Source organism: Pseudomonas sp. HMWF032 (assembly GCF_003060885.1).
GTDB lineage: Bacteria > Pseudomonadota > Gammaproteobacteria > Pseudomonadales > Pseudomonadaceae > Aquipseudomonas.
This window is the reverse complement of sequence record NZ_QAIG01000008.1, coordinates 381271-437198: the sequence shown is the minus strand read 5'-3', so window position 1 is coordinate 437198 and position 55928 is coordinate 381271. Positions and strand designations below refer to the sequence as shown.

The following is a 55928-nucleotide window of genomic DNA, read 5'->3' as shown; positions in this document are numbered from 1 at the left end:
AGGTGCGGCATACCCGTAAGCTGCAGCGCGGCGCCCATGCGGCCAATGGCTTTACCCTGCGCCTGACCCAACTGGTCGCGGATCGCGCGGCGCTGGATCAACGCCTGACGCAAATCGCCGCCCAGGGCATTCCCAACTATTACGGCTTGCAGCGCTTCGGCCATGAGGGCGGCAATGTCGCCCATGCCCGGCATTTTGCGGCGAACAAGAGCCTGCCGGAGAAGCGCAATGTGCGCTCGCGTGTGCTCTCGGCGGCACGCAGTTACCTGTTCAACCAGGTGCTGGCCGCGCGCGTGGCTGCCGGCACTTGGAATCAGGCGCTTCTGGGCGATTTGCTGGCCTTTACCGACAGCCGCAGCTTCTTTGCTGCTGGCGAGGCGGAGTGCAGCGATCCGCGCCTGGCGATTCTCGATCTGCATCCAACGGGCCCGTTGTGGGGCGCAGGCGTCTCTAGCGCCGGCGGCGTGGCGCAGGCGCTGGAGCAGGATCTGGCTGGACGCGAAAGCGTTCTGGTCGACTGGTTGGCAGAAGCAGACATGACGCACGAACGGCGTATCCTGCGCCTCCCCATTGGCGGCCTGTCGTGGCATTATCCCGAGCCTGACATTCTGCAACTGGAATTCGTCCTGCCGGCTGGATGCTTTGCCACTGTACTGGTGCGCGAGCTCGTCGATCTGTTGCCGGCAGGGCAGACGGACAACCCATGCGTATTCTGATTTCCAACGATGACGGCGTTGCTGCGCCAGGCCTGGCTGCGCTGCATGCGGCGCTGGCCGACTATGCCGAGTGCACGGTGATTGCCCCCGATCAGGACAAGAGCGGTGCGAGCAGCTCGCTGACCCTCGACCGCCCCCTGCACCCGACCACGCTGCCAAACGGCTATATCAGCCTGAACGGTACGCCCACCGATTGCGTGCACTTGGGCCTCAATGGCCTGCTGCCGCAGGTGGCGGATCTGGTGGTGTCCGGTATCAATCTGGGGGCCAACCTGGGTGATGACGTGCTGTATTCCGGCACCGTGGCGGCGGCCTTGGAAGGGCGTTTTCTGGCCCGTCCGGCGTTTGCCTTTTCCCTGCTGTCACGCCTGCCGGATAACCTGCCAACCGCCGCCTATTTCGCCCGCAAGCTGGTCGAGGCGCATGAGCAGCTGGATCTGCCGCCACGCACCGTGCTCAATGTGAACATCCCCAACCTGCCGCTGGAGCACATCCGTGGCATCCAGCTGACGCGCTTGGGCCATCGCGCCCGCGCCGCCGCCCCGGTCAAGGTAGTCAATCCGCGCGGCAAGGAAGGCTACTGGATTTCGGTCGCCGGTGATGCTGAGGATGGCGGTCCCGGCACGGATTTCCATGCGGTAATGCAGGGCTATGTTTCGGTCACGCCGCTGCAGCTGGACCGTACCTTTGCTGATGGCTTCAACAGCCTGCAGCCCTGGCTGGAGGGGTTGCTGTGATCCGCCGTGAACAGGACGAGCTGCAGCATCGCGGTATTGGCATGACCTCGCAGCGTACCCGCGAGCGGCTGATTCAGCGGCTGTATGAGGAAGGGTTATCCAACGCCCATGTGCTGGAAACCATTCGCCGCACGCCACGTCATCTGTTTGTCGATGAGGCGCTCGCCCATCGTGCCTATGAAGACACTGCGTTGCCAATCGGCAACAACCAGACCATCTCGCAGCCCTATATGGTCGCGCGCATGAGCGAGCTGCTGCTGGCGGCAGGTCCGCTGGACAAGGTGCTGGAAATTGGTACCGGCTCCGGCTATCAAACCGCGATTCTGGCGCAGTTGGTCGAGCGGGTATTCAGCGTCGAGCGTATCCAGAGCCTGCAAGACAAGGCCAAAGAACGTCTGGCTCAGCTCAATCTGCGCAATGTGGTGTTTCGCTGGGGTGACGGGTGGGAAGGCTGGAATGCCCTGGGGCCGTATAACGGCATTATCGTCACGGCAGCGGCGGCGAATGTGCCGCAGGCCCTGCTGGATCAACTGGCACCCGGCGGACGCCTGGTAATCCCGGTTGGTGCGGGAGATGTGCAGGAGCTGCTGCTGATTGTTCGCGAGGATGACGGTTTCTCCCGGCATGTGCTGGATGCGGTGCGTTTTGTGCCGCTGCTGAATGGGCCGCTGGCCTGATGCCACTTGTTTACGGATGAACCAATGAAGACGTATTTCCTGCTTTATGCCAAAGGCATTGCCATGGGCGCTGCCGACGTCGTGCCGGGGGTGTCGGGTGGCACCATCGCCTTTGTCAGCGGTATCTATGACGAACTGCTGCGCTCGATTGCCAGCGTGCCGGCAGCGCTGGGGCTGTTGTTGCGTGGTCGTATTGTCGAGGCCTGGAAGGCCGCCAATGCAACCTTTCTGCTGGTTTTGCTGCTGGGCATCATGACCAGTGTGTTGAGCCTGGCGCGGTTGATCACCTATTTATTGGCCGAGCAGCCGATTCCGGTCTGGTCGTTCTTTTTTGGTCTGATTCTGGTATCCACACACTTGGTGGTCAGGGAAATCCAGTGCTGGAACTGGACACGGGTGGTCAGCCTGCTGCTGGGTGCGGCGTTCGCCTACTGGATTACCGTAGCCGCGCCATTGCAGTGGGGGCATGACCCGTTAAGCCTGTTCCTAGCAGGCGCCATCGCCATCTGCGCGATGATTCTGCCGGGCATTTCTGGCAGTTTTCTACTGGTGCTGATGGGCTTGTACAGCTTTGTGCTGGGCGCGGTGAAGGACCTGGATATCACCGTTTTGTTGATCTTCGCCAGCGGTTGCCTGGTGGGTATTGTCAGTTTTGCCGGTTTCCTGCGCTGGCTACTGGCCCGCTGGCGTGACCTGACTCTGGCGTTTCTGACCGGGCTGATGGTCGGCTCGCTGAACAAGATCTGGCCCTGGAAGGAAACCCTGAGTTGGCGTACTGACAGCCATGGTGCACAGATGCCTGTGTTGCAAAACAACCTCTGGCCGGCGCGTTTCGCCGAAGTCAGCGGGCAGGACCCACAAGTGCTGTTAGCCATTGTGCTGGCCGTTGCCGGTATTGTCCTGGTGCTGGGCCTGGAGTGGTTGGCAGGACGTAGCCTGCAAAGCGCTGGTGATAACCCATAATTGCGGCACAATGCATGCCAGCAAGATGTAGTCAGTTTCGGGAGATGCAGGTGAGTTTCACAGCCATTCAATTGCCGAATCGTGCCAGCGGTGCCCGTAGCCTGTTGAGTGGCCTTGTCCTCAGTGCGCTGCTCAGCGCCTGCGCGAGCCCACCACCGGGTGGGGTAAAAGTGGTTGATCGCAGCCATGGCGGTGGAGCCAGTCAGGCGCCACAACGACAGCCAGTTAGCAGTGGGCAATATAAAGTACAGCGTGGAGATACTCTTTATTCCATTGCATTCCGCTTTGGTTGGGACTGGAAAGCATTGGCTGCCCGCAACGGTATTACCCCCCCTTATTTGATACGGGTTGGACAGGTCATTCGTTTCGATGGCGCTCAGCCACCCAGCCAACCTCCAGTTGTCGTGACCGCTCCGTCGGTGGTTGCGCCGCCATCCGGTAATCGTCCTACCGCCCCAGTTCAGAATCGACCTGCACCGACCCCACCGCCAGCTTCTGCCAAGACGACTCCGAGCGTAACGGCATTACCGCCTAGCCAACGTTCTGCTTCCGGCTGGTTATGGCCCACCAATGGCCCGGTTATTGGGCGTTTTTCCTCAAACGGCAGTTTGAATAAAGGCATTGATATCGCCGGGGAATTGGGCCAGCCTGTTTTAGCTGCGTCTGATGGTTCAGTGGTCTACGCCGGGAGTGGTTTACGGGGCTACGGCGAGTTGGTAATCATCAAACATAGCGATACCTACGTAAGCGCCTACGGCCACAACCGCAGGCTGTTGGTGCAGGAGGGGCAGAAGGTCAAAGCCGGGCAGAAAATTGCCGAAATGGGTTCCACAGGAACTGACCAGGTAAAACTTCATTTTGAAGTGCGCCGTCAAGGTAAACCTGTCGACCCGCTGCAATACCTGCCGCGACGTTGATCTAGCGCTAGCCTGTCTCCACCGCGTGGGAGGGACAGGCTTTGGTGTAACCAGGGACTTGGTCGCGCTGAAGCTTGCTGTCGAACTCAGCAAGGAATAACAAAAATGGCTCTCCATGAAAAAGAAGCGCCGGAGTTTGACGTCGATGATGAAGTGCTCCTGATGGAGCCCGCTATAGTCCTTGACGATGATTCAGACGAAGAAGCGCAACCGCCACTTCCCCGCAACAAAACAAAAGCATCCGCGACCAGCAGTAAGCAGCATAAGTATATCGATTACACCCGCGCGCTCGACGCCACTCAGCTGTACCTCAACGAAATCGGCTTTTCCCCTCTCCTGACCCCTGAAGAAGAAGTGTTCTTCGCGCGCCTGGCACAGAAAGGCGACCCTGCTGGCCGCAAGCGCATGATTGAAAGCAACCTGCGCTTGGTGGTGAAGATTGCGCGTCGTTACGTCAATCGAGGCTTGTCTCTGCTCGATCTGATTGAAGAAGGCAACCTCGGTTTGATCCGCGCGGTAGAGAAATTCGATCCTGAGCGCGGTTTCCGTTTTTCGACTTATGCCACCTGGTGGATCCGCCAGACCATCGAACGGGCGATCATGAATCAGACCCGCACAATTCGTTTACCCATACATGTGGTAAAGGAGCTAAACGTATACCTGCGTGCTGCTCGCGAATTGACCCAGAAGCTCGATCATGAGCCTTCTGCAGAGGAAATTGCCAACCTGCTGGAAAAACCGGTGGGTGAAGTCAAACGCATGCTCGGCTTGAATGAACGGGTTTCCTCGGTCGATGTTTCACTGGGCCAGGATTCAGACAAAACCCTGCTCGATACCCTGACCGATGAGCGTCCGACCGATCCCTGCGAGTTGTTGCAGGATGACGATCTATCGCAGAGCATCGATCAATGGTTGTCTGAACTGACTGACAAGCAGCGTGAAGTGGTGATTCGTCGCTTCGGCTTGCGCGGCCATGAAAGCTGCACGTTGGAAGAAGTTGGCCAGGAAATCGGTCTGACCCGTGAGCGTGTAAGGCAGATTCAGGTTGAAGCCCTCAAGCGTTTGCGGGAAATTCTGGAAAAGAACGGCCTGTCGAGCGACTCACTGTTCCAGTGAGCTTGATCTATTAACACTCAACCCGGCCTTGGCCGGGTTTTTTGTGCTTGAGTTCCATGCTAGCCACTCTGGTGAGTTTCACATATTGCGCCAAAAGGTGTTCCCGGCGGGTTTTATGAGCGTTTATGTAAGTCATTGCTTACAAGGTGCGTAAGCCGTTGGTGCGTAGAGTGACCGGATAATCGCCCTGATTTGTTTTAAACCATTGTTTTTAAACAAGATTTAAATATTCTTGTGAGAGTTTGATGGCACTCGACTGGAGTTTTCATCGCTTGTTCAGAGGGTGGGAAGCGCTAATATTGCACCTGTGCTCAGGGACAAGCACAGGTTGTCAGGATGACAATCAGGACATCGTAGGACGTGATTCATCAGGATGATGAGCTGGGAAATACAGGGACTAGGGACAAAAGAGTGGGCGACGTGAGTCGCCCCTTTTTTTGTCTGCGTTTTATGTGACTGGTGTTTGCTGATGGCTCTGTAGGCCTAGCACCGGGGAGTTCTGGCTCCGCAGAAAAGGAAAAACCCGCGGCAAGGCGGGTTTTTGTGCAGTCAGTGACGCTAAGTACTAGCGCTCTAGGTACTGAAGCTTGTCCTTTACGCCATCCCACTCTTCAGCGTCCGGTAGGGACTCTTTTTTCTCGGTGATATTTGGCCAGACTTCAGCCAGATCGGCGTTCAGTTCGATGTATTCCTGCTGATCTTCCGGCACTTCATCTTCGGAGAAGATGGCTTGTGCAGGGCACTCAGGCTCGCAGAGTGCACAGTCGATGCACTCGTCCGGGTGAATCACCAGGAAGTTCGGGCCTTCGTAGAAGCAGTCCACCGGGCAGACTTCTACGCAGTCGGTGTATTTGCATTTGACGCAATTGTCGGTAACGACGAAGGTCATCTCTGATTCTCTCCTCGGGCGCCAGCCTGCCCCGTTCTGTGTGGGTTTCAGTAGGCTAGGGGTAATGGCCACGGCTCAGGCTTGAAGTCGGGCAGTCGTAAAAATGCGCGCGATTCTAACAGTTTGCGCGCAATAACGTTAGAAGCGTGTTTTCCATGTGTATAACAGCTCTAGCGCTTTGCGCGGAGTCAAATCATCAGGATTGATCTTCTGCAATTCCTCCAGTAGCGGGTGCGGCAGGCTGGCGAACATGTCGCTTTGCATTGGCGCAGCTGTCTGGCCAGGCTGTGTCGGTGGCGGTTCGTGGGGCAGGCTGGTGGTTTCCAGGCGCGCCAGGTGCTCGCGGGCGCGTAGGATAACCTCATTTGGCACCCCTGCCAGTTGCGCGACGGCCAGGCCATAACTCTGGCTGGCAGGACCAGGCAGCACGTGGTGGAGGAACACGATGCGCTCATTATGTTCAGTGGCATTGAGGTGCACGTTGGCTACGATCGGCTGGCTTTCCGGCAGCACGGTCAGCTCGAAATAGTGGGTGGCAAACAGGGTGTAGGCACGCAGCTTAGCCAGCTGTTCAGCGGCGGCCCAGGCCAGCGACAGGCCATCGAAGGTACTGGTGCCGCGACCCACTTCGTCCATCAGCACCAGGCTGCGTTCGCTGGCGTTGTGCAGGATATTGGCGGTCTCGCTCATCTCCACCATAAAGGTCGAGCGACCACCGGCCAGGTCGTCACTTGAGCCTATACGGGTGAAGATGCGATCAACCAGTGACAGCTCACAGCTTTTCGCTGGCACGAAGCTGCCGATATGGGCCAGCAGCACAATCAAGGCTGTTTGCCGCATATAGGTGGATTTACCGCCCATGTTCGGTCCGGTGATGATCAGCATGCGCGTGTCATCATCCAAGTTCAGATCGTTGGCCACGAACGGTGTAGTCAGCACCTGCTCAACTACCGGGTGACGGCCTTGGTCGATGCGCATGCAGGGTTCGTCAACAAAACGCGGGCGATTGAGGTCCAGGTTCAGCGCGCGCTCAGCCAAGTTGCTCAGTACGTCCAGTTCGGCCAAGGCGGCGGCGCTGTCCTGCAGCGGGCCGAGGTGACTGATCAGGCGCTCCAGCAGCTCGTCATAGAGCATCTTTTCGCGGGCCAAGGCGCGGCTCTTGGCAGACAGCGCCTTGTCCTCAAACTCTTTGAGCTCTGGGGTGATAAAGCGCTCGGCACCTTTCAGAGTCTGACGGCGGATATAGTCGGCTGGGGCCGATTCAGCCTGCTTGCTCGGCAACTCGATAAAGTAGCCGTGCACGCGGTTATAGCCGACTTTGAGATTGGCCAGGCCGGTGCGCGCTTTTTCGCGGGTTTCCAGGTCCATCAGATACTGACCGGCGTTTTCGCTGAGCGATTGCAGCTCATCCAGTTCAGCGTCGTAACCGGTTTTCAGCACGCCGCCATCGCGGATTACGGCAGGCGGATTGTCGATAATGGCACGGGTCAGCAGCTCGGCCAGTTCCGGGTAGGTGCTTACCACGCTCGCCAGCTCAGCTAGGTGCGGCGCTTCCAGGTTGGTCATGGCCATCTGCAGAGTGGGCAGGGCGGCGAGGGCGTCGCGCAGGCGTGCCAGATCGCGCGGGCGCGCATTGCGCAGGCCGATACGGGCGAGGATGCGCTCCAAATCGCCGATTTCTTTCAGCTGCGGCTGCAGCGTCTCGAAGCGGTAGCGCTCCAGCAGACAGGCAATCGATTCCTGGCGTGCTTCCAGAATGGCCCGATCACGCAGTGGGCGATTCAGCCAACGACTGAGCAGGCGGCTGCCCATGGCGGTCTGGCAGCGATCGACCACCGATTGCAGGGTGTTGTCGCGGCCGCCGGCCAGGTTGATATCCAGTTCCAGATTGCGTCGGCTGGCACCGTCGAGAATGACCGTGTCGTCCAAGCGCTCATGGCGCAGGCTGCGCAGGTGGGGCAGGGCCGTGCGCTGAGTTTCCTTGGCGTAGGTGAGCAGGCAACCCGCCGCGCCGATGGCCAGGGTCAGGCTCTCACAGCCAAAGCCTTTGAGGTCCTGAGTGCCGAACTGTTGGCACAGGCTTTTGTGTGCCGTGTCGCGTTCGAAGTCCCAGGGCGCACGACGACGCGAGCCGCGACGTTTCTCGGCGGGCAGGTCCTGCGGCCAATCATCGGGAATCAGCAGTTCAACCGGATTCAGGCGCTCAAGTTCGGCCAGCAGGTTTTCCCAGCCCTTGATCTCCAGCACGCTGAAGCGGCCGCTGGTGATGTCCAGCACGGCCAACCCAAAAAGGCGTTCATCGCCCAGTACCGCAGCCAACAGGTTGTCGCGGCGCTCGTCGAGCAGCGCTTCGTCGCTGATGGTGCCGGGTGTGATGATGCGCACCACCTGACGCTCAACAGGGCCCTTGCTGGTGGCCGGGTCGCCGATCTGCTCGCAGATCACCACCGACTCGCCGAGTTTGACCAGCTTGGCCAGGTAGCCTTCCAGCGAGTGGAAGGGGATGCCGCACATGGGGATGGCCTGACCGGCGGACTGGCCGCGAGCCGTCAGGGTGATGTCGAGCAGTTTGGCGGCTTTTTTCGCGTCCTCGTAAAAGATCTCGTAGAAGTCGCCCATGCGGTAGAACATCAGTTGTTCGGGATGCTGATTTTTCAGCTTCCAATACTGCTGCATCATCGGCGTGTGAGAACTGAGGTCGCTTTGGCTCATCGTTTTAACTGTCCGGCTGAATCGCAAAAGCGCCTAGTGTACGGTATCGGCCTGGCTGGCTTTAACCCCGGAGTGCAGATGACTGCCAATGAATATGCCCTGACCCAACTGGCGGCCGACTTGGGCGCGCAACTGCTTGCCGCCAAGGTTCAGGTGACCACCGCTGAATCCTGCACCGGTGGCGGCATTGCCGAAGCGATTACTCGAATTCCTGGCAGTTCGGCTTGGTTTGAAGCCGGCTATGTCACCTACTCCAATGCGCAGAAGACTAAGCAGCTCGACGTGCCGGCGACGTTGTTCGGTACGGTTGGTGCCGTCAGCCGGGAAGTGGTTGAGGCCATGGTGTGTGGCGCTCAGACCAATAGCGGTGCGCGTTATGCGGTAGCGGTCAGCGGTGTCGCGGGGCCGGATGGTGGTTCGGCGGAGAAACCGGTGGGCACGGTCTGGCTGGCCTGGGGCGATGGTAAACGCCTATTCAGCGTGCGCCGGCAGTTTGCCGGCGATCGCAGTGAAGTTCGCCGACAAACGGTTGAGGCCGCATTGGCTGGGCTGTTGCACCTACTTGCGCAAGAAAATCCAAGCGCGGGGTAGGCGGACGACTTGCCCTGTGGAATAATACTGTCTACTTATACAGTTGTTGGTGGCCGCTAGCTGGCCCTTCTTGATTACGTGAGGACTTAAATGGACGAGAATAAGAAGCGCGCCTTGGCGGCAGCCCTGGGCCAGATTGAAAAGCAATTCGGCAAAGGTGCAGTGATGCGCATGGGCGATCATGATCGTCAGGCGATTCCGGCCATCTCCACCGGCTCGCTGGGTCTGGACATCGCGCTGGGCATTGGCGGTCTACCGAAAGGCCGAATCGTGGAAATCTACGGTCCTGAGTCCTCCGGTAAAACTACTCTGACCCTGTCGGTGATTGCCGAAGCGCAGAAGCTCGGCGCCACCTGCGCCTTCGTCGACGCCGAACATGCGCTCGACCCGGACTATGCCGGCAAACTCGGCGTTAATGTCGATGACCTGCTGGTGTCGCAACCGGACACCGGCGAACAGGCCCTGGAAATCACCGACATGCTGGTGCGTTCCAATGCTGTTGACGTGATCATCGTCGACTCGGTGGCTGCCCTGGTGCCTAAGGCGGAGATTGAAGGTGAGATGGGTGACATGCACGTTGGCCTCCAGGCGCGTCTGATGAGCCAGGCACTGCGCAAGATCACCGGCAACATCAAGAACGCCAACTGCTTGGTGATCTTCATCAACCAGATTCGCATGAAAATCGGTGTGATGTTCGGCAGTCCGGAAACCACCACGGGTGGTAACGCCCTGAAATTTTACGCCTCGGTGCGTCTGGATATCCGTCGCACTGGCGCGGTGAAGGAAGGCGACGAAGTGGTCGGCAGCGAAACCCGCGTCAAGGTGGTGAAGAATAAGGTGGCTCCGCCATTCCGCCAGGCCGAGTTCCAGATTCTTTACGGCAAGGGTATCTATCGCAACGGCGAGGTTATCGACCTTGGCGTGCAACTCGGCCTGTTGGAGAAATCCGGTGCCTGGTATAGCTATCAGGGCAACAAAATCGGTCAGGGCAAAGCTAACTCGGCCAAGTACCTGGAGGACAACCCGGAAGTGGCCCGCGCCATCGAAGCGTTGATCCGCGAGAAGCTGCTTGTCGCCAGCCCAACGGTCAAGGCTAACTCCACGGCTGATGATCTGGCTGACGCCGACGTCTGATCGACTGAGCTATGTCCATCGCTCTGGATAACCCCGTCGCGGTGCGGCGTGCCGCCATGGATCTGTTGGCACGGCGTGAGCATGGCCGGGTCGAGCTGACCCGCAAGCTACGCAACCGGGGTGCCAGTGATGAGCTGATCGACGGTGCCCTCGACCGCCTGGCGGAAGAGGGCTTGCTGTCGGAGGCGCGTTATCTCGAAGCGTTCGTCAGCTACCGCGCGCGTGCGGGCTATGGCCCGTTGCGCATTCGTGAGGAGTTGACCCGGCGTGGGCTGGCGCGCGGCGATGTCGAGCAGGCCTTGCGTGACAGCGGTATCGACTGGCGTGAACAGCTGCAGGAAACCTGGCAACGCAAGTTTGCGGGTGCGCTGCCCCGTGATGCCCGTGAGCGGGCTCAGCAAGGGCGCTTTCTTAGTTATCGGGGGTATCCCGCTGACCTGATTGGCCGATTGTTACGCGGCGGGATGGACGACTAACCCGCTTGTGGTTGCAGCACCGAGGCGCTCGCCAGCCTGCTCCATCGTTCACCGCCCCTCTATTTATTAAGCTCACACGCCGATACTGCAGCAGCATCGGTGTGTACTGTTGTCTGCCCAAGCACTGTCCGTAACGCGGCGCCACGCCCAGCCGTGAGCGGGCGAGCGAGATTGGCAGGCCAGTTCAGGCACCTTGTGCCCAATGCTGCGGTTGGTTGGTGAAGTCGAGCAGTTCGCGTAAGCGGCCATGGCTACGGCCGTTGAAGGCAAAGGCCAGGCGCGTCATGTGGCACAATTCGGGTTCATCCCGCTCGGAGTCACAATGCCCTTGCTGCTGGTAGTCGCCGTGTTTGCACAGGTCACGGAACTCACGGTTGAGCTGTTGTAGGGCTTCTTCACTCAGCGCATGGTTGAGTCGGATCACGTAGCGCTCGTTGAGCCAGCGGCTGGAGTGATAGTTGCGGTAGAACTGGGCAATTTCCTCGGCGGCTTCTTCGGCGCTGTGCACCAGACGCATCAGGCGCATGTCGCTGGGCAGGATATAGCCATTGTCCCGTAGCTGTTCCTGGAGGAAGGTCAGGGCGCTGGTCCAGAAGGTGCCGCCGGGCTGGTCGAGCAGTACCACCGGTACCATCGGGCTTTTGCCGGTCTGGATCAGGGTCAGCACTTCCAGCGCTTCATCCAGTGTACCGAAGCCGCCAGGGCAGAGCACCAGGCCGTCCGCTTCCTTGACGAAGAACAGCTTGCGCAGAAAGAAGAAGTGGAATGACAGCAGGTTATTGCTGCCTTGCATGGTGGCGTTGGCACTCTGTTCGAACGGTAGGGTGATGTTGAAGCCCAGGCTGTTTTCCAGACCAGCACCGGCATGGGCGGCCGCCATGATGCCGCCGCCTGCGCCCGTGATGACCATCAGGTTGTGTTTGGCCAGGGTAGCGCCAAGGTCACGGGCTAATTGGTAGACCGGATGATCGCCCGGGGTGCGGGCCGAGCCGAAGACCGTGACCTTGCGCCGCCGTTTGAACTGCCCCAACGTGCTGAAGGCATGCTCCATCTCACGCAGGGTTTGCAGCATGATCTTGGCATCCCAGCGGCTGCGGTCCGCTTGTGCCATGCGGATCACGGTGCTCAGCATTTCTTGGTAAAGCTTGAGGTTGGGGCTGCCTGGCGGGGTGACCAGGTTACTCAGTTCTTCCACTTTGCTGTTCAGATCGATGCTACTGATCTGAAAATGCCGGGACAGGTAATCGTCCGTTTCATAGGGCATACAACTTCTCCTTCTGGTTGCGGGCCGGACAGCTTGTGGCTGCGGTGGCCATGTCCTGAGTATGGCCGGCAGCAGCAGGTTTGTGCTGTTAGGCCGGCTACAGGCTCACTTGCTGTCTGGCTCAGGTCTGCATCAGAGGGCAATTTGCTCGCCAGGTTCAGGGATGTTGGCGATCCAGTTCAGGCGCCCGCGCAGGCCAGTGCAGGGTCTGCATTTTCTCCAGTTCTGCATGCGCCAGGTACAGTTCGGGGTGGTGCTCGAAGTGGCTGACCCAGTTGATCAGCAGCGATTGTCCCGCGTGTGCGGAAAAGCCGCCTAGGGTGTGAGTCTTGGGGTTCACGGCCATGCGCTGATGGAGAAGCTTAACGTGCTCGGCGCCGTCCGCCATGGCGCGACCGAGGGTGCCTTTAGCCTGGAAGCCAGGGTAGATCAGGTGGCAGTCATCACGCCACAGGTTGTGCTTGAAGTGAGGGACGATGCGTCCGTCGGTGCACATGCCGCTGTCCGCGATCATGATTGCGCCACTTTTTATCCGGGTGGTGGTCATCGACTCCTCGGCTGTTGCTGTGCAACGCAGGATCGGTAGCCAGTCCTCGATGCGCGTGCTGCCGCGGGCTTGAAACGCAGTACGGTCTTCAGCGGCAAACTGGTCCTGATAGTGGCAGTAGATAACGTTGGCACGGATGGCCATGGGACTGTCGAGAAACACGCTCTGCTGTGGCAGACGCCCTGCGTGGTAGAAACGACTGAAGTAGTAGATCAGGTTCTGAGTGCGGCCGTTGCGATGGGGCTGTTGCAGAGTCTCCGCCAGTTCGTCCAGGGTGTCCTCACTGCAGCGGTGATCGCGATCACCATAGCTGGACTCGAGCAGCACCACATCGGCTCGCTTGAGGATGGCCGGATCATGCATGAGCGGCGAGCAGGTATTGCCTAGGTCGCCGGAGAACATCAGGCGGCGGGTCAGGTGATGGTCCGGCACTTCGATTTCGACAATCGCCGAGCCGAGGATATGCCCGGCATCGTGAAAGGTAACGTGGACGCCCTTGGCCGCTTCGCGGCTTTCGCCATACAGCAGCGGTCAGCGTTGGCTCAGCGCCTGCTCTGCGTCGGCGGTGGTGTACTGCGCGCGTATGGGCCGCTTGCCCATACGCGCGCGCCATTTGTTTTCCACTCGGCGTCTTTCTCTTGAAGAAACGCGGCGTCGAGCAGCATCAACTCCATCAGCTAACAGGTCGCATCGGTGGCAAAGATTGGCCCGCGATAGCCCGCAGCCGTGAGTTTTGGCAGCAGGCCGGTGTGGTCAATATGCGCATGAGAAATCACCGCGGCGCCCAGACTGTGCGGGTCAAAGGCAAATGGCGCGCGGTTGCCGTCTTCCTCTTGGCGGCGGCCCTGACGGATGCCGCAGTCGAACAATCCCCGCGCGTCGTCGCGGCTTTCGATCAGGTAGCAGGGACTGGTGACTTGTTGAATTGCGCCGAGGAAGTTGAGCAGGGCCTTGGCTAATCCTTGAGCAAGTTGAATGGGTGGCGCTTAAGGCTGTCCCATCAGGTAACCGGGGGGTGATTCAGGTCAGCATCTGCCTGTATCTCGCGCTCTAAGCTGAACAAAACTATCGGAGCCGCATATGACTCAGCTATTTCCCAGTGCCAGCGAGTTGGCTGAACATGCCCGGATGCAGCCGGACTTTGCGGCCTGGCAGCGCGGCTATGGCCCGTTACAGCATAGTCCGCAGACCTGTGCGGCGGTTTACCGGTTGGCCCATCAACTGGTGCAGGCGGGCCAGCAGGCCGATCTGGCGACGGTCTATCGACACTTTCATGCACTCGATCGGCTGACCGCTGCCGGCCTGTGGCTGGTGGTGCACATGACCTATGCCCTGCGTGTGCGCCTTGACGGTGAAGAGCTGGCGGCAGGGGATTTCAAGATCACCCCCGAAGGCCATACCGGGGGTGCGTTGAACATGGTGCCGGCCTACGCCGGCTATCTGGCGCTGAATAACCTGACCGGGGAAACCCGCGGCTGGTTGATGGGGCAGGGCCACTGTGTGGCGGCCATCGAGGCGCTCAATCTGCTGACAGCCAATCAGCATCCGGAGCAGGCCGCGCGTTACCCCTGTGACGAGGCGGGGATGAGTCAGCTGGTGGCGGACTTCTACAGTTATGTGCAGAACTCGGCCGGTCAGGTCAGCGCGCCGCTGGGCAGCCACGTCAACCCGCATACGGCGGGCGGAATTGCCGAAGGTGGTTACCTGGGGTTTGCCGAGTTGCAATACGCCCACCTGCCACTGCCGGGTGAGAAGCTGGTGGCTTTTCTCTCCGATGGAGCCGCTGAGGAGCAGCGTGGCAGTGACTGGATGCCGCGCTGGTGGCGGGCCGAGGATTGTGGCGTGGCCTTGCCGGTGATGATTGCCAACGGCCGGCGCATCGAGCAGCGCACGGAGCTGGCGACGCCGGCGGGACTCGACAATTTCCGCGAGCGCCTGCGCCATTGTGGGTTTGCCCCGTTGAGCTTCGATGGCCGCGACCCGGCGGCGTTTGTCTGTGCCCTGTGGGACATGGAACAGCGCCTGGGGCGGCGGGTACAAGAGCTGCACGATGGCGTGCTGAACTACCCACTGCCGATGCCTTACGGCATTGCCGAGACCGTCAAGGGCTTCGGCTTCTACGGGGCCGGTAGCAATGCGGCGCATAACCTGCCCTTGCCGGCCAGCCCTCACTGTGATGCCGTGGCCCGCGCACTGTTCAATCAGCATGCAGCGCAGCTGTGGGTTGCCCCGCATGAGCTCCGCGCGGCCTGCGCGCTGTTTGCTGCCCGAGGCACGCGTGCACTGGAGCGGGATAGCCCCTTGGCACAGCGCCACCCACCGTTGCCACATTTGCCAATCCTGCACTATCAGGAGCACGCCTGCTCGCCGATGCTGGCGCTGGATCGTTTCTTTGTCGATCTGGTGCAGGCCAATCCGCACTTGCGCCCCCGGGTTGGTAATCCCGATGAGTTGGCCAGCAACCGCCTGGGCGGCGTGCTCAACGCGCTCAAGCATCGTGTCACCGCGCCGGAAAGTGCTTTGGAGGCTGTGGATGGCGCGATTATCACGGCGCTCAATGAGGAGGCGGTGGTATCCGCCTGCCTGGCTAATCAGGGCGGCTTGAATCTGGTGGCCAGTTACGAAGCCTTCTGCGTGAAGATGCTCGGTGCCGTGCGCCAACGCATCATCTTTGCCCGTCAGCAGAAGGAAGTGGGGCGGCCTGCCGGCTGGCTAGGCTGGCCGCTGGTGGCGACATCGCACACCTGGGAGAACGGCAAGAATCAGCAGTCGCATCAGGACACCACGTTCTGCGAGGCCCTGCTTGGCGAGATGGGTGACATGCTGCGGGTATTGTTACCGGCTGATCACAACTCGGTACTGGCGTTGTTGCCGGGCATCTATCAGGCGCGCGGCCAGTTGGCCTGCTTGGTGATTGCCAAGCGTGAGCAGCCTTGCGTATTTAGCCCCGCACAAGCCGAACAGCTGGCCCGCGACGGAGCCCTGGTGCTGGCTGAGCACGCGGGCGAACAGCCGCTGCTGCTGATTGCCAGTGGCAGTTACCAGCTGACGGCCATGCAGCGCGCGGCTGTTCGTTTGAGCACGGCCGGTTATCCCTGGCGTCTGATTTACGTGCAGGAGCCCGGTCGTTTTCGCGCGCCGCGCGATGCCTGGGAAGAGGCCTCGGTTGCTACCGCCGCGCAGGTTGAACAGCTGTTCCCCGGCACCTGCGTGCGGCGCGTGTTGCTGACCCATATGCGCCCGGAAGTGGCGCGTGGGCACCTCTGGCCAATCCTCGGTGATGCGCGCAATAGCCGCGTGTTGGGCTACCGTAATCGGGGGGGGACGCTGGATGAGGCCGGCATGCTGTTCGCCAATCAGGCGAGTTGGGCGCATGTGCTGCAGGCTGCCTCCGCGCTGTTGGACACGCCCGTTACGGCGCTGCTCAGCACTGAGGAACTGGCGGCTGTGCAGGGACGGGGAGATCCGCGCTGTCTGCGTTAGCCGCCGGCCATGCATGCTGGAAGGGAGGGACAGGTATGCCTGGGTTGACTCTGGATCTTGAGGTGGAGCTTTACCACCTACTGCAACAGGCGGCTCAGAATAACCCGCTGAGCCTGGACGAGGAGTGCTTGCGTCGGTTGGAAGGGGCGGCAAGGCGTTGAGAGTACATGCACACTTTGCTTGCTGATTTGCGCGCCGATGAAGCGCCGCGCAGATCAGGAGGTTGGCTGAGGGGCGGCTTACAGGCCGCAATCAGCCTTGCTGAAGCGTTCCGTGGTGACCGGGCGATTGCTCTTGTACTCGCTGAATTCGTAACGCAGTGCTGCGCCACGGGCGAGCAACTGACGATAGCCAGGGTTGCGGCAAACGCTATTGGCCAACTGCACCCTTACCGCGTCCGGATTGCCGCGCATCTGGGCGGCATGCTCGCTGCGCACGCTGAGGTGGTTGACCAGCTCACTTCCATCCACGGTGTAGCCCTGATCGAGGATGTCTTCGTTGATGGCCCGTGGTGTGCCGACGCTGCTTTCGCGAGCAACCTTTTCCAGCATCTTGTTCAGTTCGAAGTCTTTCAGCGTGGCAGCATCGGCCAACAGGGGCAGGCTCAGCGCCAGGGTCAGGCTTATGAAGCGCAGCATGGGGTTCTCCAAAGTCGATTCGCTCCTCTGACCGGCAAGCCCTGGCAGAGGTTCAATGGCGCTATCTTACTCGCCTGCCGCTACTTGCGGCAGCTGGTCTGGGGACGCACGGTTGAATAACCTGATGCGGGCTTTGCTAGACTGCCGCGCCTGCCGACCCCTGGATGACCCATGCCTTACGTTCGTTACCCTCAGGTGAACGCCTGATGAGCCATGCTGTCGCACGTTTGCGCGCCGAGCGGATTGCTCGTAGCGCCAAACCCTTTCTTGCCCGTGGCAGCCGTGCCATACGTTGCACTGACTGCCGCCTGGCCTTGAGCCACTGCCTGTGTGCCTGGCGACCACGGCTTGAGACTCGGTCGGCCATGTGCCTGCTGATGCATGATGTCGAAGCACTCAAACCGAGTAACACCGGCTGGTTGATTGCCGATGTGGTGGCTGACACCTCGGCGTTTGGCTGGTCTCGGGTAACGGTTGACCCTGGTTTGCCAGCCTTGCTCAAAGATCCGCAGTGGCAGCCGTATCTGGTATTTCCCGGCGAATATGTGGCGGCTGAGCGCGTGGTCAGTGAGGTGATGCCGGCTGCCGGCAAACGGCCATTGTTCGTGCTGCTGGATGCGACCTGGAGCGAGGCGCGCAAGATGTTTCGCAAAAGCCCGTACCTCGACAGTCTGCCGGTGCTCAGCCTGCAGGCCGAACAGCTGTCGCGCTATAAGCTGCGCCGTTCCAAGCGCGATGATCATTTCTGCACCGCAGAAGTCGCCGCGCTGTGCCTGGAGCTGGCTGGTGATCAACGGGCCGCTGATGGGCTGAATGCCTATCTGGACGTTTTCAGTCAGCACTACCTGGCCGCCAAGGCACCGCGCGCCGTGGCCCTGGATGATCCATTGCATCAGCGGCTGCGCGAGTTTCTCTAGGCGCAAGCAGGCTGTTGAACAACGGCCTAGCTTGCAGGCGCGTCGTTAGAAGCAGGCGCAACATGCTCATTTGTAGGTTTTTTGCCTGCCTCGGCTGCGTGTTTAACAGCTTGCTAGGTGACCTTTTTGGGCCATAGCTGCGCCAGCAGCATGCCGACGAACATCAGCGCGCAGCCGAAGTAGCCGCGTAGCTCCAGTGATTCCCCCAGCAGCCAAGCCCCTGCGATGGCGGCGAATACCGCTTCCAGCGAGAGAATGATGGCCGCGTGAGAGGCGATGGCATCCTTCTGCGCCACCACCTGCAGGGTAAAGCCGACAGCCACACCAAAGATTCCGCCGTAGAGAATTGCCGGGCCAGCGGCAATAATCGAGTGCAGCTGAATCTCTTCGAAGATCACTGCCAGCACCAGACTGATGACTGCGCAGGTGATGAACTGCACCAGAGCCAGGCGCAGTGGGTCATGGCGACTGGCAAAGAATCCCACTAGCAGCACATGCACGCCCCAGACAAAAGCCCCAGCCAGCTGCAGCCAGTCGCCAGACGCCACGGTGAAGCCTTCACCGACACTCAGCAGGAACATGCCCACCACGGCCAGGCAAGCGCCTAACCAGATGCCCAGGCCGGTCTTGTGGCCGATAAACAGGCCCAGCAGCGGCACGATGATCACGTACAGCCCCGTGATAAAGCCGGAATTGGTCACGCTGGTAAACAGCAGACCGACCTGTTGCAGGTTGATCCCCAGGGCCAGAGCCAGGCCCATCAGCACGCCACCGCGCACTAGTTGTCGGTTCAATGGTGCCACCGGCGCGCTGCTGCTGCGGCCCTGCAGTAAATGCAGCACCGGCAGTAGAATCAGCGCCGCCAGGCCGAAGCGTAATCCGCTATAAAGAAAGGGACCGATGGCATCCATGCCCAGGCGCTGTGCGACAAACGCCGAGCCCCAGATCATGGCGGTCAATAGCATCAACAGATCGGCGCGCAGGGCGTGGCTTCGCATTTCTAGCTCTCGTCGGCAAAGGTGCGAACTGTGCCGCAAAGCATCGTGCTTGACCACCCCGTCAGCGCTCGGCATGCTGAGGCGCTTTTCGGCGTGGTCAGGGGTGTTGGCATGCCATTACGGCTACCGCATGCGGTGCATTACCGTGCCCTGGACACTGCCCTTTGCGGGCATCCATATAACAAAAACAGGATTCACCATGGCCGCATTTGAAATCCTCATTGCTGATGATCACCCCTTGTTTCGTAGTGCCTTGCAACAGGCGCTGACGCTTGGTCTGGGGCCGAATGTACGGCTGGTTGAGGCGGCCAGCATCGCCGAGCTGGAAGCCCGCCTGGCCGAGAAAACCGATTGGGATCTGGTCCTGCTCGACCTCAATATGCCGGGTGCCTACGGATTTTCCGGATTGGTGCTGTTGCGTGGGCAATACCCGCACGTGCCTGTAGTAATGATCTCGGCTCAGGAAGAGGCGTCCATCGTTGCCCGCTCGCGTGAGTTTGGTGCCAGTGGGTTTATCCCCAAATCCAGTGCGTTGGAAACCATTCAGCAAGCCGTGCGTCAGGTACTGGACGGTGATGTCTGGTGGCCGCAGCAGAGTCAGGAGGCGATTGCCCTGTCCGCTGAAGCCAAGGCCGCCAGTGCCGGACTGGCCAGTCTGACGCCACAGCAGTTCCGGGTGCTGACGATGGTCTGTGATGGCTTGCTGAATAAACAGATCGCCTACGAGCTGAGTGTTTCCGAGGCCACAGTAAAAGCCCATGTGACGGCAATCTTCCGTAAACTTGGCGTGCGCACTCGCACGCAGGCGGCCTTGTTGCTGCAGCAGTTGGAGTCGATTCCTGCGCCGGCGGATGTTTAAGCCGCTGGTAATTTTTGCCCGGCAGACTTGCTGCGCTGTGTTCCCCTTTCGCTGTGATGATTTTCAATGTCTCCATTCAAGGGTCAGACCGGCCTGAAGCGTATTCTCAATGCTACGGGCTATTCGCTGGCCGGCCTGCGCGCCGCTTTCGTCGGTGAGGCAGCCTTTCGCCAGCTACTGTTGATCAACGTGGTACTGATTCCATTGGCATTCTTTCTGGACGTTAGCCGCGGCGAGCGCGCGTTGATGGTGGCGGTGTGTCTGCTGGCGCTGATCGTCGAGTTGCTCAACTCGGCGGTTGAGGCGGCGATTGACCGTATCTCTCTTGAGTTGCATCCACTGTCGAAGAACGCCAAGGATATGGGCAGTGCCGCGCAGTTCACCGCCTTGACACTGATTGCCTTGGTATGGGCGGTGATTTTGCTGGGTTAACGCTGCGAATCAGGCAATTGCCGGCAGGACGATCTGGTCGCTGCGTGTTACGCCCGCGGTGAGGGCGCGACACAGTTCGATGAACTCGCGCATGGCGGCGGTCTGGTATTTCTGTTTGTGCCAGATGAAGTAGAACTGCCGGCGCAGGTCCAGCTGCGGCGTTTCCACCGCCACCAGGCTGCCCCGGCGAAATGCATCGCGTAGCGCCAGGCGGGAAATGCAGCCAATGCCCAATCCGGACTCCACTGCGCGTTTGATCGCCTCGGTGTGCTCCAGCTCCAGGCGCACATTGAGGCTGCTGGGGTGATGGCGCATGGCCTGATCGAAGGTCAGGCGGGTTCCGGAGCCTTGCTCACGTAGAATCCAGGCCTCTCGGGTCAACTCTTCCAGGCTTGCCTCGCCGCGTTGTGCCAGGGCATGCTGTGGCGCGCAAAACACCACCAGCTCATCCTCGACCCAGGGTTGTACCTCGATATCCGGGTGCTGGCAGTCGCCCTCAATCATGCCCATGTCCAGTTCATAGTGGGCGACTTGCTGCACCACATGGGCGGTGTTGTGCACCTGCAGTTTCACCCGGCACTCCGGGTGGCGCTGCATGAAACTGCCAATCAGCAGGGTCGCCAGGTAGTTGCCCACCGTCAGCGTGGCGCCGACATTCAGCGAGCCGTAGCCGCTCTTACCACCGAGCAGGCGTTCGATTTCCTTGGCCTGGTCGAGCAGTGCCACGGCCTGCGGCAGCAGTTGCAGGCCGAGGGCGTTGAGGCTCAGGCGCTTGCCGGCACGGTCGAACAGTTGGCAATCGGATTGCCGCTCAAGTTCGCTCAGTGAGGTGCTGGTCGCCGATTGCGACAAGGCCAGGGAATCAGCTGCGCGGGAGACACTTTCCTGCTGGGCCACGGCAACAAACACCTGCAGTTGTCTAAGTGTAAATCGCATATCTATATAACCGATAACCCATATCTTGATATTCAAGTTAACAGATATTATTCAGTTCTTTACAATACCGTTCGATTGCGCGCGCCCGCGCACAGGACCTTACATTCGTCGGAGCCCCCGAGCACATGAGCAACCTCAATTCCGAGCGCATCCTCAGCGTCCATCACTGGAACGATACCCTGTTCAGTTTCAAGTGCACCCGCGACCCTGGTTTGCGCTTTGAGAATGGCCAGTTCGTGATGATCGGCCTGCAGCAGGACAACGGTCGTCCACTGATGCGTGCGTATTCGATTGCCAGCCCGAACTGGGAAGAGCACCTGGAGTTCTTCAGCATTAAGGTGCCAGATGGCCCGCTGACGTCGCAGCTGCAGCATCTCAAGGAGGGCGACGAGATCATCATCAGCAAGAAGCCCACCGGCACCCTGGTGCTGGATGACCTTAATCCGGGCAAGCATCTGTATCTGCTCAGTACGGGCACTGGTCTGGCGCCGTTCATGAGCGTGATCCAGGACCCGGAAACCTATGAGCGTTTTGAAAAGGTGATCCTGGTACACGGCGTGCGTTACGTGAACGAAGTGGCTTACCGTGAATTCATCACCGAGCATCTGCCAAAAAATGAATTCTTTGGCGATGCGTTGAAGAACAAGCTGATCTACTACCCGACCGTTACTCGCGAGCCGTTCGAGAACCAGGGCCGTCTGACCGATCTGATGCGCAGTGGCAAGCTGTTCCAGGATATCGGCCTGCCGCCGATCAACCCGCAAGATGACCGCGCGATGATCTGCGGCAGCCCGAGCATGCTCGATGAAACCAGTGAGGTGCTCAACGAGTTCGGCCTGAAAATCTCCCCGCGCATGCGTGAGCCGGGTGACTACCTGATCGAGCGCGCTTTCGTTGAGAAATAAGCGTGGCTGAATAACCAAGCCCGCTTCTGGCGGGCTTTTTCATGCCGGTCTAGTTCTGTTCAATGGCCTGCAGAAGCGGTTGCCGCCGCTCTGCCTGGTCGTGTGCAGGTGATAGCGCAGCAGCTCACCGAGGATCAGGTGTCCCTGCTGGAACAGCCTGGACAGCTCTCTGGCCGAATGTGTGGCATCGTATATGTCGTACAACGCTGCCTGCAGGGCGTCACTGCGTTTGCGCTCGCTGACGTTGTGGGCCACGGCAATGCGCACCTGGTCATCCGCTGACCAGAAAATATGCTCGGTCTGGCCATCCTTACGCGGGTAGCGGTTCTCGAAAGTGCGGGTTGTGCTAACCAGCCTGACTGAAGCGTTGCCCGGAAACAGCGGGGTGGTAGATCGGCTGCACCTTGTTGCCGGCTGGGTCGAGCAGGTGGAAGCTGTGTGCGCCGTCACCGTGGGCAAAGGGGCGGTCAAGCAGGGGGACGCCTTGTTCCTTGAAGTAGGCATACCAGGCGTGCAGCTCATCGATGCTGTCGACGATAAAACCGTAGTGATCCACCGCCTGCTCACCGCTGCTGGGCATACAGGCGCGGCCCAGAGAGAGGTTGTCGTTGCCACAGGTCAGGTAGACCAGGTCTTCATTGGCGCGGTGTAGTACCTGCATGCCGAGAATGTCCACGTAGAAGCGTTCGCAGGCTTCCAGGTTAGGCACCAGCAGGGCGATATGGCGTAAGCCGTTAAGGTGACCGGGACGCTCGAGCATAACTTGAAGCCTATTTTGTATACATTTAGTCTGTAAATATAAAACAAAATACGTGTTCAGCCTATGCGGGCGAACGGCGCTTCAGATCAATCGGCCGGCACGACCTCCAGCACGCAGATGCTGCCAGGCTGTGGGTAGTGCCAGCGCACCTCGACATCCCAGAAGCGCACACCGTAACGGCGCTCGGGACTGGGCTGCTGATAGGCCGGGCGCGGGTCCTGGGCCAGGCACTGCTCGATCAGCTCGACCAGCGGTTCATCCAGGCGTTGTCCATGCGCATCGGCTTGGGTCAGTGCGCTGTTCTGCCAGCTGACGTCGATCAGCGCCGGCGCACTGTCGGCGATGCGGTTGTAGGCCCCGGCGACACTGTCGGCATAGGGCACGTAGGGTTTGATATCCAGCACCGGGGTACCGTCGAGCAGGTCGATGCCGGACAGCCACAGTTTGCCGGCGTCGACCCGCTCCAGCTTGACCACCGACTGGCCGATGCCGTTCGGTCGATGGGTGGCGCGAGTGCTGAACACACCGACCGATTGATTGCCGCCCAGGCGCGGTGGGCGCACCTTGAGCCGCGGCTTGTCTTCCAGCGCCTGGTGGAACAGAAACAGCAACCAGACATGGCTAACCTGCTCCAGCCCTTGTACGGCATCGCCGTTATCAAACGGGGCGACCAACTCCAGCACGCCACGGGCCGCCGGGGCCAGTTGCGGCTGACGGGGAATGGCGAACTTCTCCTTGAAGCAGGAGTGGACAAAACCGATAGGCGAAACCGAGTAGGACATGGCAGCGTGATCGAGTGAAGACGCGGCCATAGTACGCGATTACAGGTGGAAACCGCCGTCGATCGGGATGATCGCACCGGTTATATAAGCCCCGGCGGTGCTCGCCAGGCTGATGGCCAGAGCGGCCATTTCTTCTTCGCGGCCCCAGCGCTGCATGGGGATCAGCGCGCAGTCTTCCGCCATGGCCGCCTCATCCTGGGCAATGAACTGGGTCATCTTGCTCGGGAAGCGCCCCGGAGCGATGACGTTGACGTTGATAAATTGGCCGACCAGTTCGCGGGCGAGCATGCGTGAAAGCTGATGCAGCGCGGCCTTGCTCGGGCCGTAGGCATAGGCGTCTTCACCGTGCGAGGTGATCCCGGCTACCGAACCGATATTGATCACCCGTGCCGGATTCGCCGTACTGCCGGCCTTGCGCAGCAGCGGCAGCAATTGCTGGATGCAGCTGAACACCGAGGTCACATTGAGCTGCATGACCTTCTCCCAGCCCTTGGCCGGGTAGCTCTCCAGCGGTGCGCCCCAGGTGGTGCCGGCGTTATTCACCAGAATATCCAGGCTGCCGATTTGTCCAGCCAGTTGCTCGGCCAGCACCTGTACACCTTCCTCGCTGGCCAGGTTGGCGGCAATGCCATGACAGCTGCCGAAGGCCGACAGTTCGGCAGCGGTTTGTGCGCAGGCTTCGCCATCACGGGCGCAGACGTAGACCGTGGCGCCAGCTTCGACAAAAGCTTTGGCGATCATCTTGCCGATGCCGCGGGTGCCACCGGTAACCAGGGCGGTGCGGCCTTGCAGGCTGAAGTAGGGGTGCATGACTAATCCTTGTGGGAGGGAAGGCCATTACCCTAACGCGATGCTTGCTCGGCGGCAGGCACTATTGCCCGTGGAAATACGCGGCCATGCGGGCTGGCATGGCCGCGAGAGGACGCGACTCAGCCGCGAACGCGCAGGGTCAAACCCTTAAGGAAGTTACGCAGGAACTGATCACCGCAGGTGCGGTAGTTGCTGTGGCCGAACTTGCGAAACAGGGCGCTCATTTCCGGCTTGGACACCGGGAAGTCAACGCTCTGCATGATCGCGTGCATATCGTCTTCCTTCAGCTCGAAGGCCACCCGTAGCTTTTTCAGCACCATATTGTTGGTGATCGGCAGCTCAAACGGTTGCGCCGGGCGGCTGTCATCCTTGCCGCGCTTGAAGTACACCAGGCCATCGAGGAAGTGCGCCATCAGTTCGTCGTCGCAAGGGGTAAAGCCGTCTTCATCCTCTTTCTTGAGCATCGCTGCGAGGTCGTCGAGGGCGGTCTGCTTGCCGCTGAGCTGGATGATCTCGACCAGTTCTGCGTCGCTGATGTCGAGGGTGTAGCGCAGGCTGCGCAGGATGTCGTTGTTGAGCATGGAGATGTCCTGAAGTGCGCAGCAGCTAAGGGCTGCCGCTGGAAAAATCGTTAGAAGCGCTCTTTCGCGGCCAGGTAGCGCCACTGTCCCGGCTGGACCTTGGCCATCGGCACGCCACCGATACGGATACGCTTCATGCCCAGCACCTTGAGGTCGACGCTGTTGCACATAAAGACGATCTGGCCGGGAAGCGGGTTCTTCAAGGCGAAGCGCAAGCGGGTTTCGTTCTGCCAGCTGACCTTGCAGGGCGGCAAGGCTACGCCGTTGAAGGTCAGGCCGTGAGCCAGGCGCTTGAGTTGGCTGGCGCTCAAGGTGCCGATGACTTCGACCACGTACTCCTGTTCGAGCTTACTCAGGTCTTCCTTGAGCTTGCGCTCAATGCGCCAGTCCTGGGTCAGCACATGCAGGCCATCGGCACCGGCTTGCAGTGGAATGCAGGGCGTAAGTCGATTGAAGTGGCTTTTCAGCACGCGGACGGCTGAACCATCGTCAGCCCAGTGAGTGGCTGGGCTGATGCTTTCGGCGGCTCGCTCTGGGTTGTGTCCGCTGGGCACATGCAGCAGCAGGGTGACGGGTTCAATTGGCGTTAGAACTGCATCAGGCAGCAACTCGACACGCTGCTCGGTTACCTTGAATTGCGGTTCTTCCACCACCACGCCATCCACCGTGACCCAGCCGCCTTCGATATACAGCTCCGCCTCGCGGCGAGAGCAGCCGCTCACTTCGATCAGGCGTTTGGACAGGCGAATGGGGTCGGTCATGAAAGCAGTCATCGGTAAAAAAGGGCGGCCATTGTAACTGCCCCGGGCTGGCATGCACGGAGCATCGGGCGAGCGGTGCAGATAAAAGTAGTCGGGCAGGCGAGGAGGCGAGTGGCAATGAGGGGCTTGAATGAAAAAACCGCTCCGAAGAGCGGTTTTTCTCAGCCGACGATACGGATCAGCCGCCCAGGTAGGCGTCGCGCACCTTGGGGTCATTGAGCAGCTGTTCGCCGCTGCCCTGCATGACGATCCGGCCGTTTTCCAGTACGTAGCCGCGATCCGCCAGCTTGAGCGCCTGGTTGGCGTTCTGCTCGACCAGGAACACCGTCACGCCATCCTTACGCAGCTGTTCGATGATGTCGAAGATCTGCTGAATGATGATCGGTGCCAGGCCCAGCGACGGCTCGTCGAGCAGCAGCAGGGTTGGCTTGCTCATCAGTGCACGGCCGATGGCGAGCATCTGCTGTTCTCCGCCGGACATGGTCCCGGCGCGTTGTGCAAAGCGTTCCTTCAGGCGCGGGAACAGGTGTAGAACCTTGTCCATCTGCTCCTGATTGTCGGCCTTGCTGCCGAAGAAGCCGCCCATCACCAGGTTTTCTTCCACGGTCAGGCGGGAGAACACCCGGCGGCCTTCCGGCACCACGGCGATGCTTTTACGCATGATTTGCGGCGTATCCAGACCGACCAGTTCTTCACCCTGGTAACGGATGCTGCCGCTGGCCGCCTGTGGGTTGCCGCACAGGGTCATCAATAGCGTCGATTTACCGGCACCGTTGGCGCCGATCAGGGTGACGATCTCGCCCTGACGGACTTCGACGTTGACGTTATGCAGCGCCTGGATCTTGCCGTAGAAGGTGGAAACGTTCTCGAAATACAGCATCACGCTTCCCCCAGGTAGGCTTTGATCACGTCCGGATTTTCGCGGATCTGCTCCGCTGTCCCGTCCGCCAGAGGCGTGCCTTGGTTAATGACGTAGATGTGGTCAGAAATGCTCATGACCAGCTTCATGTCGTGTTCAATTAGCAGCACGGTGACGTTGTGCTGATCGCGCAATACGCCAATCAGCGCCTTGAGGTCGTCGGTTTCGCGCGGGTTGAGGCCAGCGGCGGGTTCGTCGAGCATCAGGATGCGTGGCCGGGTCATCATGCAACGGGCGATTTCCAGGCGGCGCTGCTGACCATAGGCCAGGGTACCTGCCGGGCGGTTGGCGAATTCAGTCAGGTTGACCTGATCCAGCCAGTGCGCGGCATAGTCCATGGCTTCACGTTCGCTGCGGCGGAACGCCGGTGTCTTCAGCAGGCCGGAAATGAAGTTGGTGTTGAGGTGACGGTGTTGCGCCACCAGCAGGTTTTCCACCGCAGTCATGTCCTTGAACAGGCGCACGTTCTGGAAGGTGCGCACCACGCCTTTGCGGGCAATCTTGTGGCCGGGTAGGCCTTCGATACGCTCGCCATCCAGGCTGATACTGCCCGAGGTCGGCTGGTAGAAGCCGGTCAGGCAGTTGAACACGGTGGTTTTGCCGGCACCGTTTGGGCCGATCATCGACACCACTTGTTTCTCATTGACCGACAGACCCACCCCGTTGACGGCCAGCAGGCCGCCGAAGCGCATGGACAGGCCGCTTACTTCTAAAATCGGGCGGCTCATTGTTTAAGCTCCAGGTGCGGGCGCTGCATGGGCAACAAGCCCTGCGGACGCCAAATCATCATCAGAACCATCAGGGCACCGAACATCAACATGCGGTACTCGCTGAATTCACGCATCAGCTCCGGCAGCAGAATCATCACGATGGCCGCGAGGATGATGCCCAGCTGAGAGCCCATGCCGCCGAGCACGACGATGGCGAGGATGATCGCCGACTCGATAAAGGTGAATGACTCTGGTGTGACCAGGCCCTGGCGTGCGGCGAAGAAGCTGCCGGCAAAACCGGCAAAGGCGGCGCCCAGGGTGAAAGCCGAGAGCTTGATCACGGTGGGGTTCATGCCCAGCGCACGGCAGGCGATCTCGTCTTCGCGCAGGGCTTCCCACGCGCGGCCGATCGGCATGCGCAGCAGGCGGTTGATCACGAACAGGGTCAGTAGAACCAGTAGCAGGGCGATCAGGTAGAGGAAAATCACCTTGTTGATCGAGTTGTAGGCAATGCCGAAGTACTCGTGAAAGGTCTGCATACCTTCAGCTGCGCGGCGTTCGAAGGACAAGCCAAACAGGCTGGGCTTTTCGATGTTGCTGATGCCGTTGGGGCCGCCAGTGAGTTCAGTCATGTTGCGCAGCAGGATGCGGATAATCTCGCCGAAACCCAAGGTCACAATGGCCAGGTAGTCACCGCGCAGGCGCAGCACCGGGAAACCGAGGATAAAGCCGAAAAACGCCGCCATCAGGCCGGCAATTGGCAGGCACACCCAAAAGCCCAGGCCGTAGTAGTGCGACAGCAGCGCGTAGCTGTAGGCGCCTACGGCATAGAAGCCGACATAACCCAGGTCAAGCAGTCCTGCCAGGCCCACCACGATGTTCAGGCCGAGGCCGAGCATTACGTAGATCAGGATCAGCGTGGCGATGTCTACGGCGCCGCGGCTGCCGAAGAATGGCCAGGCCAACGCGATCATGATCAGGCCGAGAATGACCCAGCGCTGTGTGGAAGGCAGGGTCAGGAAGTTACTGGCCTTGCTCGGTACGCTCGGCAGCTTGGGGGCATGCTCCCAAGCGGCGCTCAGCTGGCTGCGGAACAGCTGCCAGAAGAACATGGCGATGGCACAGCCGGCGATGGTCCACAGGATGGCCGGGCTGGCCCCGTGCACTTCGAGCTGAATGCCGACGGTGGTGAGCTTCAGGCCCAGCACCGGGTAAGCCACGGCCAGCACCAATAGGGCGCTGAAGAACGCGGTCTTGAGATTTTTTGTGATGGCAGTACTCATACTTTTTCAACCTCCGGACGGCCAAGGATGCCGGTCGGACGGAACAACAGCACCAGAATCAACAGGCTGAAGGCCACGACGTCCTTGTATTGGTCGCCGAAGATGTCGGCACCGAAGGCTTCGGCCAGGCCCAGCAGCAGACCACCCAGAACGGCGCCTGGGATGCTGCCAATGCCGCCCAGTACTGCGGCGGTAAAGGCCTTGATCCCGGCAAGGAAGCCCAGGTGCGGGTTGATCACGCCGTATTGCATGCCCAGCAATACCGCTGCAACGCCTGCAAGGGCGGCACCGATGACAAAGGTCAGGGCAATGATGTTGTTAGTGTTGATTCCCAGCAGGTTGGCCATTTTGATGTCTTCGGCACAGGCGCGGCAGGCGCGGCCCAGACGCGAGCGCGAGATAAACGCAGTCAGCGCCAGCATCACCACAAAGGTGACAACGAAGATCAGCACCTGCATGTAGGAGATCACCACGCCATTCATCGCGCTTTCGCCCAACACAAAGTTGCCAGGCAGCAGATTAGGAATGGCCTTGTCTTTCGAGTCTTGGGACAACAGGACTTCGTTTTGCAGAAAGATCGACATGCCGATTGCTGAGATCAGCGGGATCAGACGATTACCGCCGCGCAAAGGGCGGTAGGCCACCCGTTCGATACTGTAACCGTAGGCACTGGCAATAATAATGCTGCCGGCAAACGCCGCGATCATCACCAGTGGCAAGCTGTCCAGACCCATCAGGGTCAGGCCGGCGATAACGATAAAGGCTACGTATGAGCCAATCATGTAAACCTCGCCGTGGGCGAAGTTGATCATGCCGATGATGCCGTAGACCATGGTGTAGCCGATGGCAATCAAGGCATATGTACTGCCAACAGTCAGACCGTTGATCAGCTGTTGCAGGTAGTGATAAAGATCAGGCATTGCCTAACTCCTGGGTTGGCACGCAAGGCAGCGCTTGTGGCGCAGCATGCAACCGGAATTCTTCTAATAAACAAAGCCCACTGCGCAGGCAGTGGGCTTTGGGTTCAGGCGGGGAGCTTACTTGGCTTCGGTTTTGGTACCGTCCTGGTGCCAGTTGTACACCACGAAGCTGAAGTCTTTCAGGTCACCCTTGGCATCGAATGCCAGGTTGCCGGTCGGCGTATCGAAGCTGTTGGCACGCAGGGCAGCCGCCACTTTGGCAGTGTCAGTGTCGCCAGCTTTGGTGATGCCTTCAGCAATCACTTGTACTGCCGCGTATGCCGGGAACACAAACGGACCGCTCGGGTCTTCGTTCTTGGCTTTGAACGCATCAACCAGCGCCTGGTTGCGTGGGTCCTGGTCGAAGGACTTCGGCAGGGTGACCAGCAGACCTTCGGACGCCGGGCCGGCAATGGCCGAGATTTCCTTGTTGCCCACACCTTCAGGTCCCATGAACTTGACGCTCAGGCCTTTTTCCGACGTTTGACGCAGCAGCAGACCCAGCTCTGGGTGGTAGCCGCCGTAGTAGACGAAGTCCACACCGGCTTGCTTGAGCTTGGCGATCATGGCCGAGAAGTCCTTGTCGCCGGCGTTGATGCCTTCGAACAGGACAACTTTAGTGCCTTTGCTTTCCAGGGTCTGCTTGACCGCGGTAGCAATGCCTTCACCGTACTGCTGCTTATCGTGGATCACGGCAACCGCTTTCGGTTTGACCTTGTCAGCGATGAAGTTGCCAGCGGTTGGACCTTGCAGGCTGTCCAGACCAATGGTGCGGAACACCAACTCGTAGCCGCGTGCGGTGATGTCTGGGCTGGTGGAAGCCGCGGTGATCATCAGAATGCCTTCGTCTTCGTAGATGTCGGACGCCGGCTGGGTGGAGCTGGAGCAGAGGTGGCCAACAACAAACTTGACTTCGTCGTTGACGATTTTGTTGGCAACGGCAACGGCTTGCTTTGGATCACAGGCGTCGTCATAGACCACACCTTCGAGTTGTGCGCCGTTTACCCCGCCGGCCTTGTTGATCTGCTCGATGGCCATTTTGGCCCCGATGAATTGCATTTCACCGTACTGCGCGACTGCGCCGGTGACTGGGCCTGCCAGGCCAATCTTGATGGTGTCTGCCGCTACCGAGTAGCTGGCAACGCCAGCCATGGCCATGGCGGCAAACAGTTTGGACATCTGCTTAGTAGCCTTGTTCATAGTGCTCCACTCTTATTGGTTTTGATTGTTGTAGTTCTGGCGGCCAAAGCTGCAGAACCGGGATGTTCCCCCGGTCGTTCCCCCGGCAACTGTACCGGTGCAGTGTAGAGCGCGGCTTTACGGCTTGAAAAGCGGCTTGCTGGGGGCAAAACCTGAGGGTGTCGCTTTAACGCAATAAATGTATAGAAAAACGGCGTGTCTTGGTTGGCTCGGCCAGCGTCGCGAATTTGCCTGCTGGCAGCTCGACGTTATCATGCGCGTCTATCTGCTCAGTGGCCTTTTGTGACAGGACAATCCATGACTGAACAACCTAGCACCCTCTATGCCAAGCTGCTTGGAGAAACTGCGGCGATTAGTTGGCAAGAGCTGCAGCCTTTCTTTGCTCGCGGTGCCTTGTTGCTGGTCGATGGCGCTCAGGATCTGATCGAGGTGGCGCAGGCTGTGGCGCAGAATGATCAGGCGAAAGTGGCTGACTGGCTGGCCGCAGGGATCTTGAGTAAGGCCGACGACAGTCGTGCCGAAGACCTGTTAAAGCGCGATCCAGAATTGTGGGCGGTGGTGGTTGCCCCCTGGGTGCTGGCGCAGGAGCGCTGCGAGCGTCCTGCGCTGCACTGATTTAGCCCGTTTTTAGCGTCCACCATCAGCGACTATGCTGGCAGCAACATGGATCAATTCAGGAGGTTGCCAGCATGTTTGAGCCCGGTCATCTACACCGCACCAATCACGTGGCTTCGGCGGACACGCCGTTGTTCAGTGCCGATCTCTACTACGAAGTGCGTCAGGATCCCATCGAAGGCCCGATGCTGCATATGCGCCTGCAAGGCCAGGTCGGTGGCCAGGCGTTCAGCGAGGCGTTTGAACTGCACCGCGACACCGCGTTCAACTTCGCCAGTGTGGTCAGTCGTGTAGCACACAAGTATGGCCTGCCGACCAATACCAGCCTGATCATGCGTGGTCATGCTGAATATGACCTGATGTTCGAGGATATACGGCGCAAACTCGGTGCTCATAGTGGTGAGCCGGTCAATCTCGATCACCTTGAAAAAGACGGTCTGTAAACCTGCTGCATGAGTGTTGACTGGCGGGGCAGGTTTGCGCAGCGCTAGGTTAAGATGGCGGCTATCACTGCGCCGGAGTCTACCTATGTCCACCTCTCTTCCAGCCTTGGCATTTGCCGGAGTCGGCCTGATGGGCCTGCCCATGAGCCAGCGCCTGCTGGCTGCCGATTATCCCCTGACGGTCTGGAATCGCTCGCCTGAAAAATGTGCGTCTTTGCAATCTCAGGGCGCGCAGTTGGCTGCCAACCCATCACGGCTGTGTATGGCAGCGGATATCGTCATGCTCTGTTTGGCGAACACTGAGGTGGTGCGTGAGGTGGTGTTCGGGCCAGGCGGTATTGTGGAAACGGCAAAGCCCGGACAGTTGCTGGTGGATTTTTCCAGCCTGGAGCCTGCGGCCACCCGCCAGATGGCTGCTGAGTTGCACGCCCGTTGTGGCATGCACTGGATCGATGCCCCCGTCTCAGGCGGTACGCCGGGGGCGGTCAACGGTTCGTTGGCAATCATGGCGGGTGGCCGTAGCGAAGATATTGAGCGGGTTAGACCGATTCTCGCGCATCTGGGGCAGCGGCTGACGCGCATGGGCGACGTTGGCGCAGGCCAGGTGACCAAGGTGTGCAATCAGATGATCGTCGCCTGCAATGCGCTGGTGATCGCCGAAGTGGTGGCTCTGGCCGAGCAGGCTGGGGTTGATGCCCGCCTGATTGCGCCAGCGCTGGCCGGCGGTTTCGCCGATTCCAAACCGCTGCAGATTCTCGCGCCGCAGATGGCTGAGAGTCAGTTCGAGCCGATCAAGTGGCATGTACGAACCCTGCTCAAGGATCTCGATACGGCCGTGAAACTGTCGCAGCAGATCGGTTCGGCCACGCCCCTCAGTGGCCTGGCCGCGCAGTTGATGCGGCAACATGGCAGTCAGGGCAATCTGGAGCGTGATCCCGCCACCCTTGTGCAGTTGTACCGGGATTCTCAATCATGAAGGTCGCGGCCAATCTGTCGTTACTGTTTAACGAACTGCCGTTGATTGACCGCGTGGTGGCGGCGGCTGCGGCGGGCTTTGATGGCGTGGAAATTCAGTTCCCCTATGAGCTGCCGGCCATTCGCCTGAAAGAGGCGCTGGATGCGGCGGCCATGCCGCTGCGCCTGATCAACCTGCCGGCAGGTGATTTGATGAGCGGTGGTGCCGGTCTGGCGGCTGTGCCCATGCGTCAGGCTGAGTATGAGGTCGCTTTGCAGGAGGCGCTGAATTATGCGGCCATGGCACGGCCGGCGCTGGTCAACGTGCTGCCGGGTCGCCTGGCTGAGGGCGTTGAGTCTGAGCAGGCGTTGGTCTGCCTGATCGCCAATCTGCGCAAGACCGCCGAAGCTTTTCAGGTGTTGGGCATTGGTGTGGTGGTGGAAGCGATCAATCCGCTGGATATGCCGGGCTTTCTGATCAACACGCCGGCGCAGCTGGATGAATTGCTCAATGCTGTGGACCACCCCAACCTGGCGGCGCAGTACGACCTCTACCACATGGCACGGCAGGGCCTGGATGTGCCGGCCGGTATCGCCTTGCTGGCAGGACGTATCGGCCATGTGCAGTTTGCCGACTACCCTGGCCGTGGCGCGCCTGGCACCGGCGAGCTGCAGTTTGCGACGTTGCTCAAGGCGCTACGTGACAGTGGTTATCGGGGTTGGCTGGCGGCGGAATACCGACCGGGAGAGGCAGGTACCCAAGCCAGCCTGAGCTGGCTGCGTGAATGGCAAACGAGCTGATTTGAGTATCGGCAACCCGAGTGGCCCGGGTTGCCGGTTGTGGTGCGTCAGTCGGGCTTATCGTCAGCGTACTTGTTAAGCGAGATGACCCGGGTCTTGCCGATGCGATGGCGATAGATCTCGCGCAGGTACTTGATTGCCTTCTTCACGCTTTCACGCGAGAGGCGGATATCGTTGATCGACACAAACTTGTCCTGGTCATGGATCAGTTCGCGGTACTTTTTCTCATACATCGGTTTGATCGCATACCAGTTGGTGTCGAGAATTTTTGCCGGGTTCTCAAACTCGTTAAGCATGGCGTCAACCCGAACTTCGTCGAACTCCTCGCTCATGATGAAGTCAAGAATGGCGTTGTCCAGGCTGTCGTCGAAACGGTGTGGGTCGCGCGCGAAGCAGCGTTTGATAAAGGCCACGATCAGGGTCAGGAAGTCGTCCGACAGGCACGGACTCTTGACGATCAACGTGGTCAACGACAAGTTGGCCGACGCGCCAATTACCAAGGCGTAACGTTTCAGGGTGGTGTTGGGGAACAGGCTGTTGAGGTGGGTCTTGAGCCGGTTCAGATCCATATAGGAGAGTTTGTAGTCCTTTGGCAGTGAGACGATTGACACAACCGAAGAGCAATTTTTGAAAAAGTGCAGGTCACTGAGTTTTGCTGCATCGAAATTGGACTTCTTGTACTCATCCAGCGCCGCACGGTAGCGTTTGGATTCGATGGGTAGCAGGCTGATACCCTCGATGGCCTGGGTGACCTTGTTGAAGTGTGGCAGGTCGATGGAGCGGAAAAACAGGTCATCGATATTCAGGCGCGACGGTTCTTTATCCAGCACGCGGAACTTGTCCAGTGCCGCAGTGCTTTGCTCGGGTACCACTGATTCGGCATAGGCCACTGCCACAGGGCCGGCCAGACTCATGAACAGGTCATTGGCATCCAGGCGGATGGTTTCACCGATGTCGATGCCGGCGCGACGGAAGTAGTTCTGGTCGTAGTCAGTGGTGACCGCCTGGGCGGTAAGGATGTTGAAAATCTGCTGCGAGATGTATTGGTTGGCGTGACGTTCCATGGCATTGACATCAATATTCTGGATATTGCCATCATCACTTTCTTCGGCGTAACGCATGATGTCGTTGGAAATCAGCATCATCGCGTTCCACGGGCGGATGCGGCGCATCACGCTTTCTTCGCTGTTTTCTTCATTATCGAAGTTGTAGGAAAAATCCCATTCTTCAGCGAGGTATTTGCACAAGAGTCGCCCGGCGTTGATATGCAGGGCCTCGGACATCTCGCTGCGCTGGTCGGAGATGTTCGGCAGGATACAGATGCCGCTGGTGAAAATTGGCTCGAAGACGAAGCTGTGGTCGCGATTCTCCGGGCTGTCATCAAAAATTTTGGTGTCGAAGGTCTTGCTCATGTAGGCAAATTGCTGAGCCAGGCCAAACTCCGATGCCATGCCTGAACCGGTACCGCCGCCGGCACTGAAGATGTAGAAGTAAAGCCGGGACTGGTTGGCCTTGATGCCGCAGGAGTCGATCAGATAACTGTGGATAAATTTCCAGTCTTCATTGGTGAAGCGCTGGGTATCCTTATTGAGGATGATCTTGGCCAGGTACTGGCCGAGGATCGGCGCGTTACCGGCACCGCCCGCATGGACTTCGGAGAGGTCCATGATCTTCATCTTGCTGTAGTCGCTGAGGAAGCCGCTGGTTTCACCCTTGCGTGAAAAACGGATGCGGCCCTCAATGTCCTTGTCCAGGTCGCCGAGCATCACCAGCGGCTCGATCAGAAAGACCGGCTTGCTGTCCTTGCTCGGTGCACGCAGCAAATTGCTGCGGATCCAGCGGGTAGGGCGGAAATCCTGCTCGGTGACAGTCTTCTCTTCATTATTGAATTCGCTCAGGTAGAACTGTCGCGCGTTGTAGACCAGCGAGGCGACATCCAGCGCGATGTTCGAGCCACAGCGGCCCAGGCCAATCAGGCATACCGACGGGAAGTGCTGCACCCGGCGGTCGTGTTCCTCATCGTGCGGCACCGGTGGAAACACCAGGCTGCGCAAACCGTCGAGGTTGTCGAGAATGCGATCAATGTCGCGCTCGGTGAAATACATGTACTGCTCGCCGCTGTTGTCGATGCTGACCGGCACCCGTGGCGCGCTAGAAGGGCGCGGCTCAAGAGGAGGAAGTAAGGTATCTGCCAGGTCAGCCAGAGTGGCTTCGGTCGCGGGGGAGGTCACAGCGTCTTTTTTTGTTTTCATTTGGAGACAGTCCGGCGGCTAACAGGGTTAGAGGGGCAAATGGCCACATTGCGCTCGCTAGGCTTGTTTGTAGCATGAAAAATGGAAATTCTCGCGCTCTTGCATGGTTTTACTTGGTGTTCCATCGAGTTTTTACAAACACGCTGTGACGCCGCTGTCGGCGGGTGTGTCGATTACCCTGCATACACGCCACAAATAGTCACAGACAGCCCTAGCGGGAGGCTCTAGATTGCCCCCGCAGGTGCTGGATGCGGTACCGGCTTATAGCCGCTGACGTGTTTCGATAAAAACAATTAGAGATGGATCCCATGCAGCAGTCTCAACAAGCAGCGAATGCCTGGCGCATTCTGTTTCTGCTCTTTCTGGCCAATTTGTTCAATTTCTTTGATCGCACCATTCCAGCGATCATCATCGAGCCGATCCGCATGGAATGGCATCTCAGTGACCTGCAGCTGGGCTTGATCGGTACCGCCTTTACCATTGTCTATGCGATTGCCGGTGTTCCGCTGGGGCGGATGGCGGACACTGGTGCGCGGCGCAAAATCATGGGCTGGGGACTGGCGGTATGGAGTGGGTTGACGGCTGTGAATGGCCTGGCCTGGAACTTCTGGAGTTTTCTGCTGATTCGCATGGGGGTTGGCATCGGTGAGGCCAGCTATGCGCCTGCTGCCAACTCGCTGATCGGCGATCTGTTTCCGGCGCACAAGCGTGCGCGGGCTATGGGCATCTTTATGCTCGGCCTGCCGATTGGCCTGCTGCTGGCGTTCTTCACCATCGGTGCGATGGTCAAGGCGTTCGACAGCTGGCGCGCGCCCTTCTTTATTGCGGCGGTGCCGGGGCTGATCCTGGCGCTGTTTATGTTCTTTATCAAAGAGCCCAAGCGCGGTGCGGCGGAGCTGGTGCAGTCGCGCACCACGCCGGTGGAAAAACCCCTGCGTAAGGTGCTGGCGATTCGCACATTCTGGTGGTTGGTGATGGCCGGCCTGGCCTTCAACTTCGCCACCTATGCCTGCAATTCGTTCATGGTGCCGATGCTGCAACGCTACTTCCTGATGCCGCTGGAGCAGGCGGCAATGGCCACTGGGGTTATCGTCGGCTTGACGGGGCTGGTTGGTCTGACACTGGGCGGCTGGTTGGCGGACAAGATCCACCAGCGCTGGCAGGCCGGCCGCTTGCTGTTTGCGGCCCTGAGTATGCTGGTTGCCGCACTGGCTACAGGGTATGCGCTGGTGGCGGGGCGGATTGAAATTGCCTTGTTTGTTGCACTGTTCAGCATTGGCTGGCTGTTTGCCTATAACTTTTACACCTGTGTCTATACCGCGATTCAGGACGTGATTGAACCGCGTCTGCGGGCAACGGCCATGGCCTTGTTCTTCGCGGGTCTGTATCTACTTGGTGGTGGTCTGGGGCCCGTGGCCGTGGGCATGCTGTCGGACCATTACTCGCAGGCTGCAATGCTTGCCGCTGGCGCCAGTGAGATGAATGAAACCTTCAAGGCTGTAGGCCTGCACAATGCCATGTACCTGATCCCGGTGGCCTTGATGCTGACCATGCTGGCGTTGCTACAAGCCTCGCGCTGCTTTGTGGCCGATGCCGTCAGAATGCAGCAAAGCATGCAGCTGCAGCCCGCTACTTAAGTCGTTTTACCTGGCCGTTCGGCATGCGCCGGACGGCCAGGCAACGGCTAAACCCTGTGCAATACTCAGTCGCACTGCTGTCACGCAACTGCGACTGAGGACAACCATCATGGGCACTTCCCGCCTTGTGCTGGGCCACAGCAATGCGCTTGGCGAACACCCCCTGTATAACCTCCTGGTTCAGTGCCCACTGAGCTTGCAGCCGATTGATGCACCTGACCTGTTGCCGGATGAACTGGCGCTGGTGCTGCTTGACGAGCGGCTATTGGCACTCCGGCCGCTGGCCGATTGGCTGGATTGTGGCGCGATTTTGGTAGGCTGCATGGACCAGCCTGGCGTATTGCCGTTGCCGCCGCACGCCAGTGTCGAGGCGCTGGCAGCACTGCTGCGTTTTGCCGGCGAGCAGTACAGCCTGCGTCATCAGACCGAGCAGTTGGCCGCCGCCTTGGCGGGCAAACATGATGACTTGAGCAAGTTGGTCGACGTCGGCTTGGCGCTATCAGCCGAACGTGACCTGGACCGCCTGCTGGAAAAAATCCTGATTGAAGGGCGCCGCTTGTCCAACAGCGACGCCGCTTCGCTGTTTCTGGTCAGCCGCCGGCCGGATGCGCCGGCGCAGTTGATCTTCAAGCTAACGCAGAACGGCACGCTCAGCCAGAGCAGCTTTCAGGACCAGCGCATGCCGCTGAGCAAAGCCTCGATTGCCGGGTACGTTGCGCTGACCAGCACCGAGCTGAATATCGAGGACGTGTACGCGATTGCCGCCGATGCGCCGTACCGCTTCAACCGCTCTTTCGACCTGCAGATGGGCTACCGCACCATGTCGATCCTGGCGATCCCCATGCGTAACCATCGCCATGAAGTGGTCGGTGTGCTGGAGTTTATCAACCGCCAGCGTAAGGGCAGCGAGCAGCTTGAGCCTGAGCTGATTGCTTTTGATCAAGAAACCGCTGTGTCTTTGCGTGCATTGGCCAGCCAGGCGGCGGTGGCTATTGAAAATCGCCAATTGCTGGATGACATCAGCCGATTGTTCGATGGCTTTGTGCAGGCTTCGGTGTTTGCCATCGAACAGCGTGACCCGACCACCAGTGGCCATTCCTTCCGAGTGGCCGAACTGTGCCTGACCTTGGCCAACCAGTTGCCCCACGCCCCAGATTCGCGTTTGCGCGAACAGACGCTAAGCGTCGATGGTTTGCGCGAGCTGCGTTACGCCGCCTTGCTGCATGACTTCGGCAAGGTTGGGGTGCGCGAACATGTGCTGGTAAAAGCCAAGAAGCTCGCCGAGCCGGTGCTGGAAAACCTGCGTTATCGCGTTGCCCTGGCCCAGGAAAACCTGCGCAACCAGACCCTGCGCAAGATGCTGCATGCCTACCGCCATCAGGGTGGCCTGAGCGATGAGCGGCACCTGCAAATGGAAGCCGAGCTGGCCTATGAATGCGAGCGGCTGGAGCGTTACCTGAACAACATCATTCAGGCGAACGAGCCGAGCATGCTCAGTGAGGGAGATTTTCAGCACCTGCAGGAAGTACAGGGCGAATTGGTCAAGGCGCCCGGTAATTGCCTGGTCAGCCTGCTCAGTGAGGGCGAGTTCAATGCCCTGGCGGTGCGCAAGGGCAGCCTGACTAAGGCCGAGCGTGAAGAAATTGAGCGGCATGTGGTGCACACCCAGCAGTTTCTCAGCCTGATTCCCTGGACGCCGGATCTGCAGGGTGTACCGCACATTGCCGGGGCGCATCATGAGAAGCTGGATGGCAGTGGCTATCCCAAAGGTCTGATCGGCGATGCGATTCCCTGTGCTTCACGGATCATGACCATCTGCGATATCTATGACGCCCTGACGGCTGCTGATCGGCCCTACAAACCGGCGATGCCACTCGAGCGGGCGTTGGATATTCTTAAGAGCGAAGCGCAGAGCGGTTTGCTCGACGCCGAGCTGGTGCAGCTGTTCATCAACAACCGCTGCTTTCAGGTCACGGGGCCGCCGGGTTCACATACCACAGCGCCGTTCAGTCACCATGTGTGTGATTACGAGCCTTCGTGTACCCGCGAACATCCTCACACTCACTGAGAACCTGCCTTGTCTCGCTTTAGCTCGCGAGATCCAAAACAGGTTCTGAAATGGCTACTTGCCTTTACCGCTTGCTTTTGAGCGCTTGCTGATAGCGGGTGTCGAGGCTCTGCGTCGGACCGCTGGCGGTTGTTTCGATGTACAGATACACCGGCTGCAGGCGTTGCAGGCGGTCATCAATGCCTGGATGCACCTTGAGGAAGCTGCTCAGCGCCGCATCATCCTGGCGGGTCGTGCCCAGTGTCTGCAGCACCCCAGCCAGGCCATAGGCGTCATAGCCGGCGCGGGTGGCGATTACCGCGCCCATGGCATCGGCTTCGTATTCATCACCACGGTCTAAACCGCGGCTGTAGAGGTCGCTGACGCTGCGGGTAAAACGGTCGGTCAGCTCGCCGGCCTGGCTGCCGCCCTTGTCGGCGGCGCTGGCTTGCACGGCCAGGGTGGCCAGGTCGGCCAGCAAGCCGGTTTGCGCCTGTTGCTGAATGGCCTTGAGGTGATGTTGCTGCACCACATGTGCCACTTCGTGGGCCAGTACGCCGGCCAGTTCTGCCTCGCTGTTCATCCGGGTAAGCATGCCGCTGGTGATGAATACGTAACCGCCGGGTGCTGCATAGGCGGCTACTTGTGGGCTGTCGAGCACGACGAAGCGCCAGGGCAGGTCGGGGCGTTCGCTGTGCTGGGCGACCCACAGGCCGACGCGGTTGACGTAGGCCTGTAGCGGCGGATTGTTCAGCACTGCAGCTTTGCTCAGCAGGATGGTGGCGGTGTTCTGCCCGATCACCCGCTCTTCATCGACGCTTTTCTGACCCATGTTGGTCAGGTGCTGGCCGGCGCTGGCCAATTTGCCCAGGTCGACGCCCTGAATCTGCACACCCTCCAGACCTTGGCAGGCGCTGAGGCTGACGATCAGGCCGAGCAGGCTGGCGCACTTGAGTAATGTGGCAGTTTGCATATCGCTCTCCTCGCGGCGTGTTAGCGGGCGTAGGGCAGGTTCTGGCTGCGCAGGCCGCCTTGCTGGGCGAAGCTGCGCGCTTCACTCGGGCTGGCGGCGAAGGCATCCAGGCTCTGCACGCTGGCCGAGGTCTCGGCACTGCCGCTGCGCAATTCCTCGTCGCTGATGCCGCGAATTCCGGTGGCTACGCCGCTGGCGGGGGAGGCCTGGTTGCCGAGTTTGAGCAGGCTGCCCAGGTCATTGCTGCGGCTGGCTTGCGCATCCTTGGCAAAGCGCAGGCTGAGCAATGGCAGCCAACCGCGTTGACCGCTTGGGGTTTCCACCTGATACCAACCGCCCTGGCGTTCCAGTACCAATACCTGCGCCTGCTTGCCGACCTGGCCGACACTGGCTGCCGAGGCGCTGGGGTCGGCGCGCAGGGTATTGTCCTGCAAGGTCTGCGCCTGGCGTACTTCGGCCAGCGCCGAGAATCCGTAGAAACTGAATATCAGCGCCGCAAGGGCACTGCAGAGGCCTTTATTCATCATGTCTCCTTCGCGGCTCAAAGAGCATTACGGCTTCGGCGCGACCTTTTACCTGGTGTTCGCCCCGGGGCACGAAGTCCAGATCAAGTGTGCAGGCCTCACGGGTGGCGGCAGAAATCAGCAGATGGGCGCGGCCCTTGGTCAGCCCTTCGATGCGGCTGGCCAAGTTCACCGTGTCGCCTATTGCAGTGTAGTCATAGCGCTGCTTGGCGCCGACCAGGCCGACGACCGCTGGTCCCGTGTGCAGGCCAATGCCGATATCGAAATCCGGGCAGTTGTAGTCGCGGCGAAAGGCGTCGAGGTTATCCAGCATTTTCATCGCCGCGAGGATGGCTTGATCGGCTTGCTGCGGGTTGTCCAGCGGTGCGCCCCAGAATGCCATGATGGCGTCGCCGATAAACTTGTCGAGGGTCGCCTGGTGTTTGAACAGCACCTCGACCTGGCTGCTGAAATAGCCTTCGAGCAGGTGCACGATTTCGCTTGGCGTGTGCTGCTCGGAGAGGGTGGTAAAGCTGCGGATATCGGAAAACAGCACGGTTAGCTGGCACTCCTTGCTCGCCAGCAAGGCTTCCGGGTCGTCGCGCGATACCAGTTGGTTGACGACCACCGGGTCCATAAAGCGGCTGAACAGGCGAATGGTGTCCTGCAATTGCTGACGCCGGCGTAGGTAGAACAACGCGAGCGCGGTCGCCAGCAGCAGCCACAGACAGATCAGCCCGGGCACTACGCCGAGCAGCGTGCCCTGCAAGGCCAGCCAGTAGCTGCAGGCAACCAGTGTCAGGCTGCCTAACAGGCTCAGGGCAAAGGCCGCCGGTAGCTGCTCGCGCAGCAGCAATGCACTCAGACTGAGCAATAGCAGCAGCGGGCCGAGCACTTCCAGCCAGCTGTCGGCTTCGTGCAACTGGCTGTTGTTGAGCAGGTTGTCGATGGCTGTCATCAGGATAAATGGCGCGGGATAGAGAGTGTCCAGCGGGGTCGGGCGAAGGTCATGCAGGCCGGCGGCGGTGGTGCCGATAACGATGATGCGGTCCTTGAACTGTTCGGCTGCCAGCGGTTCGCCCTGATTGCGCGCGGCAGCCAGCACGGCGGCATAGGGCAGGCGTGGGTAGGGCAAGCGGCTGGTGCCGGGCCAGTCCAGCAGCAGGTTTTGTTGCGTCGGCAAGGCGCCGGTCAGGTCATACACGATGCGTGCAGGCAGGCTGGGCAGACGCCAGTCGGCAAAATTGCGGTACAGCTCATAACGCCGTCCGATGCCGTCGGCATCCGGGCGAAAGTTGATGCTGCCCAGGCGCCACAGCTCGCTGGGGACGGCGTTAGGCAGCAGGAGTAGGCCGCGTTGATCGTCTGCGCCGCGTTGCCCGGGTGCTTGCCAGGTGGGGGCAGGGTAGTCGCGCAGCAGTGGCGGCTGGCTGCCTGCGTCGGCTTGCTGGACCAGAGCGGCGAGGTAGACGTTGGAGCTGCGTTGCAGCACTTCGGCAAAGTAGCTGTCGGCGTCCGGGTTGAACTGGTCGGGTTCGCTGAACAGAATGTCGAAGGCTACGGCCTTGGGCTGTTGTCTGAGCAGGTATTCCAGCAGTTCGCCGTGCAGCGAGCGCGGCCAAGGCCATTTACCGGCTTCACCGGCCAGCACTTGCAGGCTCAGATCGTCGATATCTATCAGCAGCAGGCGTGGGTCGGGCGTCTGTTCGGCGGCGCGCTGGCGAATCAGCCAGTCGAGGTGGGCGTTGTTCAACCCGTTCAGGGCGGGCCACAGATGCAGCAGTGGAAGTAGGAGCAGCGCCAGCAGGCAAAGCCCGCCGAGGCTATGACGAAATCGGCGCGAGGCGGCGCGTGCAGGCACTGTGAGCTCCTGTGGGCTGGAGTGACAGAAGTAGTGTTTCTGACTCTAGCAGCCCGTGTGGAGTGCACCTCGGCGTAGGTTGGGTTGAGGAGCAGTGCGACGAAGCCCAACGACACCTGTCAAGGCCTGTTGGGCTTCGCTGCGCTCAGCGCCAACCTACCTGCGGGCGCCGGATGCTCATTTGCAACGCTTAGCCAGCAACCAAGACGCGAATGGCCTCCAGGCGCAGTGCCGCTTTGTCGAGCATGGCCAGGCCTTGCTCGCGCAGCTGGCGCAGGGCGTTGAGTTCGCTGTCGCGCACGCTCGGGTTGACCGCTTGCAGGGCGATCAGGCGGGCCAGCTCTTCGTCGGTTTCTGCAGCCAGGCGGCGCTTGGCTTCGTCGACCCGGTCGCTATGGCGTGGCGCCACCTTGCTTTCGCCGGCGTTGATCAACGGGTTAAGGCTGTCGCGTTGCGCCTGGACAAACTTGTTGGCGCTGCCCCGGGGCACTGGCTCCAGCTGTTCGTTGAGTTTCTCGAAGGACACCTTGCTGGCCAGGTCATTGCCGTTGGCATCAAGCAGGCAACGCAGCGCGATGGGCGGCAAATAGCGGCCCAGTTGCAGCGCGCGCGGGGCCACCACTTCACTCACGTAGAGCAACTCCAGCAGCACGGTACCGGGTTTCAAAGCCTTGTTCTTGATCAGCGCCACGCCGGTGTTGCCCATCGAGCCGGAACGCACCAGGTCCATGCCGCCTTGCACCATGGGGTGTTCCCAGGTGAGGAACTGCATGTCCTCACGGGCCAGGGCCAGGTCGCGGTCGTAGGTGATGGTCACGCCTTCGTCGTCACCCAGGGGGAAGCTGGCATCCAGCATTTTTTCGCTGGGGCGCAGGATCAGGGCGTTGTCGGAGTGGTCTTCACTGTCAATGCCGAAGGCGTCGAACAGCTGCTCCATATAGATTGGCAAGGCGAATTGGTCGTCCTGCTCGAGAATCGCCGCGACCAACGCTTCCCCCTCACCCGCGCCGCCGGAGTTGAGCTCCAGCAGGCGATCGCGACCGGCGTGCAGTTCACCTTCCAGGTGAATGCGTTCGGCTTTGGCTTCATCCACCAGGGCTTGCCATTCTCCGTCGTCGCCACTTTCCAGCAGCGGTAGCAGGCGGCTGCCGAACTTGTGCTGCAGGGCGTTACCGGTTGGGCAGGTGGCGAGGAAGGCATTCAGCGCCTGGTGGTACCACTGGAACAGGCGTTCCTGCGGGCTGTTCTCCAGGTAGGGCACGTGCAGCTGGATACGGTGCTTCTGACCGATACGGTCGAGGCGGCCGATACGCTGTTCGAGCAGATCCGGGTGGGCCGGCAGGTCGAACAGCACCAGATGGTGGGCAAACTGGAAGTTACGACCTTCCGAGCCGATTTCCGAGCAAATCAGTACCTGGGCACCGAACTCTTCGTCGGCGAAGTAGGCGGCGGCGCGGTCGCGTTCCAGGATGCTCATGCCTTCATGGAACACTGTAGCCGGGATGCCTTTGCGTACGCGCAGGGCGTCTTCCAAATCCATGGCGGTTTCGGCGTGGGCGCAGATCACCAGTACCTTGAATTTTTTGAGCATCTTCAGGGTGTCGATCAGCCACTCGACGCGCGGGTCAAACTTCCACCAGCGCTGCTCTTCATCGACATCCGGCTGCGCCTGGTAGCTGACTTCGGGGTACAGGTCGGCATGCTCGCCCAGCGGCAGCTCCATGTATTCGTCAGGGCTGGTCAGCGGGTAGGGGTGCAGTTCGCGATCGGGGAAGCCTTTGACGGCTGCACGGGTGTTACGGAACAGCAGGCGGCCGGTGCCGTGGCGGTCGAGCAATTCACGCACCAAGCGCGCCGAGGCCTCGCTGTCACCGGCGTTGACGGCTGCCAGCAGCTCTTCACCGCCGGCGCCGAGGAAATCGTGAATGGTCTTGTGCGCCGCATCCGACAGGCGGCCCTGGTCGAGCAGTTCCTGCACGGCCTCGGCAATTGGTTTGTAATGCTCGCTTTCCGCGCGGAAGGCGGCCAGGTCATGGAAACGGTTGGGGTCGAGCAGGCGCAAACGGGCGAAGTGGCTGTCTTGGCCGAGCTGTTCCGGGGTGGCGGTGAGCAGCAGGACGCCGGGAATCACCCCAGCCAGTTGTTCAACCAGTGCGTATTCCGGGCTGGCGTGTTCCGGGTGCCAGACCAGGTGGTGCGCTTCATCGACCACCATCAGGTCCCAGTCCGCGGCAAACAGCGCGTCCTGGGCTTTTTCGTCTTCACACAGCCATTCCAGGGCCACGAGGGCCAACTGGCAGTCTTCAAACGGATTGCTGGCATCGCTTTCGATAAAGCGTTCTTCGTCGAACAGCGCGACATCCAGGTTGAAGCGCCGGCGCATTTCCACCAGCCATTGGTGCTGGAGGTTTTCTGGAACCAGAATCAGCACGCGGCTGGCACGCCCGGAGAGCAGCTGGCGATGGATCACCAGACCGGCTTCGATGGTTTTACCCAGGCCTACTTCGTCGGCCAGCAGTACGCGCGGGGCGATGCGGTCGGCGACTTCGCGGGCGATATGCAGCTGGTGCGCAATCGGTTGCGCACGCACGCCGCCCAGGCCCCAGAGGTTGGATTGCAACTGGCGGCTGGTGTAGTCGAGGGTGTGGTAGCGCAGGGCGAACCAGGGCAGCGGGTCGATCTGCCCGGCGAACAGGCGATCACTGGCCAGGCGGAACTGGATAAAGTTCGACAGCTGGGTTTCCGGCAGGCTGACGCTTTCATGCTGGGCATTGAGGCCGTGATAGACCAGTAGACCGTCGATATCGTCGACTTCCTGAACGGTCAGCTTCCAGCCTTCGAAATGGGTGATTTCATCACCCGGCGAGAAGCGCACACGCGTCAAGGGTGCATTGCGCAGGGCGTACTGGCGAGTTTCGCCGGTGGCCGGGTAGAGCATGGTGAGCATGCGGCCGTCCTGCATCAGAACAGTTCCCAAACCCAGTTCTGCTTCGCTGTCACTGATCCAGCGTTGCCCCGGTTCATACTGCGCCATGCTTGTCTCCCGCGTGAAAAAGCCGACTATGTTAACGCAGCGTCGGGCCATGGCCAAAGGCGCATTGCTACGCATCGGGCACTTTGTGTAATCAGGTCGATCAAAAGTGTAGTGAGGCGAGGCTCAAGTCGCGGCTTGGCTCGCCGACAGTCTGACCAAAGGAGGACTACGAGATGCTGCCGCCGATCCCCCACAGTCTGGTTCCCGTCACCGTCCAGCAGGATGTGGTCAAGCCTCGTCCGGAAATCCCGCCGGTTACAGCGTCTGCGGAAAGCGCCAAGGAAAGTGGTGTAAGCCTGGATAAACGCCACCCTCAGGAAGCCGAAATGCTCCTGCGCGAAGAGCAGCGCCGTCGCCAGCGCCGCCACGGCTACACCCCGGAAGAACTGGCCGAAGGTGAAGTGGCCAAGGCCGATGAGGCTGTGGTCAGTGAACTGCCTCGTCAGGGCTTGTGGGTGGATGTGGAGGTCTGAGCTGGGCACACTAGGTGCTTCGCCTGTTCGAGTCTGGTTCCGTGGATCTATTTGCCGACAGCCCTTTGCATCTGACCAGCGCTGACTTGCAGCTGCATGCGCAGTGGCTGAATGCCGCAACGGCTGACCGCTGGTTGGCTGAGCTGACGGCGCAGACCCCTTGGCAGCAGCCGCAGGTGCAACTTTACGGTCGGCAACTGCCGGTGCCGCGTCTGGTGGCCTGGTATGGCGATGCCGAGGCCAGCTACCGCTACTCCGGATTGACCCATCAACCGCTGCCCTGGACGCCGCTGTTGGCGCTGATTCGCGCGCAGGTGGAGCAGGCAGTGGGGCAACCGCTGAATGGCGTGTTACTCAACTACTACCGTGATGGGCAGGACTCCATGGGCTGGCACAGCGACGATGAAGCCGAACTGGGTGCCAATCCGTTGATCGCCTCGCTGAATCTGGGCGGCACGCGGCGCTTTGATCTGCGCCGAAAAGGGCAGAGCCGCATCGAGCACTCATTGCCGCTGCAGCATGGTTCGCTGCTGGTCATGCGTGGGCCAACCCAGCATTATTGGCAGCATCAAGTGGCGAAGACGCGCAGCGCCTGCGCGCCACGCCTGAACCTGACCTTTCGTTTGATCAAGCCGAGACCATGAGCAAAGACGACAAACTGATTGATTTCGCCGCCGAGCGCGACAAGCGCATTCATGACCTGCGCGACAAAAAACTCAATGAAATGCGCGATGCCTTCGAGCAGGCCTTACCACTGCCCAAGGGTAAGAAAAAGCCCAAGGGCAAACCGAAAAAGCCTTGAAATCGCTCTGTCATGAGCCGTTTTTTTGATCTGGATCAGCTAATCAAAGCCTCATCCTGACAGCGCCCGCCGCTTGTTGACCTGGATCAATGGCGTCCCTGCTGCCCCTGCTAATTTGAAGCCATACCCACACAGGCTTCACGCAGGAGGCAACCATGTTTATTGATGTCGTAGTTCTCGCCGGTATTGGCACCGTCGGACTGATGGTCGCGTTCTGTGCCGGGGTTGGTTATTTCATCTGGAAAGACGCGCAGAAGTCCAAGCTGGGCTGAGTCTCCAGTAGCAGAGCACGCAAGGCAATTTGGGCGACTTCGGTCGCCCTTTTTTATGCCTCAATCGATAGATCGGCTTTAAGGATTTCAGGCTCTACGCTGCGTGCGCATCTTCCGGGTTGCGCGGTGATTCGATGCGCAGGTAACTGTCCAGCTTGGCTTGCTGCGCCGGGGTGGTGAACAAGCCGAGCTTGCTGCGGCGCCAGAGAATATCGTCCGCCTGCATGGCCCATTCTTCCTGGCACAGGTAGTCGACTTCACGGGTGTAGAGGCCGCCGCCCAGGTGTTCGCCCAGATCGCTGAGGTTGCTCACGCCGTTGAGCATCACCCAGCTGCGGCTGCCGTAACTGCTGGCCCAGCGCCGTGCCAGTGAGGTGGGTAGCCAGCCGAAGTGCGCGCACAGAGCTTCCACCAGCGCGCTCTGGCTGTCGAGTTGCTCAGCGCCCGGCAGCAGGCTGCTGGCCGTCCAGCTAGGACCCATTTTGGGAAAGAAGGGCGCCAGTTGTGCCAGCGCCGATTCGGCGAGCTTGCGGTAGGTGGTCAGCTTGCCGCCGAACACCGAGAGCAACGGGGCTTCTCCGGGATGAGCGGATAGCGACAGGGTGTAGTCGCGGGTGACTGCCGACGGATCATCCGACTCGTCATCACACAGCGGCCGCACGCCGGCATAGGTATGCAGGATGTCGCTGCGCTGCAGCTGCTTCTTGAAGTGGGCGTTGACCACATTCAGCAGGTAGTCGGTTTCTTCCTCGCTGATCGCTACCTTGGCCGGGTCACCCTGGTATTCGCGGTCCGTGGTGCCGATCAGGGTGAAGCGCTCCTGATAGGGGATGGCGAAGACGATGCGGCGGTCTTCGTTCTGCAGAATGTAAGCCTGCTCGCCATCGAACAGGCGCGGCACGACGATATGGCTGCCCTGGATCAGGCGAATGCCGTAGGGCGATTCCTGTTTCAGGTCTTCGCGAATAAACCGCGCCACCCAAGGGCCGGCAGCATTCACCAGAGCGCGGGCGCGAATCGAGAACAGGCTGCCGTCGTGGCGTTCCAGGTGGATATGCCACAGGCCCTTGCTGCGTCGTGCGCTGACGCAACGGGTGCGGCTGTGCACGTGGGCGCCATGCTCGCGGGCAGCCATGGCATTGAGTACCACCAGGCGGGCGTCATCGACCCAGCAATCGGAATACTCGAAACCGCGGCTGATCTCGGCCTGCAGCGGGCTGCCGGCACCGAAGCGCAGGCCGCGTGAGCCGGCCAGCTTCTCGCGCTTGCCCAGGTGATCATAGAGAAACAGCCCGGCACGGATCATCCAGGCCGGGCGCAGGTGCGGGCGGTGCGGCAGGATAAAGCGCATGGGTTTGACAATATGCGGGGCTTTGCTCAGCAACACCTCGCGCTCGGCCAGGGCCTCACGTACCAGGCGGAATTCGTAGTGTTCCAGGTAGCGCAGGCCACCGTGGATCAGTTTGCTGCTGGCCGACGATGTGTGTTGCGCCAGATCGTCCTTTTCGCAAAGGAACACGGATAAACCGCGCCCGGCGGCATCGGCGGCAATCCCGACACCATTGATACCGCCGCCGATCACGGCAAGGTCATAGACTTCAGCGAGTGGATTGTTGCTGGCGGGACGAGTAGGCATGGCGGCACCGAAAGTCAGTATTGAACTTTGAATGTTCACTTTCGAAAATATGCTAGTCGAATATCCACAGCTTCGCCACCCCGAAGTGCGCTTTCGCGCCCAGCGGTTGTGAGGAATCAGTAGCGGGATATTGGTTAAGCCGGTGCCAGGCCAGTGGTGGCGGTCTTACACCAGGTCGAGGTGTACTTTGTGCTCGGCGAGCAGGCGGTTGATGGCAGCGGACGGCGCGGCATCGGTGAACACCCGATCGACCAGGGCGACCGAGCCCAGGCGCACTACGGCGTTGCGGCCGAACTTGCTGGAGTCGACGGCCAGAAACACCTGGCGCGCATTGCTGATAATCGCCTGGGAGACCCGTACTTCCTGGTAATCGAAGTCGAGCAGGCTGCCGTCTTCATCGATGCCGCTGATGCCGACCAGGGCGAAGTCGACCTTGAACTGCTGGATAAAATCCACCGCCGCCTGGCCGACGATGCCGCCATCGCTGCGCACCGTACCGCCGGCCAGCAACACTTCGAAGTCGGCCTTGGCGCTGAGCTGGGCCGCCACATGCAGGTTGTTGGTGATGATCTTCAGGCCCTTGTGGCCGAGCAGCTCACGGGCAATGGCTTCGGTGGTGGTACCAATGTTGATGAAGAGCGAGGCGTGGTTGGGGATCTGTGCGGCAATGGCGGCAGCGATGCGCTGTTTCTCTTCACGCATCTGTCCAGCGCGCATGCTGTAGGCGGTGTTCTGCGTGCTGGAACTCTCACTGGCCGCACCGCCATGCGTGCGACGCAGCAGACCTTGTTCAGCAAGCTGATTGATGTCGCGGCGAATGGTCTGTGGGGTGACGGCAAACGCCTGAGCCAACTCGTCGATGCTGACATAGCCGCGTTCGCGGGCGAGTTCGAGAATGTCGTGTTGGCGGGGCGGCAGGGTCATGAAAACTCCTCAGAGGTGCGCGCCATTATAGGCTGTGGTCGCAGATTTTATGGTCTGCAATTTGAGCGGCCACCTTGCGGCCGCAGCCACGCGACGTTAAAGACTGCTCCCAACAGTTTTTTTCGGCTAAGGTACGCCAACTTTGTCAGATTGTTTTCACATTCGAACATGACGCCTGCCATCGATCTGCTGAAAAAAGCCAAAGCTGCGCACCAGGTGCACAGTTATCACCATGACCCCAAGGCGGCTTCCTATGGCCTGGAAGCTGCGGAGAAGCTCAATCTTGAGCCGGCCCAGGTGTTCAAGACGCTGCTGGCGGCCAGCGAGAAGGGCGAGTTGCTGGTCGCTGTTGTACCGGTGGCGGGTACGCTTGACCTGAAGGCGCTGGCGCAGGCTGCCGGGGTGAAGAAAGCCGATATGGCCGACCCTGCTGCAGCACAGCGCGCTACCGGTTACCTGCTCGGCGGTATCAGCCCCCTGGGGCAGAAGAAGTGCCTGCGTACCTTTATTGACGAATCGGCGCAGCACTTCCCGAATATCTATGTCAGCGCCGGACGGCGCGGTCTGGAGGTGCAGCTGGAGGCCAGCGTGCTGGCACAGCTGACTCAGGCGTTGTTTGCACCTATTGGTCGCGGCTAGCAGCCGCTCTACAACCTATAAAAACAAGGAAATCTGCATGTCTCATTACCTGCTTGCCATCGACCAGGGCACCACCAGCAGTCGGGCGATTGTCTTCAGTGCTCAAGGGTTGCCCGTTGCGCGCGCGCAGCAGGAGTTCAAACAGTACTTCCCGCAGGATGGCTGGGTTGAGCATGATGGCGAAGAGCTGTGGCTGAGCACTCTTAAGGTCTGCCGTGAGGCGCTTAAACAGAGTGGTCTGAGTGCCAGTGAGGTGGCGGCTATCGGCATTACCAATCAGCGTGAAACCACTCTGGTGTGGGATGCGCAGACCGGTACGCCGATTCATCCAGCGATTGTCTGGCAGGATCGGCGCACCGCCGACTATTGCGCTGAGCTGAAAGAAGCGGGGCATGAAGCGGCGGTCGCGGCCAAGACCGGCTTGTTGATCGACCCGTATTTTTCAGCCACCAAGCTGCGCTGGATTCTACAAAAGGTGCCGGGCGCCCGTGAGCGTGCCGAACGTGGCGAGCTGCGCTTTGGCACCGTGGATTCCTTTTTGCTGTGGCGCCTGACCGGTGGCAAGTCGCACAAGACTGACGCCAGCAACGCCTCACGCACCCTGCTGTTCAATATCCACACCCAGCAGTGGGATGAAGAGCTGCTCAAGCTGTTCGAGATTCCCGCCAGCCTGCTGCCGGAGGTGCTTGATTGCGCGGCCGATTTTGGCTGTACAGAGGCGAGCCTGCTCGGTGCTGCGATTCCGGTGCTGGGCATGGCCGGTGATCAGCAGGCGGCCCTGATCGGCCAGGCCTGCTTCGAGCCAGGCATGGTCAAAAGCACCTATGGCACCGGCTGCTTTATGATCCAGAACACCGGCAGTACGCCGGTCACCTCGAAAAATCGCCTGCTCACTACGGTCGGTTATCGTCTGAATGGCCAGGTCACCTATGCGGTGGAAGGCAGCATCTTCGTCGCTGGCGCCGCTGTGCAGTGGTTGCGCGACGGCATCAAGCTGATCAGCCATGCCCGCGATACCGAAGCCATGGCCGAGCAGACCGGCGATGCTTGCGGTGTTTACCTGGTGCCAGCTTTCACCGGCCTGGGCGCACCGTACTGGGACCCGAAAGCCCGTGGCGCGATTTTCGGCCTGACTCGCGACACCGGGATCAAGGAAATCGTCACCGCCGGCCTGCAGTCGGTGTGCTACCAGACCCGTGACCTGCTCGAAGCCATGCGCCAGGACGGCGCCGCTGAGCCCAGCGCACTGCGGGTCGATGGCGGCATGGTGGAAAACAACTGGGTCATGCAATTTCTCGCCGACATCCTTGGGGTGCCGGTGGAGCGTCCGGAAGTCACCGAGACTACAGCGCTCGGTGTGGCCTATCTGGCCGGCCTGCAAGCCGGGCTGTACAAGGATTTGGCGAGCATCGCGCGGCATTGGCATCGTCAGCAACGATTCGAGCCGCGTATGGCTGACAGTCATCGCAATAAACTCTACGGTGGTTGGCTGGATGCGGTGAAAAGAGTGCGCAGCGAAGGCTGAGGGTGGTAAAACTGCCAGTAATCCGGTCTTTCGTGGGGCTTTGGATGTCGAAATGCCGCTGGCTGGTTGTGCGTGGGTGTGTGCTGGTACTGCTCGGCTGTGCCGGTTGTTTGCGGGCTGAGACGCTGGTGATTGCCGGCGATATCTGGTGTCCGGTGAATTGTCAGCCTGGATCCGAGCGGCCGGGTATCTTCGTTGAGCTGGCGCGGGAGATCTTTGCCGAGGCGGGCATTGAGGTGCAGTACAAGGCCCTGAACTGGGCGCGTACCTTACAAATGGTGCGGCGTGGCGAGTTGAATGCGGCCGTCGGTGCTGGTGTTGAAGATGCACCGGACTTTCTTTTTGGTACTACGCCTGTGGCATCGTCGCGCAACTGCTTTTTCACCCGGCAGGCGTCCTACTGGCGTTTTACCGGTATTGCCTCGCTCGCCGGGCAACGCCTCGGGGTGATCAATGACTACAGTTATGGCGATCAATTGAATGCCTACATTGCGTTGCATCATGGTGATAGTGAACGCATTCAGATTGCCGCTGGCGACACTGCGCTGACGTTGAACATCAGCAAGCTCACCCATGGCCGTGTCGATGTGGTGTTGGAAAACGCCTGGGGTATGCAAGCCATGTTGGCCAGCCTGGGGCACACTGGCGAGTTGCGCGAGGCCGGTTGCCGCGTGCCGGATGTGCCGATCTACCTGGCATTTTCGCCAGTGCTGGCGTCCAGCCCACGCTATGTTGCGCTCTTCGAGCAGGGTGTGCAGCGCTATCGCGCTAATGGCCGTTTGCAGGCCTTACTGGATGCTTATGGGGTGCAGAGGCCCTGACTGTTGGACGGCTGTCGTGAGGCTCGGTGTTAATGGCCTGCTGTATGGCTGTAATTGGCCGCTGCTGTAGTGGGCAGGCGGAGCCTGTTTTCGGCATGCTTTAACGTGCGAAGAATCCGGAGTGCGCCCCATGCAGCTTGAATTCCACCAGGTCGATGCCTTTGCTACACAACCATTTACCGGCAACCCGGCGATGGTTTATCGCCTGGACAGCTGGCTTGACGATGCCTTGATGCAGCAGATTGCCGCCGAGCACAACTTGGCGGAAACCGCCTTTGTGGTGAAGGAAGGCGCAGCTTGGCATATCCGCTGGTTTACCCCAACGGCAGAGGTGCCGCTGTGTGGCCATGCCACCCTGGCCACTGCTCATGTGCTGTTCGAGGTCTACGGTGAGTCGGGCGATGTGCTTGATTTTACCTGTCTCTCCGGCGCACTGCGGGTCAGTCGCGCTGGCGCCAAGCGGGTACTGGATTTCCCCGTGCGCCGCGCGCAATCGTGCGACTTACACGCAGACGTTGAGCGGGCGCTGGGCTTGCCGGTAGATAGCGTGTTGGCATTGCATGAGGGGCAGGGAATCCAGGAGTTGCTGGCGATTCTACCGAGCGAGGCTGTAGTGCGGGCTTTGCAGCCTGATCTGGCAGCTGTAGCCACGTTGCCGGGGTTGGGCTTGCTGGTCAGCGCCCCCGGTGAGCAGCATGATTTCGTCTCGCGTTACTTCGCGCCGTCTATCGGTATCAATGAAGATCCGGTAACCGGTTCGACCCACTGCATCCTTACCCCCTACTGGGCGCAGCGTTTGGGCAAGACCCGGCTCGGTGCGTTCCAGTGTTCGGCGCGTGGCGGCGAGTTGCACTGTGAGTTGGTTGGCGAGCGGGTGAGGATTGCCGGCCAGGCGCTGTTGATTGCCAGTGGCCGGTTGCTGTTGGGGTGAGTCAGCTGTCGCTGCTGTAGCGACGCACGCCCGACTCACCCAGGTTGACCTGGGCGGCGATGCTGCCGGGTGCGGCAAACACCACCAGATGGTCGGCGGCCACGCGAATGCCGACCTGCTGGCCGGGCAAGTGATCGGCGTGGCTGGGGAAGATTGATTCCAGTTGGCTACCGGTTGGTAATTGCAGGCGATACAAGGTCGCTGCGCCGAGGAAAGTCTTGCCGACGATCAGCGCCTTTTGCGTGCTGTCCGGGTCATAGACGATATCGTCTGGACGTAGTAGTACGTCGACCGCGCTGCCGGTTGGCCAGTTATAGGCACGGTTGCCACGAATCATGCCCAGTTCGGTCTGTACAGAGTCCGGGCTGAGCAACTGGCCACGAATAAAGTAGCCTTGGCCGATAAAGCTGGCGACAAACGGGGTCAGTGGTTCGTGGTAGAGATTGAAGGGCGTGTCCCACTGTTCAAGTTTGCCTTCCTTGAACACGCCGACGTGATCGCTGACGGCGAAGGCTTCCTCTTGGTCGTGGGTCACCAGAATTGCGCTGGTGCCGCGCGCCTTGAGGATGTCGCGTACCTCATGGCTCAAGCGCCGGCGCAGTTCGCCATCCAGGTTGGAGAACGGCTCATCAAGCAGCAGCAATTGTGGTTCCGGTGCCAGCGCACGTGCCAGTGCCACGCGTTGCTGCTGGCCGCCGGACAGCTCATGCGGGTAGCGCTTGCCGAGATGGTCGAGTTTGACCAATTCCATCAGTTCCTGAGTAACCCGCTCGCGGTTGGGTTGCTTGCGGATGCCGAAGCCGATGTTTTCGGCCACGCTCAGGTGCGGGAACAGTGCGTAATCCTGGAATACCATGCCGATCCGGCGTTTCTCCGGGGCCAGGGTAAAACCGGCTTTCGAGATGACCTGGTCGGCCAGCTGGATCTCGCCTTCCAGCACCGGTTCAAAGCCGGCAATGGCGCGCAATGTGGTGGTCTTGCCGCAGCCTGATGGGCCGAGCAGGCAGCCGATATCGCCGGCATTCAGGTGCAGGTTGAGGCTCTGCACCACCTTGTGTCCGGGGTAGCCGCAGCTCAGCTCGCGCAGGTTTAGCAGAGGTTGGCTCATGCGTGGTGGTACGCCGGCTCAACCAGAAATTCGAGCAGCGCTTTCTGCACATGCAGGCGATTTTCTGCTTGGTCCCAGGCTGCCGAGCGCGGGTCGTCGAGCAGATCCTCGCTGATTTCCTCGCCGCGGTGAGCCGGTAGGCAATGCAGGAACAGCACGTCTTCGGCGGCGGCATCCAGCAGGGCGCGGTTGACCTGGTAGGGCTGGAACAGCTTGAGGCGCTCGGCGGCTTCGTCTTCCTGGCCCATCGAAGCCCACACATCGGTGCTCACCAGGTGTGCGCCGGCAACGGCGGCAAGCGGGTCACGCAGAATCTGTACGCGCTCGCCGGCGGCAGCGAGGAACGTGGCGTTCGGCTCATAGCCCTCGGGGCAAGCGACGCGCAGTTGGAAGTCAAACTGCATGGCCGCTTCTATATAGGAATTACACATGTTGTTGCCGTCACCGATCCAGGCCACGGTTTTGCCTTTGATGCTGCCGCGATGCTCCTGATAGGTTTGCATGTCGGCCAGCAGCTGGCAGGGGTGCAGGTCATCGGACAGGCCGTTGATCACCGGCACGCGCGAGTTGGCGGCGAATTCGGTCAGGGTGCTGTGGGCGAAGGTGCGGATCATCACCGCATCGAGCATGCGCGACATGACGATGGCTGCATCGCCAATCGGTTCGCCACGGCCCAGTTGCGTGTCACGCGGCGACAGGAAGATGGCCTGACCGCCGAGCTGGATCATGCCGGCTTCGAACGACAGGCGGGTGCGGGTCGAGGCCTTCTCGAAGATCATGCCCAGTACGCGATTCTTCAGCGGCTCGAACAATACGCTGCGGTTACGCAAGTCCTTAAGCTCCATGCCGCGTCGGATCAGCCCCACCAGTTCGTCCGGTGTGCAATCCATCAGCGAGAGAAAGTGTCTTGCGCTCATCATCAACTACCTTTTGACAGCAGGGCGCAGGTTCAATGGCCTGGTGGAATGCAAGAAACGGCAGAACCTGCGGCTGGGTGGCCGCACA

Annotated in this window: 55 protein-coding genes and 1 pseudogene (1 of these 56 running past the window's edge); 29 read left to right on the top strand and 27 right to left on the bottom strand. The window is 60.2% G+C overall.

The genetic code is table 11. The features are described 5' to 3' along the window. From truD to rpoS, 6 genes are all read left to right on the top strand, one after another. Window positions 1-716: the 3' portion of a tRNA pseudouridine(13) synthase TruD gene (truD, locus tag DBR00_RS14460; RefSeq protein ID WP_108487695.1), read on the top strand. It extends 343 nt beyond the left edge of the window; only the last 716 of its 1059 coding nucleotides appear in the window; the start codon falls outside the window, past its left edge; its stop codon occupies window positions 714-716. Continuing rightward, window positions 704-1453 (top strand): 5'/3'-nucleotidase SurE, encoded by a 750-nt coding sequence (gene surE / locus DBR00_RS14455; RefSeq protein WP_090383334.1) that lies wholly within the window; start codon window positions 704-706, stop codon window positions 1451-1453. The genes truD and surE overlap by 13 nt, the downstream gene beginning before the upstream one ends. Before the next feature lie 41 nt (window positions 1454-1494). Next, a complete protein-coding gene (locus DBR00_RS14450; RefSeq protein ID WP_177480005.1) occupies window positions 1495-2130 on the top strand; it encodes a protein-L-isoaspartate(D-aspartate) O-methyltransferase in 636 nt (211 codons plus the stop codon). A 24-nt stretch (window positions 2131-2154) separates the two neighbouring features. Then, complete coding sequence (locus DBR00_RS14445) at window positions 2155-3093, top strand: DUF368 domain-containing protein (RefSeq protein ID WP_108487697.1); 939 nt, start codon at window positions 2155-2157, stop codon at window positions 3091-3093. A 50-nt stretch (window positions 3094-3143) separates the two neighbouring features. Next, a complete protein-coding gene (locus tag DBR00_RS14440) occupies window positions 3144-4010 on the top strand; it encodes a peptidoglycan DD-metalloendopeptidase family protein (RefSeq protein ID WP_371920661.1) in 867 nt (288 codons plus the stop codon). Window positions 4011-4115: 105 nt separating this feature from the next. After that, the gene (rpoS, locus tag DBR00_RS14435; protein WP_108487700.1) at window positions 4116-5126 is read left to right on the top strand and encodes an RNA polymerase sigma factor RpoS; all 1011 of its coding nucleotides are present in this window, start codon (window positions 4116-4118) and stop codon (window positions 5124-5126) included. A gap of 565 nt (window positions 5127-5691) precedes the next feature. Here the strand turns inward: rpoS and fdxA are convergent. Then, window positions 5692-6015, bottom strand: coding sequence for a ferredoxin FdxA (gene fdxA, locus DBR00_RS14430; RefSeq protein ID WP_090248347.1), 324 nt, complete (start codon window positions 6013-6015; stop codon window positions 5692-5694). Between the two features lie 138 nt (window positions 6016-6153). Then, window positions 6154-8727 carry a DNA mismatch repair protein MutS gene (gene mutS, locus DBR00_RS14425; RefSeq protein ID WP_108487702.1) on the bottom strand — a complete coding sequence of 858 codons (2574 nt, stop codon included), beginning with the start codon at window positions 8725-8727 and terminating at the stop codon, window positions 6154-6156. A gap of 78 nt (window positions 8728-8805) precedes the next feature. On the opposite strand from mutS, the gene DBR00_RS14420 reads away from it, so the two are divergent. The 3 genes from DBR00_RS14420 (at window position 8806) to recX (ending at window position 10928) form a co-directional block, all read left to right on the top strand. Further along, window positions 8806-9318, top strand: coding sequence for a CinA family protein (locus DBR00_RS14420; RefSeq protein ID WP_108487704.1), 513 nt, complete (start codon window positions 8806-8808; stop codon window positions 9316-9318). A 90-nt stretch (window positions 9319-9408) separates the two neighbouring features. Beyond that, the gene (gene recA, locus DBR00_RS14415) at window positions 9409-10452 is read left to right on the top strand and encodes a recombinase RecA (RefSeq protein WP_108487706.1); all 1044 of its coding nucleotides are present in this window, start codon (window positions 9409-9411) and stop codon (window positions 10450-10452) included. An 11-nt stretch (window positions 10453-10463) separates the two neighbouring features. Then, window positions 10464-10928, top strand: a complete 465-nt coding sequence (gene recX / locus DBR00_RS14410) for a recombination regulator RecX (RefSeq protein ID WP_108487708.1) — start codon at window positions 10464-10466, stop codon at window positions 10926-10928. A gap of 184 nt (window positions 10929-11112) precedes the next feature. Here the strand turns inward: recX and DBR00_RS14405 are convergent, their stop codons facing one another. Together DBR00_RS14405 and DBR00_RS14400 are read right to left on the bottom strand one after the other, a co-directional pair. After that, a complete protein-coding gene (locus tag DBR00_RS14405; protein ID WP_108538073.1) occupies window positions 11113-12192 on the bottom strand; it encodes an LOG family protein in 1080 nt (359 codons plus the stop codon). Window positions 12193-12324: 132 nt separating this feature from the next. Beyond that, window positions 12325-13716 (bottom strand): annotated as a pseudogene (locus tag DBR00_RS14400) (MBL fold metallo-hydrolase RNA specificity domain-containing protein). Window positions 13717-13819: 103 nt separating this feature from the next. Between DBR00_RS14400 and DBR00_RS14395 the strand changes: the two are divergent. Beyond that, complete coding sequence (locus DBR00_RS14395) at window positions 13820-16222, top strand: xylulose 5-phosphate 3-epimerase (protein ID WP_108538072.1); 2403 nt, start codon at window positions 13820-13822, stop codon at window positions 16220-16222. 35 nt (window positions 16223-16257) lie between these two features. Then, entirely contained in the window at window positions 16258-16383 is a 126-nt protein-coding gene (locus DBR00_RS21110) for a hypothetical protein (RefSeq protein ID WP_256583034.1), read from the top strand. 78 nt (window positions 16384-16461) lie between these two features. Here DBR00_RS21110 and DBR00_RS14390 read toward each other — a convergent pair whose 3' ends face one another. Continuing rightward, entirely contained in the window at window positions 16462-16860 is a 399-nt protein-coding gene (locus DBR00_RS14390; protein WP_108489992.1) for a quorum-sensing-regulated virulence factor family protein, read from the bottom strand. A gap of 206 nt (window positions 16861-17066) precedes the next feature. Here DBR00_RS14390 and DBR00_RS14385 point away from each other — a divergent pair, with 206 nt between their 5' ends. Next, window positions 17067-17777, top strand: coding sequence for a tRNA-uridine aminocarboxypropyltransferase (locus DBR00_RS14385; protein ID WP_108489993.1), 711 nt, complete (start codon window positions 17067-17069; stop codon window positions 17775-17777). Window positions 17778-17890: 113 nt separating this feature from the next. Here DBR00_RS14385 and DBR00_RS14380 read toward each other — a convergent pair whose 3' ends face one another. Then, on the bottom strand, window positions 17891-18775 hold the full coding sequence (locus DBR00_RS14380) for a DMT family transporter (protein ID WP_108487289.1): 885 nt from the start codon (window positions 18773-18775) through the stop codon (window positions 17891-17893). 199 nt (window positions 18776-18974) lie between these two features. On the opposite strand from DBR00_RS14380, the gene erdR reads away from it, so the two are divergent. Beyond that, window positions 18975-19634 carry a response regulator transcription factor ErdR gene (gene erdR, locus DBR00_RS14375; protein ID WP_108487288.1) on the top strand — a complete coding sequence of 220 codons (660 nt, stop codon included), beginning with the start codon at window positions 18975-18977 and terminating at the stop codon, window positions 19632-19634. A gap of 66 nt (window positions 19635-19700) precedes the next feature. Further along, window positions 19701-20066 (top strand): diacylglycerol kinase, encoded by a 366-nt coding sequence (locus DBR00_RS14370; RefSeq protein WP_108487287.1) that lies wholly within the window; start codon window positions 19701-19703, stop codon window positions 20064-20066. 9 nt (window positions 20067-20075) lie between these two features. Here the strand turns inward: DBR00_RS14370 and DBR00_RS14365 are convergent, their stop codons facing one another. After that, window positions 20076-21002, bottom strand: a complete 927-nt coding sequence (locus DBR00_RS14365; protein ID WP_108487286.1) for a LysR family transcriptional regulator — start codon at window positions 21000-21002, stop codon at window positions 20076-20078. Between the two features lie 125 nt (window positions 21003-21127). Here DBR00_RS14365 and fpr point away from each other — a divergent pair, with 125 nt between their 5' ends. Beyond that, window positions 21128-21907: a ferredoxin-NADP reductase gene (gene fpr / locus DBR00_RS14360; protein WP_108487285.1), complete on the top strand. Its 780-nt coding sequence runs from the start codon at window positions 21128-21130 to the stop codon at window positions 21905-21907. Window positions 21908-21946: 39 nt separating this feature from the next. On the opposite strand, the gene DBR00_RS20810 is transcribed toward fpr, so the two are convergent. From DBR00_RS20810 to DBR00_RS14305, 11 genes are all read right to left on the bottom strand, one after another. After that, entirely contained in the window at window positions 21947-22174 is a 228-nt protein-coding gene (locus DBR00_RS20810; RefSeq protein WP_146180695.1) for a hypothetical protein, read from the bottom strand. Window positions 22175-22253: 79 nt separating this feature from the next. Further along, window positions 22254-22667 carry a VOC family protein gene (locus DBR00_RS14350; RefSeq protein ID WP_108487283.1) on the bottom strand — a complete coding sequence of 138 codons (414 nt, stop codon included), beginning with the start codon at window positions 22665-22667 and terminating at the stop codon, window positions 22254-22256. Between the two features lie 86 nt (window positions 22668-22753). Further along, window positions 22754-23449: a tRNA (N6-threonylcarbamoyladenosine(37)-N6)-methyltransferase TrmO gene (tsaA, locus tag DBR00_RS14345; RefSeq protein ID WP_108487282.1), complete on the bottom strand. Its 696-nt coding sequence runs from the start codon at window positions 23447-23449 to the stop codon at window positions 22754-22756. 39 nt (window positions 23450-23488) lie between these two features. Beyond that, complete coding sequence (locus tag DBR00_RS14340) at window positions 23489-24259, bottom strand: SDR family oxidoreductase (RefSeq protein ID WP_108487281.1); 771 nt, start codon at window positions 24257-24259, stop codon at window positions 23489-23491. A gap of 119 nt (window positions 24260-24378) precedes the next feature. Next, a complete protein-coding gene (locus DBR00_RS14335) occupies window positions 24379-24840 on the bottom strand; it encodes a DUF1456 family protein (protein WP_108487280.1) in 462 nt (153 codons plus the stop codon). 50 nt (window positions 24841-24890) lie between these two features. Beyond that, window positions 24891-25601: an rRNA pseudouridine synthase gene (locus DBR00_RS14330; protein WP_108487279.1), complete on the bottom strand. Its 711-nt coding sequence runs from the start codon at window positions 25599-25601 to the stop codon at window positions 24891-24893. Between the two features lie 178 nt (window positions 25602-25779). Beyond that, complete coding sequence (locus tag DBR00_RS14325; RefSeq protein WP_108487278.1) at window positions 25780-26481, bottom strand: ABC transporter ATP-binding protein; 702 nt, start codon at window positions 26479-26481, stop codon at window positions 25780-25782. Beyond that, window positions 26481-27248 carry a high-affinity branched-chain amino acid ABC transporter ATP-binding protein LivG gene (livG, locus tag DBR00_RS14320; protein WP_108487277.1) on the bottom strand — a complete coding sequence of 256 codons (768 nt, stop codon included), beginning with the start codon at window positions 27246-27248 and terminating at the stop codon, window positions 26481-26483. Before livG ends, DBR00_RS14325 begins: the two co-directional genes overlap by 1 nt. Further along, window positions 27245-28513: a high-affinity branched-chain amino acid ABC transporter permease LivM gene (locus tag DBR00_RS14315; protein ID WP_371920660.1), complete on the bottom strand. Its 1269-nt coding sequence runs from the start codon at window positions 28511-28513 to the stop codon at window positions 27245-27247. The genes livG and DBR00_RS14315 overlap by 4 nt, the downstream gene beginning before the upstream one ends. Then, the gene (livH, locus tag DBR00_RS14310; RefSeq protein WP_108487276.1) at window positions 28510-29433 is read right to left on the bottom strand and encodes a high-affinity branched-chain amino acid ABC transporter permease LivH; all 924 of its coding nucleotides are present in this window, start codon (window positions 29431-29433) and stop codon (window positions 28510-28512) included. The genes DBR00_RS14315 and livH overlap by 4 nt, the downstream gene beginning before the upstream one ends. A 117-nt stretch (window positions 29434-29550) precedes the next feature. Continuing rightward, a complete protein-coding gene (locus DBR00_RS14305) occupies window positions 29551-30672 on the bottom strand; it encodes a branched-chain amino acid ABC transporter substrate-binding protein (RefSeq protein ID WP_108487275.1) in 1122 nt (373 codons plus the stop codon). Window positions 30673-30969: 297 nt separating this feature from the next. Between DBR00_RS14305 and DBR00_RS14300 the strand changes: the two genes are divergently transcribed. The 4 genes from DBR00_RS14300 (at window position 30970) to DBR00_RS14285 (ending at window position 33485) form a co-directional block, all read left to right on the top strand. Further along, window positions 30970-31287, top strand: coding sequence for a DUF2288 domain-containing protein (locus DBR00_RS14300; RefSeq protein WP_108487274.1), 318 nt, complete (start codon window positions 30970-30972; stop codon window positions 31285-31287). 74 nt (window positions 31288-31361) lie between these two features. Further along, a complete protein-coding gene (locus DBR00_RS14295; protein WP_108487273.1) occupies window positions 31362-31730 on the top strand; it encodes a DUF5064 family protein in 369 nt (122 codons plus the stop codon). 85 nt (window positions 31731-31815) lie between these two features. Beyond that, window positions 31816-32706 carry an NAD(P)-dependent oxidoreductase gene (locus DBR00_RS14290; protein WP_108487272.1) on the top strand — a complete coding sequence of 297 codons (891 nt, stop codon included), beginning with the start codon at window positions 31816-31818 and terminating at the stop codon, window positions 32704-32706. Continuing rightward, entirely contained in the window at window positions 32703-33485 is a 783-nt protein-coding gene (locus DBR00_RS14285; protein WP_108487271.1) for a hydroxypyruvate isomerase family protein, read from the top strand. Before DBR00_RS14290 ends, DBR00_RS14285 begins: the two co-directional genes overlap by 4 nt. A 47-nt stretch (window positions 33486-33532) precedes the next feature. Here DBR00_RS14285 and DBR00_RS14280 read toward each other — a convergent pair whose 3' ends face one another. Then, the gene (locus tag DBR00_RS14280) at window positions 33533-35716 is read right to left on the bottom strand and encodes a hypothetical protein (protein WP_371920667.1); all 2184 of its coding nucleotides are present in this window, start codon (window positions 35714-35716) and stop codon (window positions 33533-33535) included. A 329-nt stretch (window positions 35717-36045) separates the two neighbouring features. Here DBR00_RS14280 and DBR00_RS14275 point away from each other — a divergent pair, with 329 nt between their 5' ends. Both DBR00_RS14275 and DBR00_RS14270 read left to right on the top strand, forming a co-directional pair. Then, entirely contained in the window at window positions 36046-37374 is a 1329-nt protein-coding gene (locus tag DBR00_RS14275) for an MFS transporter (RefSeq protein WP_108487291.1), read from the top strand. Window positions 37375-37483: 109 nt separating this feature from the next. Beyond that, complete coding sequence (locus tag DBR00_RS14270) at window positions 37484-39442, top strand: HD domain-containing phosphohydrolase (protein WP_158271573.1); 1959 nt, start codon at window positions 37484-37486, stop codon at window positions 39440-39442. Window positions 39443-39506: 64 nt separating this feature from the next. Here DBR00_RS14270 and DBR00_RS14265 read toward each other — a convergent pair whose 3' ends face one another. From DBR00_RS14265 to rapA, 4 genes are all read right to left on the bottom strand, one after another. Further along, a complete protein-coding gene (locus tag DBR00_RS14265) occupies window positions 39507-40394 on the bottom strand; it encodes a M48 family metalloprotease (RefSeq protein WP_108487268.1) in 888 nt (295 codons plus the stop codon). A 20-nt stretch (window positions 40395-40414) separates the two neighbouring features. Beyond that, window positions 40415-40918 (bottom strand): SH3 domain-containing protein, encoded by a 504-nt coding sequence (locus DBR00_RS14260; RefSeq protein WP_158271572.1) that lies wholly within the window; start codon window positions 40916-40918, stop codon window positions 40415-40417. After that, a complete protein-coding gene (locus DBR00_RS14255; RefSeq protein ID WP_108487266.1) occupies window positions 40911-42758 on the bottom strand; it encodes a CHASE2 domain-containing protein in 1848 nt (615 codons plus the stop codon). The genes DBR00_RS14260 and DBR00_RS14255 overlap by 8 nt, the downstream gene beginning before the upstream one ends. A 190-nt stretch (window positions 42759-42948) precedes the next feature. Continuing rightward, window positions 42949-45792 carry an RNA polymerase-associated protein RapA gene (rapA, locus tag DBR00_RS14250; protein ID WP_108487265.1) on the bottom strand — a complete coding sequence of 948 codons (2844 nt, stop codon included), beginning with the start codon at window positions 45790-45792 and terminating at the stop codon, window positions 42949-42951. A gap of 173 nt (window positions 45793-45965) precedes the next feature. On the opposite strand from rapA, the gene DBR00_RS14245 reads away from it, so the two are divergent. The 4 genes from DBR00_RS14245 to ccoM all read left to right on the top strand — a co-directional run bounded on the left by DBR00_RS14245 (window position 45966) and on the right by ccoM (window position 47339). Further along, window positions 45966-46265: an aspartate-semialdehyde dehydrogenase gene (locus tag DBR00_RS14245; RefSeq protein WP_108487264.1), complete on the top strand. Its 300-nt coding sequence runs from the start codon at window positions 45966-45968 to the stop codon at window positions 46263-46265. Between the two features lie 41 nt (window positions 46266-46306). Then, complete coding sequence (locus DBR00_RS14240) at window positions 46307-46909, top strand: alpha-ketoglutarate-dependent dioxygenase AlkB (protein WP_108487290.1); 603 nt, start codon at window positions 46307-46309, stop codon at window positions 46907-46909. Further along, the gene (locus tag DBR00_RS20740) at window positions 46906-47067 is read left to right on the top strand and encodes a hypothetical protein (protein ID WP_090248299.1); all 162 of its coding nucleotides are present in this window, start codon (window positions 46906-46908) and stop codon (window positions 47065-47067) included. The genes DBR00_RS14240 and DBR00_RS20740 overlap by 4 nt, the downstream gene beginning before the upstream one ends. Before the next feature lie 155 nt (window positions 47068-47222). Next, a complete protein-coding gene (ccoM, locus tag DBR00_RS21290) occupies window positions 47223-47339 on the top strand; it encodes a cytochrome c oxidase subunit CcoM (RefSeq protein ID WP_305888788.1) in 117 nt (38 codons plus the stop codon). Window positions 47340-47433: 94 nt separating this feature from the next. Here the strand turns inward: ccoM and glpD are convergent, their stop codons facing one another. Together glpD and DBR00_RS14230 are read right to left on the bottom strand one after the other, a co-directional pair. Then, complete coding sequence (glpD, locus tag DBR00_RS14235) at window positions 47434-48975, bottom strand: glycerol-3-phosphate dehydrogenase (RefSeq protein ID WP_108487263.1); 1542 nt, start codon at window positions 48973-48975, stop codon at window positions 47434-47436. A gap of 165 nt (window positions 48976-49140) precedes the next feature. Further along, window positions 49141-49899 (bottom strand): DeoR family transcriptional regulator, encoded by a 759-nt coding sequence (locus DBR00_RS14230; RefSeq protein ID WP_108487295.1) that lies wholly within the window; start codon window positions 49897-49899, stop codon window positions 49141-49143. 168 nt (window positions 49900-50067) lie between these two features. Between DBR00_RS14230 and ybaK the strand changes: the two genes are divergently transcribed. The 4 genes from ybaK to DBR00_RS14210 all read left to right on the top strand — a co-directional run bounded on the left by ybaK (window position 50068) and on the right by DBR00_RS14210 (window position 53815). Then, the gene (gene ybaK / locus DBR00_RS14225; protein ID WP_108487296.1) at window positions 50068-50538 is read left to right on the top strand and encodes a Cys-tRNA(Pro) deacylase; all 471 of its coding nucleotides are present in this window, start codon (window positions 50068-50070) and stop codon (window positions 50536-50538) included. A 37-nt stretch (window positions 50539-50575) separates the two neighbouring features. Next, entirely contained in the window at window positions 50576-52063 is a 1488-nt protein-coding gene (gene glpK / locus DBR00_RS14220) for a glycerol kinase GlpK (RefSeq protein WP_108487297.1), read from the top strand. Between the two features lie 44 nt (window positions 52064-52107). Then, complete coding sequence (locus tag DBR00_RS14215) at window positions 52108-52884, top strand: ABC transporter substrate-binding protein (RefSeq protein ID WP_108487298.1); 777 nt, start codon at window positions 52108-52110, stop codon at window positions 52882-52884. 130 nt (window positions 52885-53014) lie between these two features. Continuing rightward, a complete protein-coding gene (locus DBR00_RS14210; protein WP_108487299.1) occupies window positions 53015-53815 on the top strand; it encodes a PhzF family phenazine biosynthesis protein in 801 nt (266 codons plus the stop codon). Between the two features lies 1 nt (window position 53816). On the opposite strand, the gene DBR00_RS14205 is transcribed toward DBR00_RS14210, so the two are convergent. Continuing rightward, on the bottom strand, window positions 53817-54923 hold the full coding sequence (locus DBR00_RS14205) for an ABC transporter ATP-binding protein (protein ID WP_108487300.1): 1107 nt from the start codon (window positions 54921-54923) through the stop codon (window positions 53817-53819). After that, the gene (argF, locus tag DBR00_RS14200; RefSeq protein WP_108487301.1) at window positions 54920-55840 is read right to left on the bottom strand and encodes an ornithine carbamoyltransferase; all 921 of its coding nucleotides are present in this window, start codon (window positions 55838-55840) and stop codon (window positions 54920-54922) included. Before argF ends, DBR00_RS14205 begins: the two co-directional genes overlap by 4 nt. Between the last annotated feature and the right edge of the window lie 88 nt (window positions 55841-55928).

Coding starts and splice junctions, on each gene's coding strand:
- livG (WP_108487277.1), bottom strand. CDS start 27,248: ATGAGCCGCCCGATTTTAGAAGTAAGCGGCCTGTCCATGCGCTTCGGC.
- glpD (WP_108487263.1), bottom strand. CDS start 48,975: ATGCCTACTCGTCCCGCCAGCAACAATCCACTCGCTGAAGTCTATGAC.
- DBR00_RS14245 (WP_108487264.1), top strand. CDS start 45,966: ATGCTGCCGCCGATCCCCCACAGTCTGGTTCCCGTCACCGTCCAGCAG.
- DBR00_RS21110 (WP_256583034.1), top strand. CDS start 16,258: ATGCCTGGGTTGACTCTGGATCTTGAGGTGGAGCTTTACCACCTACTG.
- DBR00_RS14325 (WP_108487278.1), bottom strand. CDS start 26,481: ATGCTGTATTTCGAGAACGTTTCCACCTTCTACGGCAAGATCCAGGCG.
- DBR00_RS14405 (WP_108538073.1), bottom strand. CDS start 12,192: ATGCCCTATGAAACGGACGATTACCTGTCCCGGCATTTTCAGATCAGT.
- argF (WP_108487301.1), bottom strand. CDS start 55,840: ATGAGCGCAAGACACTTTCTCTCGCTGATGGATTGCACACCGGACGAA.
- DBR00_RS14290 (WP_108487272.1), top strand. CDS start 31,816: ATGTCCACCTCTCTTCCAGCCTTGGCATTTGCCGGAGTCGGCCTGATG.
- recA (WP_108487706.1), top strand. CDS start 9,409: ATGGACGAGAATAAGAAGCGCGCCTTGGCGGCAGCCCTGGGCCAGATT.
- DBR00_RS14340 (WP_108487281.1), bottom strand. CDS start 24,259: ATGCACCCCTACTTCAGCCTGCAAGGCCGCACCGCCCTGGTTACCGGT.
- glpK (WP_108487297.1), top strand. CDS start 50,576: ATGTCTCATTACCTGCTTGCCATCGACCAGGGCACCACCAGCAGTCGG.
- DBR00_RS14230 (WP_108487295.1), bottom strand. CDS start 49,899: ATGACCCTGCCGCCCCGCCAACACGACATTCTCGAACTCGCCCGCGAA.
- rpoS (WP_108487700.1), top strand. CDS start 4,116: ATGGCTCTCCATGAAAAAGAAGCGCCGGAGTTTGACGTCGATGATGAA.
- DBR00_RS14335 (WP_108487280.1), bottom strand. CDS start 24,840: ATGCTCAACAACGACATCCTGCGCAGCCTGCGCTACACCCTCGACATC.
- DBR00_RS14265 (WP_108487268.1), bottom strand. CDS start 40,394: ATGCAAACTGCCACATTACTCAAGTGCGCCAGCCTGCTCGGCCTGATC.
- mutS (WP_108487702.1), bottom strand. CDS start 8,727: ATGAGCCAAAGCGACCTCAGTTCTCACACGCCGATGATGCAGCAGTAT.
- DBR00_RS14330 (WP_108487279.1), bottom strand. CDS start 25,601: ATGACCGACCCCATTCGCCTGTCCAAACGCCTGATCGAAGTGAGCGGC.
- erdR (WP_108487288.1), top strand. CDS start 18,975: ATGGCCGCATTTGAAATCCTCATTGCTGATGATCACCCCTTGTTTCGT.
- DBR00_RS14300 (WP_108487274.1), top strand. CDS start 30,970: ATGACTGAACAACCTAGCACCCTCTATGCCAAGCTGCTTGGAGAAACT.
- DBR00_RS14205 (WP_108487300.1), bottom strand. CDS start 54,923: ATGAGCCAACCTCTGCTAAACCTGCGCGAGCTGAGCTGCGGCTACCCC.
- DBR00_RS14275 (WP_108487291.1), top strand. CDS start 36,046: ATGCAGCAGTCTCAACAAGCAGCGAATGCCTGGCGCATTCTGTTTCTG.
- rapA (WP_108487265.1), bottom strand. CDS start 45,792: ATGGCGCAGTATGAACCGGGGCAACGCTGGATCAGTGACAGCGAAGCA.
- DBR00_RS20740 (WP_090248299.1), top strand. CDS start 46,906: ATGAGCAAAGACGACAAACTGATTGATTTCGCCGCCGAGCGCGACAAG.
- DBR00_RS14395 (WP_108538072.1), top strand. CDS start 13,820: ATGACTCAGCTATTTCCCAGTGCCAGCGAGTTGGCTGAACATGCCCGG.
- DBR00_RS14260 (WP_158271572.1), bottom strand. CDS start 40,918: ATGAATAAAGGCCTCTGCAGTGCCCTTGCGGCGCTGATATTCAGTTTC.
- DBR00_RS14295 (WP_108487273.1), top strand. CDS start 31,362: ATGTTTGAGCCCGGTCATCTACACCGCACCAATCACGTGGCTTCGGCG.
- fpr (WP_108487285.1), top strand. CDS start 21,128: ATGAGCAACCTCAATTCCGAGCGCATCCTCAGCGTCCATCACTGGAAC.
- DBR00_RS14270 (WP_158271573.1), top strand. CDS start 37,484: ATGGGCACTTCCCGCCTTGTGCTGGGCCACAGCAATGCGCTTGGCGAA.
- DBR00_RS14385 (WP_108489993.1), top strand. CDS start 17,067: ATGAGCCATGCTGTCGCACGTTTGCGCGCCGAGCGGATTGCTCGTAGC.
- DBR00_RS14365 (WP_108487286.1), bottom strand. CDS start 21,002: ATGCGATTTACACTTAGACAACTGCAGGTGTTTGTTGCCGTGGCCCAG.
- DBR00_RS14315 (WP_371920660.1), bottom strand. CDS start 28,513: ATGAGTACTGCCATCACAAAAAATCTCAAGACCGCGTTCTTCAGCGCC.
- DBR00_RS14210 (WP_108487299.1), top strand. CDS start 53,015: ATGCAGCTTGAATTCCACCAGGTCGATGCCTTTGCTACACAACCATTT.
- livH (WP_108487276.1), bottom strand. CDS start 29,433: ATGCCTGATCTTTATCACTACCTGCAACAGCTGATCAACGGTCTGACT.
- DBR00_RS14215 (WP_108487298.1), top strand. CDS start 52,108: ATGTCGAAATGCCGCTGGCTGGTTGTGCGTGGGTGTGTGCTGGTACTG.
- DBR00_RS14370 (WP_108487287.1), top strand. CDS start 19,701: ATGTCTCCATTCAAGGGTCAGACCGGCCTGAAGCGTATTCTCAATGCT.
- DBR00_RS14350 (WP_108487283.1), bottom strand. CDS start 22,667: ATGCTCGAGCGTCCCGGTCACCTTAACGGCTTACGCCATATCGCCCTG.
- fdxA (WP_090248347.1), bottom strand. CDS start 6,015: ATGACCTTCGTCGTTACCGACAATTGCGTCAAATGCAAATACACCGAC.
- DBR00_RS14420 (WP_108487704.1), top strand. CDS start 8,806: ATGACTGCCAATGAATATGCCCTGACCCAACTGGCGGCCGACTTGGGC.
- ccoM (WP_305888788.1), top strand. CDS start 47,223: ATGTTTATTGATGTCGTAGTTCTCGCCGGTATTGGCACCGTCGGACTG.
- tsaA (WP_108487282.1), bottom strand. CDS start 23,449: ATGTCCTACTCGGTTTCGCCTATCGGTTTTGTCCACTCCTGCTTCAAG.
- recX (WP_108487708.1), top strand. CDS start 10,464: ATGTCCATCGCTCTGGATAACCCCGTCGCGGTGCGGCGTGCCGCCATG.
- DBR00_RS14305 (WP_108487275.1), bottom strand. CDS start 30,672: ATGAACAAGGCTACTAAGCAGATGTCCAAACTGTTTGCCGCCATGGCC.
- surE (WP_090383334.1), top strand. CDS start 704: ATGCGTATTCTGATTTCCAACGATGACGGCGTTGCTGCGCCAGGCCTG.
- ybaK (WP_108487296.1), top strand. CDS start 50,068: ATGACGCCTGCCATCGATCTGCTGAAAAAAGCCAAAGCTGCGCACCAG.
- DBR00_RS14445 (WP_108487697.1), top strand. CDS start 2,155: ATGAAGACGTATTTCCTGCTTTATGCCAAAGGCATTGCCATGGGCGCT.
- DBR00_RS14285 (WP_108487271.1), top strand. CDS start 32,703: ATGAAGGTCGCGGCCAATCTGTCGTTACTGTTTAACGAACTGCCGTTG.
- DBR00_RS14380 (WP_108487289.1), bottom strand. CDS start 18,775: ATGCGAAGCCACGCCCTGCGCGCCGATCTGTTGATGCTATTGACCGCC.
- DBR00_RS14390 (WP_108489992.1), bottom strand. CDS start 16,860: ATGCTGCGCTTCATAAGCCTGACCCTGGCGCTGAGCCTGCCCCTGTTG.
- DBR00_RS14450 (WP_177480005.1), top strand. CDS start 1,495: ATGACCTCGCAGCGTACCCGCGAGCGGCTGATTCAGCGGCTGTATGAG.